This is a genomic window from Streptomyces sp. NPDC102278, from assembly GCF_044766345.1.
Taxonomy (GTDB): Bacteria; Actinomycetota; Actinomycetes; order Streptomycetales; family Streptomycetaceae; genus Streptomyces.
The window spans coordinates 110,107-165,233 of sequence record NZ_JBIWLV010000002.1; the positions used below are offsets into that span (position 1 = coordinate 110,107).

Sequence of the window (55,127 nt, forward strand, 5' to 3'; positions counted from 1 at the left end):
ACGCCGCGGCTGCTGCGGGGTTTGACCGTGGACACGAGCAGGCCGGAGCAGCCGGTGCTGCTCGACGGCGCCGGGAACCCGATCGAGACGTGGCGGGAGAACTACCCGTACGACCACAAGATCGGTCGGGCGGAGTACGAGCGGCGCAAGCGGGTGCTGCAGATCGAGATGCTGAAGTTGCAGCGTTGGGTTCGCGAGAGCGGCCAACGGCTGGTGGTGGTCTGCGAGGGCCGGGACGCGGCGGGCAAGGGCGGCACGATCAAGCGGTTCACCGAGCGCCTCAACCCCCGGGGTGCGCGCGTGGTCGCTCTGGGCACGCCCACCGAGACCGAGGCGAGCCAGTGGTACTTCCAACGCTACGTCGCACATCTCCCCGCGGCCGGGGAGATCGTGTTCTTCGACCGGTCCTGGTACAACCGGGCCGGCGTCGAGCGGGTCATGGGATTCTGCGAGAAGGAGCAGTACCAGCTGTTCCTCCGCCAGTGTCCCGACTTCGAGCGGATGCTGGTGGAGGACGGGCTGCTGTTGGTCAAGTTCTGGTTCTCGGTCTCCCGCGCCGAGCAGCACACCCGGTTCGCGATCCGCCAGGTCGACCCCGTGCGCCAGTGGAAGCTCTCCCCCGTCGATCTCCAGTCGCTGGACCGGTGGCACGACTACACGGCCGCGAAGGTCGACATGTTCCGGGCCACCGACACCACTCACGCGCCGTGGACCGTGGTGAAGAGCAACGACAAGCGGCGCGGCAGGATCGAGGCCATGCGGAGCCTGCTCTCGCGGTTCGACTACGACAGCCGGGACCAGGACGCGATCGGCGAGGCCGATCCGCTCATCGTGGGTGCGGCGGGAACCCTGCTGGAACCGGGCGAGGAGGACACCGACCTCTCGCCGACCCCGCTTTCCCATCCGGGTGGCCGAAGGGGCGAGCACCCGGACGATTGAAGCCGGACCGCCCGTTCGGGCGGAAGACCCTGCCGACCGCGGGACTCGGCGTCCTCGCATGTCGTGAACGGCGTGGAGCGTCGTGCGTGCCTACTGTCGGCAGGAAGAGAGAGGCGGAGCCGCACGTCTGCGCGCGCACCGCCGCCGACGCGAAGGACCGCCTGGGATGAACCGACACGATGACGACCGAACCGGCGCCGACTCGGGCAACGAGCGCCCGAGCGGAGTGAGCGACGAGACGGTGGAGGCGCTGGGAGCCCTGTCCAAGGCGCTGGAGACCACGGAGCGAGCCCGCGGCCACCTCTACGGATTCCACCAGCTCACCGGAACGGCCGACTTCGAACTCGACGACGCGGTCCGGCTTCTGCATCGCGCGGGCCATCACCGGGAAGCCGAAGCGGTCCGACGCGAGATCCTCGGGCGCAACGTCATCCCCGGCCACTGGACCTTCCAGATCATCGAGGCCTACAACGCGACGTACCACCGCCCCTTCGCCGAACTCGAACAGCAGATCGTGCGCGATCTCGCCGGGGGTCGGGACCACCTCTTCGAAGCCCAGCTGAAGGCGCGGCGCCGCACCACGGGCCATCCGGCCCACACCCCGGGGCCCAAGAGCGCGGATACCGACTGAGCGGATGCCGGGTCGTCGGGGATGCCGGGACGTGTGGGATGGCCGAGGCTGGGAAGTCGACGGGATGTACCCCCCGTAAACGGACATGGAGGGCAGTCGTGGCTGCGCACGGAACCAACCCCCCGCACCAAGTCGCTTCCGGCATCCCGGCGACCGGTACCCATCCGGCCGATGCGCGGCCGGTCGATGCGCATCACTCGCGCATCGCGCTGCGCGTCAACGGTTCGGATCACGTCCTCGACGTGGACCACCGCGTCACCCTCCTCGACGCCCTGCGCGAGCGGCTCGATCTGACCGGGTCGAAGAAGGGCTGCGACCACGGCCAGTGCGGCGCGTGCACCGTCCTCGTGGACGGCCGGCGCGCCAACAGTTGTCTGCTGTTCGCCGTGGCCCAGGACGGGGCCGAGGTCACCACCGTCGAGGGTCTCGCCGACGACGACGGCTCGCTTCACCCGCTCCAGGAGGCATTCCTGGAGCACGACGCCTTCCAGTGCGGCTACTGCACCCCCGGCCAGCTGTGCTCCGCGCTCGGGATGCTCCGGGAAGCCGCGGCCGGTCATCCCTCGCACGTCACCGAGCCCGCTGCGGCGGCGACCGGCCCTGTCGTCCTCACTCCCGAAGAGGTTCGGGAACGGCTCAGCGGCAACCTCTGCCGCTGCGGGGCCTACAACGGGATCGTCGACGCCGTCTCGGAGGTCGGCGCCCGCTCCGCCCCGGCGAAGGGCCCCGCATCCGGCCCCGGCCCGAACAAGGACGCCGACCCGGCCGGGAGCCCCGCCCCGAGCACCACCTCGCGTCCGGACGTGATCGTGTGAAGCCCTTCGCCTACGTACGGGCCACCAGCCTCCAGGAAGCCGCGGACGCCCACGCCCGCCACCCCGGCTCCCGCTACCTCGGTGGCGGCACCAACCTCGTCGACCTCATGAAGCACGATGTCGAGACCCCGGGCACCCTGATCGACCTCACGCGGTTGCCCCTCCACGAGGTCGAGGAGCAACCCGCGGGGGCGCTCCGCGTGGGAGCCCTCGTACCCAACAGCGAGCTGGCCGCGCATCCCCTCGTACGGTCGCGCTACCCCGCGCTGTCCCAGGCCCTGCTCGCCGGCGCGTCGGGGCAGTTGCGCAATGTCGCCACCACCGGCGGGAACCTGCTCCAGCGCACCCGGTGCCCGTACTTCCAGGACGTGTCCAAGCCCTGCAACAAGCGCGAGCCCGGCACCGGCTGCGGCGCCCGCGACGGCGTCCACCGCGACCACGCCGTACTGGGCCATTCGGAGCAGTGCATCGCCACGCACCCCTCCGACATGGCGGTGGCCCTCGCCGCCCTCGACGCCGAGATCGAGCTGTACGGGGGCGAGCAGGGCACTCGGAGGGTGCCCGCGACGGAGTTCCACCGGCTGCCCGGCGAGGAGCCCGAGCGGGACACCGTCATCCGGCCGGGGGAGATCATCACCGCCGTGGTGCTGCCGCCCGCGTCCCCCGGCGCCGTCTCGCTCTACCGCAAGGCCCGGGACCGGGCCTCGTACGCCTTCGCGCTGGCCTCGGTGGCCGCCGTGCTCGAGCTCGACGACGGCCGTGTCCGGCACGTCGCGCTCGCCTTCGGGGGGCTCGCCCACCGGCCTTGGCGCGCCACGACCGCCGAGGAGCGGCTGATCGGCGCCGAGCCCACCGACGACGCGGTGCGGGAGGCCGTCGAAGCCGAGCTGGCCCGGGCCCGGCCCCTGCGCGACAACGCGTTCAAGGTGCCTCTCGCCCACCGCCTCGCCTGCGACGTGCTCGGCGGCCTGATCCGTTCAGCCGGGGCACAGCCTCCCGTCCCCCGAACATCGTGACCCGCCCGCACCGATCAGGAGAGGGAGCCGCCATGCGCCCCACCACCGCCCTCGGCAGCCCCGCCCCCCGGCGGGAGGGGCGTGAGAAGCTCACGGGAGCCGCCCGCTACGCCGCCGAGCACACACCGCCCCGCTGTGCGTACGCGTGGCCCGTGCCCGCCACCGTCGCCCGCGGCCGCGTCACCGCCGTCGACGACACGGCCGCCACGGCCCTGCCCGGCGTGATCGGCGTGCTGTCCCCGTACAACGCGCCGCGCCTGGGTCCCTCGGACGACCCGACCCTCCAGCTGCTCCAAGACTTCCGGGTCCCCCACCGCGGCTGGTACGTGGCCGTCGCGATCGCCGAGACGCTGGAGGCCGCGCGGGCCGCCGCGTCAGCGGTCCGGGTCACCTACGAGACGGAGCCGCACGACGTCACCCTCACCGTCGACCATCCCGACGCCTACACCCCCGAGGAGGCCAACGGCGGCCACCCCGCCCACCGTGAGCAGGGCGACCCGGACGCGGCGCTGTCGGCGGCACCCGTACAGGTCGACTGCGCCTACGCGGTGTCGCCGTTGCACAACCACCCGATGGAACCGCACGCCGCGACCGCCGACTGGGACGCGGAGAGCGGGCACCTGACCGTGTACGACTCCAGTCAGGGGGGCGGCGCGGTACGGGAGGCGCTGGCCGGCCTGTTCAAGCTGCCCGAGGGGGACGTCACCGTCGTCTCCGAGCACGTGGGTGGGGGGTTCGGCTCCAAGGGCACCCCGCGACCGCACGTGGTGCTGGCGGCGATGGCCGCGCGCCACTGCGAGCGGCCCGTCAAACTCTCCCTTCCGCGTGGACAACTGCCCGCGACGGTCGGTCACCGCGCGCCGACCCTGCACCGGATCCGGCTGGGCGCCCGCGCGGACGGGACCCTCACCGCGCTGACGCACGAGGTCACCACGCACACCTCCCGCGTCCGCGAGTTCGTCGAGCAGGCGGCCGTGCCGGCCCGTGTCATGTACGCCGTACCCGACATCCGCACCACTCACCGCGCCGTCGCCCTGGACGTGCCCACCCCGTCCTGGATGCGGGCCCCCGGGGAGGCTCCGGGCATGTACGCGCTGGAATCGGCGATGGACGAACTGGCCGACGCGCTCGGCATCGACCCGGTGGAGCTGCGCCTGCGCAACGAGCCCTCCACCGAGCCCGACAGCGGTCGCCCCTTCAGCAGCCGCCACCTGGTGGAGTGCCTGCGCGAGGGCGCGGAGCGGTTCGGCTGGGCGGGGCGCGGCGCTCCGCACCGGGACGGGGCGTTCCTCGTAGGGTCCGGGGTGGCCGCGGCCACCTATCCCGTGCTCGTCGCGCCCTCGAGCGCCCGTGTGCACGCCCTCCCCGAAGGCGGTTACCTCGTCGAGGTCAACGCCACCGACATCGGAACGGGCGCGCGCACCGTGCTGGCCCAGGTGGCCGCCGACGCCCTGCGGGTACCGCTCGACGCCGTGTCGATCGCCATCGGGCACACCGGCCTGCCCGCCGGTCCGCTCGCCGGCGGATCCTCGGGCACCGCCTCCTGGGGGTGGGCCGTGCACGACGCCTGCGCCGCCCTGACCGCGCGCCTGGAACGCCACCGGGGCCCGCTGCCGGACGAGGGGTTGTCCGCGTCGGCGGACACCACCCAGTCGGCCAAGCAGAAGTCCCCGTACGCCCGGCACGCCTTCGGCGCGCACTTCGCCGAGGTACGGGTCGACGCGGTCACCGGGGAGGTCCGGGTGAGCCGCCTGCTGGGTGTCTTCGCCGCGGGGCACATCCTCAACCCGCGCACCGCGCGTTCCCAGTTCAAGGGCGGCATGGTCATGGGGATCGGCATGGCGCTGACGGAACACAGCACCATGGACGCGACCTTCGGCGACTTCACCGAGAACGACCTGGCCGGCTACCACGTGCCGGCGCACGCCGACGTGCCGATCCTGGAGGCGCACTGGATCGACGAACACGACAAGCACCTCAATCCGATGGGCAGCAAGGGCATCGGCGAGATCGGGATCGTCGGGACCGCGGCGGCTATCGGCAACGCCGTCAGTCACGCCACGGGTCGGCGCCTGCGCGAACTTCCCTTGACGCCGGACCGCGTACTGGCGGCACTCGACCGAAGCGAGTGAGACCGGAGGGACGCGGGGCGGTCGCGGCGGACACGCCACCCGCCCCGCCGCCCGTTGAAACACGGGTGGGGGGTGTCCACCCTCCGGGGTGGACACCCCCCACACCGTGCGGGACGGACCGGTTCAGGCGGGGCGACCGCCGAACGGGGCACCGGTGCCGTAGTACGTGCCCAGCTCCGCGTTGTAGCCCGCGTCGCCGAGGTGCCTGTCCCGGTCGAACTCGGGTGCGTTCTTGATCTGCTCCTTGGTCCTGTCGACGTGGATCTTCCGCTCCTCCACGTCGATCCGGCTGATGGTCCCGGCCGGCAGCAGGACCTCCTTGCCGAAGATCCACGGACCGGTGTCGACCACGAGGTACGAGGAACCGACCTCGTCGGAGTGCTTGTCCACCTTGCCGATGGAACCGTCCGCGGCCTCGACCTTGTAGCCCGTCAGATCGGCACCGGTCTGTCGGCCGGACGTCTCGCGGTAACCCCACACGTTGTCGGACATGAGAACAACTCCTTCACACTCGTCGGTGGCGACGGACACGTCCGCCGAGAAGCCGCCTGCCCTCGAAGATCCGGTCCACACGGGTGGGGGCACCGCTCGTTCGGCTGACCTCCGTCCGGCCTGCCTTGACGCGGGCCGGCCGTCCGGCGCAGCCGTCACACAAGCGCGGCCAGAGACTCAGTCGGCGCTCAGTCGGTCTCCCGGAACTCCGCGGAACGTATTGCGGTAGGCGCGCGGTGACACGCCCAGGGCCTCCCTGAAGTGCCGGCGCAGCGCCGTACCGGTCCCGAAGCCGGAGCCGGAGGCGATCCGGTCCACCGGCTCGTCGGTCCGCGCCGGCAGGCGCCGTGCGTGCGGCACCGCTGCTCGGTCAGCCGGCGCAGCGGGGTCACGCCCGTCTCCACCTGGAAGCGCCGGCTCAGTGTCCGCACACTCATCGACGCCTCCCGGGCCAGGTCCCGCGGAGCCAGGGGTTCCCCCAGGTGACCGAGGGCGTAGGCCCGGGCGGCGGCCGTCGTCACGACCGCGTCGACCCTGCTCGCCCTCATCGGCGTCTTCAACGTGGTGGGCGCCATCGGTTCCGGCCGGCTCACCGACCGCGTGGACTCGTGCCGCCTGCCGGCCGCCTACTTCGCCCTGCGCGGCGTCCTGCTCCTGCTGCTTCCCCTCATCAGGGCCGCCACGGTCAACGCGACCATGATGGTCTTCGTCGTCGCCCTCGGCATTCTCGACCTCGCCACCGTGCCTCCCGTCGTCGCCCTGTGCCGGTCCTTCCACGGCGAGGACAGCGCCATCGTCTTCGGCTGGATCAACACGGCCCACCAGATCGGGGCCGCCCTCGCCGCCCTTCTCGGCGGTGTCGTCCGGGACGCCTTCGGCAGCTAGGACCCGGTGTGGTTCGCCCTGGGCGCCGCCTGCGCCGGGGCCGCGCTGGTCTCCATGCTCCTCCGCACCACGGGACCCCGGCCCCCGTGCGGGAACGGCCCGCGTCGCGGAACGGGGCGGGCTCAGCCCTCGGGCGGCACGGGCGCGGGTTCGGCAGGCTCGTGACCGCCTCCGGAGCCGGGTACCCGCCACATCAGCCAGAGGGTCGGCCCTCCTCCCGGCAGCTGGATCTCGCCGGTGACGCGAAAGCCGAACCGCTCGTAGAAGGGAACGTTCGAGGCCTTGCTGGACTCCAGGTAGGCCGGTTCGCCGAGGCGGTCGCAGTGGGCCAACTGCTCGCGCACGAGGGCGGAACCGACTCCCGTTCCCTGGAACGCCGGGTCGGTTCCCAAGGTGGGCAGGTACCAGTGGGGCCCTTCGGGGTGGCTTTCGTGCAGGGTGTTCTCCACCTCGGCCGCCCGCCGCAACCCGCGTACGCCGAACGCGCGCGCGTAGCCGGGAAGGGCCACCAGTTCCCGCGCCGCGGAGGGCTGCCAGCGGCCCGGACCCGACCACAGTGCGGCCGCCAACAGGTCTCCCCCGCGCGTCGCGGCCACCCGGACGGCGCCGGCGCGCGGGCGCTGCTGCCGCGAGATCAGCTTGAAGAACCGGGAGGTCCCGCGCGCCCGGTGGGAGGGTTCGGGGAACATCCAGGCCATCACCGGGTCGTCGGCGAAGGACCTGGCCAGGAGCGCGGCTACCGCGCCCGATTCGGCGGGGCGCGCGCACCGGATCCCGTACCCGGCGGACGGCAGCACTGTACGTACGTTCATGGGGCCACGGTAGGCAGTGCGGCTGGGGCACCCCGCCGCGCTTCGACGGACACGCCGGACACGCCTGCCGGACGGCCCCACGACCGGGGGTCCCGGGTCCGCCGACGGGTCAGCCGACGGCCGACGATCAGGGCCTCGCCCGAGCACGTAAGGAATTCGTCATCACGAGGGACCCGCCGCGCGGGTCGTTCATCGCATTGAATGCGGTGGGACGGATCAACGTGATCACGACGAGGGAGCGGCAGTGGGAGACAGGAAGCGGCGCGGACGGTTGATCGCCGGGGCACTGATCGTGGCCGGGGCCGTGTTGGGGATCGGGCTGTACTGGCTCCAGCCGTGGAAGCTCTGGCAGAACGAGACCGTCAGCGAGGCGCTCCCGACGGCGGGCCCCACGAACTCCGCCGCCCCGACCTCCGGTGCCGGTGGCGCCGCAGGTTCCGGTGCCGGTACCGGTGTCGGTGTCGGTGTCGGTGTCGGTCCACAGATCCTCGCCCAGGGCTCGCTGATCAGCCACGAGCACACCACCACGGGCACGGCGCGGCTCATCCGCCTCCCCGACGGCTCCCGTACGCTGCGCCTGGAGAACCTCGACACCAGCAACGGCCCCGACCTGCGGGTCTGGCTGACCGACGCCCCGGTCAAGGAGGGGACGGCCGGCTGGCGCGTGTTCGACGACGGCAAGTTCGTCAGCCTGGGCAAGCTCAAGGGCAACAAGGGCGACCAGAACTACGCGGTCCCCGCCGAGCTGAACCTCTCCGACTACAGCAGCGTCACCATCTGGTGCGACCGCTTCGACGTCTCGTTCGGTGCGGCCGAACTGGCCGGCGCCTGACCGCCCTCGCCACCCGCCCACACGCACACGCACACGCCCACACACGCGCCGCGCTGCACGCCAAGCGCGCCTTCCGCGGTGAAACCCGCTCCTCCGGGTAACGGAAGGAAGACCAGCCGCAACGCACGGAGGAGAAGAGACTGATGGCGTCTTCATTGCTCGAAGCTGTCGACATCAAGGCACCTGTCTCGGTGAGTTGGGCGCTCTGGAAGGACGTCGAGCGGTGGCCTTCGTTCCTCAGCCACGTCAAGCACGTCGAACGCGTCGACTCGCGGACGTTCGTCTGGCAGGTGTCCCTGCCGGGCGCCGACAAGAGCTTCGTGGCGGAACTCACCGAGGTGATTCCGCAGGAGCGCATCGCCTGGCGTACGACCGAGGGGGTCCACCACGCGGGTGTGGTCACCTTCCACCGGCTCAGTGAGACGGAGAGCCGGGTGACGCTTCAGATCGAGTACGACCCCAAGGGATTCGTGGAGCACTTGGGCGCCCTCACCAACCTCGACTCGACCTTGGCCAACTACGACCTGGGCGAGTTCCAGCGGATGGCCGAGCAACGGGCCCGAACCTGACGGGTCGCACGCGTCCGCGGGCAGATCCGGCAGGTGCCGGGCCGTGCCTCGAATGGGCCCGTCCGGAGTAGAGCAGTACCGATACTTCAGGTCGGGCGCCGGGCCATTGGGGTGATCTGCCATTGCCTGTAGGGCACTTCGAGCGTTCTCGGGTCGGACGCGGCACCCCTCGTGACGCGTCGTTCCGAGATCCATGGGAGTCATCATGCGCATGCGTTCCGCTCTGACCGCGACCGTTCTCGCCGCCGGAATCCTGCTGGGTGGCGCCGGGGCCGCCCTGGCGGACGGCGCGGGCGTCGAAGGAGAGTACTTCTCCGGAGGCGCGTCGCGTTTCCAGTCCGACTGCTCCTCGGCCGCGGCGATTCCGGCGCAGTTCGGCCCGGTCTTCACCCACTCGTGTGCGGTCGAGGCCGAGCGCGAGCACGCCGAGTTCGGGCACTTCACCGGCTTCGGTTCCGGTCACTGACGCTCATGGCTTCCCGGGGGCCCCGCCCATGGCGGGGCCCCCGACGCGTCACCGCGCACCGTGGGTGACTCCACGGTCACTGTCGGCAGGACCCGCTCCCCGCGCCGGCCCGCACGCCGTCACGCCGTCACGCCGTCACGCCGTCACCTCAGCCTGCCGACCGGGTCGGGCTCCCGGCGTGCCGGCGTGGGCGCTCCCCCGCACTCTGGACACATGGCTACAGACGGACTGCGCGTGATCGTGGACCCGCCCGACGAGCACGGCGGACGCCGGGTCCTGGTCGACGGGAAGATCCTCGGCACCGCCCTCGGCCCCGCCGATGTCCTCGAATTCCTGCGCCGGGCCGGACTCGACCCGGACGAGGTCGCGCCCTACGGCGCGGGCCTCGTCGATTGGCAAGGGGGCGGCCCCGCGGAATGGGGCGCACGCTAGGTCGTCTCTTTCGGATCGTGTCGGTCGCGGTCGCGGTGTCCGGTGCCGTGCCTGGCAAGGCGGAGGGGACCCGTGTACTGGACGTACTCGGGTACCCCGACAACGCCGCCAGGGGCGGTACCGGGCGCCGCGGCCCCGGCAAGATCCGAAAGAGACGGCCTAGGCCTGTGGGGCCCGGTCTGGCCCTCGCCACGTTCGCGGAAGCCCGGCAGCGGCAATTACCCGTGAGGTAATCGCGCCGCCCGACCACCCCGGCTACGTTCTGGTCGTCGCTCACGCCCCCGGAACGAAGGAGCCCCGCGGTGCCCGCTTACGGCTTCGCTCATCTCCGCAGCCGCCGGAACCACTCCGACATCATCGAGTACCTGGAGCGCATCCAGGCGACCCTCGACCCCTTCGCCGGCCGCTTCGTCATCCACGGTCCGCCGGTCGACGTCGTGGAGGGGACGTGGCCCGGCAGCATGGTGCTGATCGAGTTCCCCGGCCTGGCCGAAGCCCGCGCCTGGTACGACTCCCCCGCCTACCGGGCCATCCTGCGCTTGCGGACCGATCACATCGAAGGCGACGTGCTGCTGATCGAGGGCGTCGGCCCGAACTACGACCCGGCCGAGCGCGCTCGTGCAGTGCGAACAGAAGCAGTGCGCACAGACGCCGTGCACACAGACGCCGTGCGCACAGAAGCAGGCCGAGCGGGGCGCCCGTAGCACGTGGCCTCTTCGGGGCCGCAAGCGATTTCCGACGACGCGACCCCCGCACCCGCCGATTCCGGCCAACCTCTCCCGTGTCCGCGCCCGGGAGCCCGACGGCACCCGAACACGATCAGCTGCCACGCCAAGGGGGCCGTCGCCACGAGGTCGGCCAGATCCCGCTGCTCCCGCCGCCGGCCTGCGCTCTACTCACTCCCTCCAGTTCCCCCGCGATCCCGCGACCCCGCGACCGCCGCTGCGCACACCGCGCCTGCGGTCCGGTGTCCCCTGCGCGGACGCGGGCGAACCGGCCTCCGAGTCAACCTGGTTGAAGGGGAATCGAGATGCCCGAGCAGCAGGCCGAGACAGTGAAGACCGCCGCGCCACCGGCCCCTCCGGAGTTCAAGTACACCTGGGGCCGGCACAACGAGACCATGGAGTCGCTGACGCTCGGGCAGATGGCCCGCCGTGTTCCCGCCGCCCTGCGACAGACCGCACGGCTCGCCCTCGCCGTCAACCGCACCGCCTTCCACGTGTTGGTCGCCGCCCAGGTCCTGGGCGGGATCTGCACGGCGGCAGCCCTGGCGGCGGTCTCCCGGGCGATGGTGCCGCTCCTGGCCGGCGACGGCGTCCAGGATCGGATCGCGGCGGCCCTCTGGCCGCTGGTCATCGCCGCGGCGATGACCGCGCTCGGCGCGCTGGCCTCCCTCGCCTCCGGCAGCGCGGCCCGTCGCCTCAACCCCGGTATGGCCACCCTCGCCGACCTCGCCATGGTCGACGCCCACATGGACGTCGAGCTCGCCGCCTACGACGCCCCCGACTTCACCGAGAGGTCCGAGGCCGCCGAGACCGGATCCGCCCGCTCCGCCATGCTCCTCCAGGATGCCCTCGGGTTCACCGGTGGCCTCATCGACATGATCGCCGTGGCGTCGGTGCTCGCCGTGGTCCATCCCGTCCTGCTGCCGCTGCTCCTGCTGTCGGTGGTGCCCCGCGGGCTCGGATCGGTGTATGCCGCCCGCCTCGACTACCGGCTCCACAACCAGACGATCGCCTCCCGCAACATCAAGCACATGATGCGCTGGCACCTGACCACCCCGAAGCTCGCCGACGAGCTGCGCGGCAACAGCATGCGGCCGTACGCGCACCACTGGTACGCGGCCGTCTGTGAGCGCATCGATTCCAAGATGGTCGGCTCGGCGCCCCGTTACCTCGTCGTCCATTTGATCGCCGCCACCGCCTCGGGTGTCTTCGTGGTGGCGACGTACGGGGCACTGGCCGGGCTCGTCGTCGGCGGGTACATGGCCATCGCGGCCGCCGGTACGGCGATCGTCGCCATGCGGACCTCGACCGCGGCCCTTTCGCAGCTCGTCGTCTACGGGGCGGCCATGTTCCAGCACGCGCTGTACCTCGGCGACTACACCGCCTTCGTCGAGGAGGCCGCCGAGAAGTCGGGGCCGCGCGGCCCGCAGGTGATGGAGGCCGCGCCGGAGAAGATCCGGCTGGAGGAGGCCGGTTACACCTACCCCGGCAAGGACGCTCCGGCGCTCGGGCCGATCTCCCTCACCCTCTCGCGGGGCGAGGTCGTCGCCGTCATCGGGGAGAACGGCGCGGGGAAGTCCACCCTGATCCGCCTGTTGACCTCGCTGACGGCGCCGACCTCCGGCACCGTCGCCTGGGACGGCGTCCCGACCTCCGACGCCGATCAGCGCAGCGCCTGGCGACACGTCGGCCTCGTCACCCAGTCGTACGGGCACTGGCCGTTCTCCGCACGCGAGAACATCACGCTCGGCCGGCCTGATCCGCGCGGTGAGCAGGCCGTCTGGGACGCCTTGGACGCCGTGGGCATGCGGTCGGCCGTAGAGGCATTCCCGAACGGTCTGGACACTCTCCTGGCCCGCTCGTTCTGGGGCGGGCACGAGCCCTCCGGCGGCCAGTGGCAACGTCTGGCGTGCGGGCGGGCGTTCCACCGGAAGCCGGGTCTGTTGGTCATGGACGAGCCGACGAGCGCGATGGATCCGCGTGGGGAGCACATGGTGTTCTCCGGTCTGCGGGAGATGAAGCAGGACCGGATCACCGTGATCGTCACGCACCGGCTGGAGAACTGCCGACTGGCCGACCGCATCGTCGTCCTGGACGGCGGTCGGATCGTCGAACAGGGTTCGTTCGACGAGCTCGCGAACCTGGAGGGGGGCCGGTTCCACGAGTTGTACGCGCTCTCCCAGGACCGCTGACCTCGTGGGCTGTCGCTTCGGGTTCACCTCGCCGGGGGCCTGACACCACTCGTGTTCCGAGCCGTCCACGGCGACGTGGTGGACGGAGCACGGGCGGTGCCCTCGTCGGCGCGGGCTGCGACCACACCGCCCCGGCCGGTCAGTGGCGGCCGGGGTCCGCGACCGCTCCCGCTCGGCTGGGCTCGGGTACCGACTCCCTCAGTTCGGCGAGGAGTTCGCTCTGGCCGACCAGCAGCTCGGTCAGGATGCGGCGAGCCGCGCGGAGGAGTTCGGCGACGTCACCGCCGGCCAGGGCGTAGCTGACGGTCGAACCGTCGCGCATGGAGACGACGATGCCCGAGCGGCGCAGTACGCCCAGTTGTTGGGAGAGGTTGGAAGCCTCTATGTCGATCTCGGCCAGGAGTTCGCGTACGGGCATCGGTCCGCTCTGCAGGAGTTCGAGGACACGGATGCGGACGGGGTGCCCGAGCATCCGGAAGAACTCGGCCTTCGCCTGGTAGAGGGGGACCTGCATTCCCACGAGTGCTCCTGCCGTCGAGGGGACATGGGGGCGTCGGCGGGGCGCCCGCCGCTCTCCAGCCTTCCGCCCGGCGGGCCCACGCGTGCCGCGTATGAACAGTTTCGGATGTGCCGAGTTGAAGACTTCTTCAACTCGTGGGCATGCGTGGGCCCCTGGGCATCGGTGTCTAGAGCTCCAGCGCTTCCTCGATGCGCTTGAGCTGGTGGCGGGCCATGGCCAGGTTGGAGTTGCGCTTGTCCAGGACCACGTACAGGAACAGACCGGTGGTCCCGCGGCCCTTGAGCAGCCTGATCAGGTGGTACTGGCTGCCGAGGGTGATGAGCAGGTCCTCGATGTCGTCCTGTAAACCCAGCATCTCCATGGTCCGGTTCTTCGCCCGGATCACGTCCGTGTTCCCGGCGGCGGCGACCAACAGGTCGAGGTCCTTGCCCCCGCCGAGGGTTCCCAGTGCCATGCCGCTGGTGTAGTCGACCAGCGCGACACCCAGCGCGCCCTCGATCGAGGTCATCGTCTCCTTCAAGGAGACTTCCACATTCGCCATCGTCGCCCTCTTCCTCACTGCTCTTCGTCGATGCGTCGACGCCCGGCACCCGCGTGGCTGCCCACCGCGGGACCGGGCTGTTTGCGCTCACCACGCTAGTGATCGTGCGCGGCGACGGGAGCGGAACAGAGCGTTTGGCGCGTTTTCCCCCTCAGCCCGGCGTGTGGTTCACCGCACGCCGAGGGTGAACGAGGCCCGGTAGCCGGCCCCGTCGGCGACCGGGCTGAGCGTCAGGAGCTTCCCCTTCGCCGCGAAGCGGTCGTCACGGGTGTTGGGGTGGGCCGGGGCCTTGCGGCGGGAGTACGGCTCGCGCCGGTACACCTGGCGCAACAGGTCCTCCGGCAGGAACAGTTGGGTGGCGGCCTCGGTGCGTGCGTCGGGGTGCACCTTGACGTGGACGTGCGGGGCGATGTGGGCGTACCAGCCGGGCACGATCGTCCGGAAGGACACCTTGCCGGAGGCGTCGGTGAGCTGGGTGCCGCGCAGGAACGTGGCGCCGTCGGCCGAGTACTTACCGAGGGCGTCCGCCTGCCAGACGTCCACGGCGACGCCGGCCAGGGGCCGGCATCCCCGCGCGGCGCGCACCACGGTCAGGTCAAGGCGCAGCGGCACGCCACCTCGGTCCTCCACGATGTCCGGGCGGACCTGCGCGTCGGGGACGTAGTAGGGGCCTTCGCCGGACTCCGGCGACAGGACGCAGGCGGGTGCGGCCGTCGGCGCGGTCGCGGTGCCCGCCGACACGGTGACCGGTACGGCGTCGACCCGGTCGGGGGGACCGGCCTTGGTCGTGCTGCCCGCACAGCCCGAGGCGAGGGCCGCGACGCCGGCCGATCCGGCGGCCAGCAGGACCGCGCGACGGCTCGTCGAGGACGGATCGGTTTCGGCCATGGGGCACCCCCGGGGAGTTACGGCGTCGTGGACGGTTCCACCCTCCCCCACCGCGGGCCTCCGCTGCCCCAGCCTCACTCGAAGTGCCACCCGTACGCTGCACCGGCCCTCGTGGGGACTCCGCCTTGCGGGTGACGCACCCCTACGGACGATCCCGGTACCGGGGACCGGCGGACGAGGCACCGGGGTGTGCCTGCTCGGCCTGCCGCGGTGAGTGGTGCTCGGGGAAGAGGTGGCGGATGCCGGTGAGGTGCAGCATGCGTTCCAGGAAGGGGGGTGCGTTGTCCAGGTGGAGCCGTACGGCGCCGGTGGTGGTCTTCCGGTGGATCATCAGGAGGGTGGCGATCCCCGTCGAATCGCAGAACTGCAACCCCGCGCAGTCGAGGTGCAGGTCGGTCGGGTGCGGGTGGGCGTCGAGGGACTGTTCGGCACCTCGTGCCAGTTCGTCGCTGGTGTCGTAGTCCAGGTCACCGGCGAGGTGGAGACGTGCGGTACCCGACCCGGCTTCGACGGTGAGGCTCAAGGAGGAGGGGGGCGGGGGGTTCATGCGGCTGCTCCGGGGAGTGTGCCTGCCGGTCCCGGTGCGCCGTGCGGGCCGGGTGGAGGGAGCGGGCGGGTGGGCGGTGGGCTGTGCGGGCGCCGATGTCCGGCTGTGGTGTCTTCCGTGTGGCGATCACGCTGTGTACCTACCCCGGGTGTGACCGTTCACCGCGCTCAGGTGGGTGGTCAGGGGTGCGGTGATCGCGACGACGGCCATGTCGTCGTGGGCACCGTTGCGCAGCCATTGGGACGCGAGCATCTGGACGCGTTCGACGACGGCCTCGGCAGGCATGTCCGTGCAGTGCGACAGGGCTCGCTTCAGGCGTTCCTCGCCGAACAGTTCGTCGCCCAGCGGCCCTCCGCGGGCCTCGGTGAACCCGTCGGTGTAGAGCAGGCAGGTCTCGCCAGGGTCCAGCATGACCTCGACGGTGTGGGCCTCGATGGTGTCGAGGGCTCCGATCAGGGTGCCGTGGGTGGGAACCTCCTCGACGCCGCCGTCCGTATGGAGCACCAGCGGGCTGGGGTGGCCGGCGGAGGTGAGCCGCAGTCGCACCTGGTTCTCGGTCCGCTGGACCGAGGCCAACACCATGGTCGCGAAGCGGGCGTGGTGGGACGTGAGGAGTGCGCCGTTGAGGAGCTGGAGCATCCGCTCGTGGTCTTCGGCCATGGGTGTCAGCGCCTGCAGCGTGTTGCGGATCTTTCCCGTCAGGATGGCGGCGTCCAGGCCCTTGCCGCACACGTCGCCGAGGACCACCAGTGAGGCTTCGGTGTCAGTGCTGCCGGGGTGGATGTCGTAGAAGTCGCCTCCCACCCGTTCACTGGCGTCGGCGGGCCGGTAGCCGCCCGCGAACTCCACCCCGTGGAGCCGGCGCAGCCGGGGAGGCAGCAGGTCGCGCATCAGGGTCCGGGTTATGGCGCTCTGCTCGCTGTAGAGCCGGGAGGCGGACAGGGCGGCGCCGGCCCGGGCGGCGAACAGTCGGGCGAACACCTCCTCGTTCTCGCTGAACTCGGAGCGGTCCGTGCCGCGGAGCAGCACCATCGCTCCGGCGGGCACGCCGTGGCCGGGCAGCGGGGTGACGACGACCGACCGGATCGGCCCGGTGAAGCCGGACGGGAGGATCCAGTCGGGCAGGGTCGCGGGATCGATCCAGCGCGAGGGCGCCGGCGGGAACCCTTGCAGCGCCTCGCTGAGCCCGGGGACCTGTGCCGGATCCGCCGCGATCAGGGTGCGGGTGACGTCCTGGCCCGCGACGGCATGGGCGAGGGGCAGTTTGCGGCCGGACGTCGGGGTGACCACGATCGCCACGTCCGCGAGGTACTGGGCGGCCAACCGCGCGGTGGCCAGCATGCACCGGTCGGAGTTGAGCGAGGCGAGCAGGATGTTGGAGGCCTCCGCGAGGAACCTGGTGCGCTCCCGTTCCGTGGCGAGCGCCTCCTCGGCCCGTCGTCGGTCCGTGTCGTCGACGAGCCACCACACCACGAGTTCGTCCCGGCCCCGGGTCGCGTGGGCCGCGTAGCTCTGCGCCGAGATCCGCCCCGAAACGGAGGGGAGGCTCCCCGGATCAGGGGAGCCCCGGGCCGGCAGTCGGGTGTGCGCGACCGCTTCCTCGTGGCCCCTCGCCAGCCAGGCGGGGACCACGTCCGGCATGCGCGCCCCGGGCAGCGCGCCCGCCAGCAGGAGGGTGGCCGCGGGGTTCGCCTCCACGACGGTACCGGCCTCGTCGGCCACGATCACGGGACAGGGCGCCAGCTCCCAGAGGTCGGGCCGGGGGCGACGTTGAGTCCTCGTGACGGAGATTCCCTCGGTAGAGGCCATGAAGGGGGGCCCGCCTGCGGCGAACCTCACCACCTTCCCACTCGACGAAAAATGCTTGCCTTGAGGCAAGCATCCCGCAGCCGCGAGCACCACGGCAACCCGCGCCCGAACGCCGCCCGTTCGGGGGATCGCCCCCGTTCACCTCCTCGCGCAATGCCATCGAATCCTGCACGGAACAGTCGTCAAGTGTCCGGGAGGGGCCCTCGTCGGACCGGCCGGCCCGTGCGCCCGCGCACACTCCCGCGGCATGCGCGGAACGGGCCCGTGAGCGCGGTTCGCCGTCAGCCCCACATGCCACACTGCGGCCATGTCGCTCGCTGATCTCACTCTCCGCGCATGGCGGTCCTACGACCTGCCCACCGCTCGCCGCCTGGCCCGGGAGGCCGCCGCCCTCGTGGGCGGCCGGGTGACGCTCGTGGAGAGCACGGTGCACCTCGGCGCCCCGCTCCACCGCGTCCGGATCGAGTGGAACGGGCAGGAATTCGCCCTCATACCGGGCGGGTCGGTGTCCCTCGGCTTCGATCTCGACACCTGGCGGCCGACGCCGGCGCAGGCCGCCGACTACGCCGAGAGCCTGGAACAGGGCTACGGCCACGGAGCAGATCTGCGGAGCCACCTCGCGCGGGTGCTCAGTCCCCGCCGGACGGTTCGGGTGGCCACCCTGCTCATGGCCGTGGAGGATGAGGACCTGACGGAACCCCCTGCCCACATGCCGGCCGTTCTCGCGGCCCGCGGCCTGCGCATGCCGAGCCCCGACGAGTGGGAACACGCCTGTGGCGCCGGGGCCGACACCCTCTTCCGGTGGGGGAACGAAGCTCCCCTCGACCGCATCCCCTACGGGGACGACACCGGCCCACACAACCAACCGAGCGCCTTCGGGCTGCGCATCGCCTACGACACCTACCGCGCGGAGCTGACGAGCGACGTCGCCGACGTCCACGGGGGCGACGGCGGCGAGTCGGTGTGCGGCGGCTACGGTCGCATGCCGGCCTGGCTTCCCCTGGCCACCGCCAACCGGAACCCTTTCATGGCCGATTTCGTGTACGGGCCGGAAGGGGAAGACCTCTGCGAGGACTTCTCCACCCGGCCGGTCCTCGCGCTCTGAGCGGGGACCGGCGCAGGTCGACGTCGTCAGGGCGGACGGCTACGGGGCGGTGGCTGCCGCGGGGGCCTCGTCCAGCTCCCAGGCGTGGCGCTTGAACTCGCGCGCGAAGTCGGCGTGGTCCTCCCACTGGCGGGCGATGCCACGCAGCACGTCCCAGTGGTGCTCGACCGCCTGGTCGATGACGCGGCGTACCGTCGGGTCCGCCGCTTCCCGCTGTCCGATGAGGTTCTTGGCCACGGATGCCTCCAGTGCCGCGTTGCGCAGCGCGCGCAGGGCGCGGGAGGTGTCGTCCATGGCGAAGCCGTTGTCGCTGCCCGTCTCCGCGGCGAAGAGCGGGGTGAGCCGCGCCTCGATGAATGCGGTGATCCGCTCGAAGTGACGTACGTCCATCGGAGGCTCCATCTCGGTCGTCCTGGGTGTCGTGCCGCAGGTACGGCGTGAGCGGGAGCGCTCGCGCCGGTGATCACTATCCCGCAGCCCGGACCTCCCTCCTGACCTGGGGGGGGCCGCCCGGTGCGCGCCCGGCGGCGGGGCGGTCACGGGCAGGGGCGTGTCTTGCCGGGCCTCCCCCAGGTGGCGGGATTGTTCAGTCCCGGCGGTTGGTCGGGCAGCAGGCCGCAGGCCATCCATGTGGTCACGCTCTTGTCGAGGTGTGACTCGAGCACGTAGACGGCCTTGTTGGGGGGGTGCTTGTGGCGGCTGTCCAGGGAGAGGAGGCCGGAGGCACCCGAGAAGTTCTGCACTCCCGGATTGGAGAGCCGGGCGTACACGTCCGTCGGTTGGAACGGCGCGCTGCTGTTCTCGACCGTCTTGTACTGGGCGTAGACCGAGTTGATGACCTCCGAGGCGACGCGGAGGGCGTCGTAGGCACCGGCGGCGTTTCCTTCCGGGACCGATCCGTCCTTGAAGACGTTCCGGAAGCGGGAGGTGAACTCCGAGTAGGGGCTGTCGGCACTCTCCTTGCCGTTGGAGTTGTTGAACATCACGTAGTAGGGCCTCAGTACGGAATGCTTCCTGAGCATGTCCTCCGGGTCCTGGAGGTATTTGGCGGCCGTGCTCTCGGAGAGGACGGCGACCTGTTTGCCGTCGGCCTTGCGGCAGTCGGCGGTGCCCTGGAGCGCGTCGAAGAGTCCCGGCATCTCGCCCGAGCGGCCCGCGTAGACGATGAATCCGCCCGTGGCGCGGACCTCCGCGCAGATGTCGCGGGCCACTTCCGAGACGATCTGCCCGTTGCGGTGCTCGTAGTAGGGGACGGTCACCACGCTGCCGCCCGTGTAGAAGCGGGTGAACTTGGTCTGGAGGTCGGAACTGAAGAACTCGTCCTCGGGGTCGTAGACCACCACGGCCGTCCGTTTGCCGTCCTTGGCCGTCGCCAGCTCGCCGATCTGCTCGGAGTACGAGGCGAACTCGGCCATGACCTCGGCGATGCGGTCGTCCGAGGGCGACACCTGGAAGTAGTAGGCGGGGGCCCGTTCGTCCACCATCTTGCTGCCGGTGACCGAGTTGCCGATGACGGGGATGCCGGCGGCGGAGAGTTCCGCGACCGCCGCGAACGAGGCGGGCCGGCTCTGCGTGATGCCCACGACGGCCGCGATCTTGTCCCGGTCCTTCCTCTTGACGATCTCCTGCGCGATGTCCGGGCCCTGGGTGTTCTGCGATCCGTAGGCGAAGTACTTTCCGGAGTTGGCGATCAGCAGTCGGATCTGGACGACGTCGCCCTCGCGGCTGTTCACCTGGTTCTGGGCGGTGAGGGCGCCCCGCAGGCTCTGGATGCTCACCGGCGTCGAGTCGCCGGGCTCCGCCGTGAGCGGAGCGAAGAACACCACGGTGCGGTACGGGCGTCCGCTTCGCGCCGCGTCCTCGTTCTGCCGCGCGGCGACGGTCTCCAGGGACAGGAGCTCGTCGTCGCGTCCCGCGATGCCCAGGTGGCACTCGCTTCCGTCGGTGACACCGACGATCTCCCCCGAGCCCACCTGGTGGCAGGAGGGCGGCGACGGGGTCGTGTTCGTGAGCACGAAGAGTCCCGCGGCCACGAGGGCGAGCACCAGGACGGGGGCGGCCACGGCGCGTGCGTAGTCACCCCGACCGTTCGCCCGTACCTCCACCTTCGGGTTCGTCTCCAGCCAGCGGTCGGCCGGCCCGTCGTCGTCGCTCGCGGACAGCGGGACGAGGTGGACCGCCGACGCGGAGCGCCGGGTGTAGAGGGCGTGGACGCGGTCGGCGAGACCGGTGACGCTGCGGGGGTCGGCGGGTACCGTCTGCGCGTACGACGGCGCTCCGCCGGCCAGGGCTCCCAGCACCATGAGCGGCGCGGGCGGTTCGGTCCGGACGATGTCCGCGTAGGTGTCGAGCAGTTCGCGTACGGGCGTGCCCTCCTCGCCGACCTCCGGGAGGAGCAGGACGAAGGGCCAGCGCCGGCGGCTGCGGTAGATCCAGAGGCGGGAGGGCTTGGCGGCGCGGGACAGGTCGTTGAGCAGGGCCATGAGCAGCATGCGCTGGATCAGTGCGTGGTTGTGGCGCGAGGTGCCGGACCGGGTGATGGTCAGCGCCATCCGCAGGAAGTTCGCGCCCTTGGGTCTGCGGGAGCCGACCCAGCGCAGGGAACGGCGTCTGCTGAGCCACAGCCCGTAGAGGCGGCGGGGCAGTCCGACGACGAGGAGTTGGAAGAGGGAGAGCCAGATGTTCACCAGGAAGCTGCCGCCGGTGGCGCCGGCGACCCTGGCCAGGGTGCCCAGGAGCGGTCGTCTGGAGAGGAGTTGGGTGTAGAGCTCGTCGCGCAGCCGGCGTCGTTTGCCGGCCGCCGACCCGGCGCCGACGGAAACGTCCAGGACGGCGCGGCAGGTGTGGAAACGCGGAAGCCGGAGTTCCCCCGCGTCGTGGGGCATCGAGTTCTCCAACTGGTCGACGAAGGCGTCGAGCAGGGCGACGTGTTGCTCCGTCTCGGCGCCGGGCAGCTCGCCGAACGGTGTCTCGGGCGCGGTGGCGTCGCCGTCTTCGAGGAGTGCGTGCGGGACGAGGTCGACGGTGCGGTCCAGGTCCCGTTCGTACAGGCGGTCCCGGTAGCCCAGGATCACCGTGCGCGCCGTGGATTCCTGCACGGAGCCGGGGGCGCCGGGATCCCGTTTCAGCAGGACCACGGGTAACCGGCGGCTTTCGCCCCGGTCGGCGGCGAACGTGTCGAACTGCTCGATCAGGTACTCGATCCCCTGCGGAAGCGGCCGTTGCACACTGCTCCTCTGCGCGCGTCGAGGCGACAGGCGGCGTCGCCCGCCATCCTGCGGACACACCGCCGCGAGACAGAACGCGGCCAGGAGAGAACCTGCCCTGGCGATCGTGGCCGACCGCCCGCCCCCCGACGGCAGTGAGTTCCGCCACGTTAGCGGCGCGAGGCACTGTCCCGCCGGGAAACGCGTGGGTTGCCCGGGGGCCGGCGGGACGGGCCGGGGGCCTGCGGCCCCTGAGCGGACCCCGGCCCCGACCCGACGGTCTTGAACATGTTCAACGAACCCCGTAGGGTCACGGTTGTGAGTTGAACGCGTTCAAGCGCGAGGTGGCTCTGCGCGTGCGGCGCAATCGGAGGGGGTCCGCGATGACGGTGCTGGTGAATCTGATCGTCACCCTGGGCATGCTGGGAATCGTTCCCGCGGGGCTGCGCCTGATCGATCCGGTCGCACTGCGCGGCCTCGCCCGGCCGTGGCCGCTCCTCGCCGCCCCCGGGGCTCTCTGCCTGTGGCTCCCGCGCGGCGCCCTCGCCATGGTGCTCGCCGGACTCTACGCGTCCGCCACCCTGGCCCTCGCGGCGCGGGCCCCGGCCCGGTTGCTGCGGACCCGTTCCCTCGCCCCACCCGAGATCGCCGTGCTGACCGCGCTCGTCGCGCCCTCGGTGGCCGGGACGGCCCTGGTCGCCGAACGTGGCGGACACCGCCTCTTCGGCTTCGACCTCGACATCCTGGCGCTGACCGTTCCGCACTTCCACTTCGCCGGATTCGTCGCCGCCCTGGTCGCCGGGCTGGTGTGCCGGGCCGCTCCTCGCTCCGCCGGCGGCCTCTCGCGCGCGGCGGCGTACAGCGTCCCCGCGGGCACGCTCCTCGTGCTCCTCGGCTACTTCGTCGACGACTGGGCCGAGCTGGTGGGCGCCGTGGTCCTGACCGGCGGGATGTGGACGGTGGCCCTGCTGACCTGGCGGGAGATCCGTCCACGGGCCGGCGGACGCGTCACCGGCGCACTGCTGTCGACCTCGGCCGCCGTCCTGGTGGCCACCATGCTGCTCGCCCTGTGGTGGGCCCTCGGCGAGGCCACCGGCATCGCTCATCCCACCCTCACGTGGATGGCCGCCACCCACGGCCTCGGAAACGCCCTCGGATTCGCCCTCTGCTCGATGCTCGCCTGGCACCGGCTGGGCCCCGACCTGACGGAGAAGACCCCATGACCCGCCTCTTCAGCGCCGCCCGCGACACCGTCAACTACCCCGAGGCGGGCGCCACGGCCCGTCACCCGCTGCCCGCCGGGTACAACCACCTGGAGTACCGCGTCCGGATCGGGCACGGCCGGCCCGACCTGGCGACGGCCGGGGCTGCGGTCACCACCCTCCGGGCGCACCGCGCCTCGGGGATGCGCGTCGCCACGACGCAGGAGGGCCCCCTGCGTGCCGGCCGCCGGGTGGAGGTCGGCATCGGTATCGGACCGCTGCGCGTCACCGCTCCGTGTCAGGTGATCTGGACGGCGTACGAGCCCGACCGCATCGGTTTCGCGTACGGGACGCTGGAGGGGCACCCGGAGTGCGGCGAGGAGTCCTTCGTCGTGGACATGGACGCCGACGGCGCCGTGTGGTTCACCGTGACCGCCTTCAGCCGGCCCGGCTGCTGGTACACCCGCCTCGCGGGCCCGGCGGTACCGGTCCTGCAACGCGCCTACGCCCGACTGCTGGGGCACACGCTGCGCAAGCTGGTCCGGGCCGGCTGACGCCGGGGCGGTGAACTCCTCATTTGGTCGCCGCGGCTCCCGAGTCCGGGGACCGCTGAAGCCCCGACGCGTCGACCGCCTCGAAGTCCGATCCCTTGACGGCCTTGAGCGCGTCGAGGTCGGAGTTGCTCCAACCGGCGTTCTCCTCACCGGTGATGAACCAGGGCGAGCCGTTGTCCGCGACGATGGCGCCGTACGTCTTGAGCGCCTCGGCCACGGCCTTGGCCTGCGGGCCCATCTTCGAGGTGTCCACCGAGCTCTTCAGCCGCAGCCGCAACCCCATGGGCGGCAGTGACGTGTCCGCCGCGGCGCCCGCGTGGTGCCGCGCGGGCCAGACGTGGCTCTGGTCCGATCGCGGCACGGTGACACGGATCGCGTGGTCGATGTGCCCGGTGGCCGCCTCCTCCTGGCGCGCGAGGCCGGGGAGGATGGCGAGGCCCGCGGCGTCGGCGGACGTCCACCCGTCGGGTCGGAGCCTGTTGCTCGTCAGGTCGAAGACCGCTCCCCCGCCGGCGTGCCAGGCATTGGCGCCCTGCTGCTTCGCGTTCCAGAGTTCGTAGGACTTGCACAGGTCGCGGTCCCATACGACGACGTGACGGTCCCCGTCGCTCGCCGGGCCGTTCTCGATCTTGGCGTTCTCCGGGATCCGGTACCCGGACTTGTCGCTCTCGTCGGCGTAGTCCAGGGTCACCTTCGTCTCCGGCAGCTTCGTGTCCGTGACGGTGATGGGGATGCCGATGGGTTGGCCGTCGACGAGCCCCGACCCGAAGTCGGGGTGCAGGGGTTCGTCGGCGCCGATCGAGGACACGTACCGCGCGGAGTTCGGGTGCACGGGAAGCTTGTCCACGGGCGCACGCCAGAAGCTGTCCGGCAGGGAGGTCGCGCAGGTTCCGTCGGCGGCGGCCACGGCGCTCCCGGACATCACCGCGCTCCCTGCCAGCAGGCACGCGACGACGGTGGCGGCGGTGGCGATCGCGGGGATTCCGTCACGTGCGCGCCGGTCAGCCGTTCGTTTCGTCGTCATCGATCGTCCTAGGTGTTCGTGCGTGGGCGCACGCGGCCAACAGGCGCGGCCAGGAAGACGACATCCGGGGCAACCGGGGCTTTTCGGCTGCACTCGTCCATGGTACGGCCGGAGCGGAGCCCACGCGCCTTTCCGCTGCCCCCCGCCCCCAGGCACGGGGAACGCGGAAATCAGGTGAGACGCCGGGCCCCTTGCTGTTGGATGGCCGGAATGAGCAACTCCCATCACAATCCCTGGCACGAGCGGTGGTACCGGGAGGGCGGCGTACCCCTCCGCTACGTCCTGACAGAGGAGCGGGACCACGGGGAGGAGGAACGGGACCTCCCCTACGCCCACGGGTACACGATGTCGGCGAAGTGCGCCGAGGTGGAAGGGTTGTTCAGCGAACTGCCGCCTCCCGCCGTGCCCCGGGAGAAGCTGATGCTCTTCTCGTGCACGCCTTTGAACCGGCCCCGCGCCGCCGTCGACGGCGAGGGCGACGGCGACGGCCGGCTCGGTGACCTGCGGATCGAGGTGACCTACCAGGGCGAGAGGATGGACGGCTGGGCCTACGGCCTGTCCGACGCTCTCGTCGTGGGTCACCGGACCTGCCGGGAGGACCCCTCACGCGTCGACATCGCCGTGGAGGCGGCGGTCCACACGCCCGACTGGTCCTTCGGTACCCCGCCGGACGCATTGCGCGCGCAGTTCGGATTCGAGCTCTCCGGCGCCCTGGGCGATGACCCCCTCGGCTCCGGTCCTTTCGAGTCCGCTTCCTACGGCTCGTGTGTGGCGGCGCCGCAGCTCTTCGACTCCCGGAAGGCGCCGGAGCAGGCCCTGCTCCGGCTCCTCGGTGTCGATCCCGATGCGCCGCTCCTGGCCGGGGACGACCGCCCCACGCCGACGGACATCCTCGCGATCGACCGGACGGGCCGGGTGATGGCGAGCCGCCACGCCCGCCTGCGGGTCATCGGAGTGAAGCCTTCCGTCCTCGGCTCCGGCCTCCTGGACATCGAGGTCGCCGGACGGGTCGACGACAAGCCCCCGCCGGCCCTGGAGGCCGTGTGGACGCTCTGGCGTGAGGGGCGGCCCACCGAACCCCACCGGTGGACGCGCTTCCCGGAGGAGTCGTTGCGCGAATGGCTCTGGCTCACGCACAAGAGCGCGGGCCCCGACCGGCAGGGCGGCCGCCACCACTTCGACGGCAGGCTCGTGACCGGCCCGTCCGCTCTGTACTGCGCACTCGGGGAGGCCGTCAACGGCCCCGGAGGCTACTACGGCAGGTGCTGGAACTCGCTGTTCGACTGCCTGTCCGGCGGGTACGGCGCCATCCCGCCCTTCACCCTGGTGTGGCACCACTTCTCGGCGTCGCGCGACGCCTTGGCGGGGCACGGGTCGGTGGCCGGCGTGTCGTACGCCGAGGAGGTCGTCGATCGCCTGCGGGCCTTCGGCGTGAGCGTCGAACTCCGCCAGGCCCTGTCGGTTTCGCCCACGACGACGGCACGGGCCCCCTCGCCGTGAGGGAGCCCGTGCCTGTGGTGCCACCGGCGGTTCCCGCTTCCGCCGTCAGGTGCGCGTGATGATCAATCCGTCACGTCCGGCCAGATGTTGAAATCCGTGTCGTCGACGACGTCCTCACCCAGACCGAGCCCCGCGCCGAGCGCCAGGTAGCGCTCGTAGCGGGCCTCACTGATCGGTACGAAGTATCCCTTCACGGCACGGAGCAACAACCGGAACCCGAGGTCCGCGTCGACGTCCGCGACCCGGTACAGGGCCGGTACGACACCGGGGAGCGGACTGTAGCAATGGTGGGCGGTGGCCTGCTCCAGGGCGGGTCCGACCGACCTGATCTCGGCGCGTACCGCCTCCTTCAGCGCTTCGTCCGCCGCCGTCGCGGCGGCGTCGGGCGTGAAGGAGGGGTCGGCGCGCCGGATCCTGTCGGTGCAGATGTCCGCGATCCGGCGCAGCCACACCCGGCCGTCGATTTCGAGCCGCTCCAGGTCGAAGGCCCGGAACGTCCCCGCCAGCCACAGGACCTCGATGTCCCGACTGGACAGTGGTGAGTCCAGGAGCACGAGACAGTCCCGCAGCAGCTGATGGGCGAACGCTCCGTCGAACCGGTCGGCCACGCTCGTGACGACGTCCAGGCCGGCGGTCTCGCTGTTGACCGCGGGATAGCGGATCCACTTGATCAGTCCGCTGAGCCCGATGTCGACACCGAGGTGTCGGTGTGGCTGCGCCATGGTTCGTTCTCCTACTTCGGATAGGCGGTGTAGACCACGAAGTTGTTCGGAACTCCCTGGGTCGGGTCGCCGGGGTGGGAGTTGCCCTTCCCGCGCACCGCCTTGATGTTGATGACCACCTTGTTGCCGGCGTCAACCGGTGTCTGGGAACCCTGGCGCCAGACCTTGCCGAGTGATCCCTCGCCCCGCAGTTCCCACTCGATGGGGAAAAGGTCGTAGCGGGGATCGAAGATCTCGTTCGCCGGCTTCTTCCGTTGATCGGTGATCCACTTCGAGAGCTTCTGCCCGTTCTTCGGGCTGCGTGCCAGCCACTGGGTGAAGGCCTCGTTGACGCAGCGGGCCGCCGTGTCCGCATCGTTCCACGCCGTCGCGATGCCGTCCCGCTCGGCCTTGGCCAACGCCTGCTCGCGGTTGAGGATGTGTTCGCGCACGGTGTGGGCACCGTTCGTACCTTCGTCGGCAAGGATGTTCAGGCAGTTGTGGACGAGAACGTCCTGGGCCCGATCGCCCGAGGTGCGCACGAAGAAGGTGTGCAGGCCCTCGACGGTGAGGTCGTAGACCATGCTCGGCTCCAGGCCGGAACGGTCACGCAGGGCCGTCACCGCCTGGACGCTGCCCTCGGGGGTGCGCAGGCGGTCACCGACGCGGAGTTCCGAGACCTTCTTCCAGCCGCTGCCGATCACGTGGAACTTGTGACCCGCCGTGCTGGCCAGCTGCCCGCCGTCGGCGACGGTGATGTCGAACAGACGCTCGGTTTCGTGCCGGAAGGTGGCGGTCACCTTCTGCGTCCGCGACTGCCCCGAGTCGGGGTCGGTGGCCTTCACCAGGTCCCCGACCTTCACCAGGCTGATGGGCCTGTGTGAGCCGTCCGCCATCAGCACCTGGGTGTGCCCCGGGAAGCTGTTGCGGGCGCAGGCGGTGAAGGCGTCCTCGTAGAGGTTCACCTGCTGCGAGATCTTCGCGAGGGTCGCGGGGTCGATGTCCAGGACCTTCAGCGCCTTGAACGCATCGGCGACGCCGATGCCGGTCTTCATCGCGGCGTCCAGGGCGCGGATCGCGTCGAAGACCTTCGTGAACGCCTTGCCCGGGATGAAGTTGCTCAGTGCCCAGGCGCAGCCGCTCGCGCTGCCGTGGTAGCAGTCGACGAAGTCCTGGACCAGGACGGCCCGGATGAGCTTGTAGGTGAGGGTCTGCTCGATCAGCTCCAGCTTGGAGAAGTAGCGGGTGACGTCCTTCTTCAGACCCGGGATGCGCTTGCTCTCGATGAGCACGGTGTCGTCCTGCGGGCAACCGTTGGCGTCGGCGGGGACGTCCGGGTTGGTGCAGAGGAAGAAGTCGACCGTCGCGCTGAAGGTGACCGAGAAGGTGACGGTGCACCCCTGGAAGCCCGGGGTGATCTCGCAGGGTTCGTGCTGCTTGGCCTCGGTGATCTCGATGCTGTCTTCGTCGACGACGTACCACGTGCCGCCGATACCGGTTCCCGCGCCGGTGGAGACCTGCTTGTTCGCGGCGTTGCGCGCCGCTTCCTCGGCCGCCTTCTGGGCGTCCTGTGCGTACTTCAGCGCGTCCTTGGCGGCTTGTTCGGCCTCGGTGGCGGCGGTGGCGGCGCGGTCGGCGGCCGCGCGGGCGTCCTTGGCCGACTGCTCGGCCGCGGCTGCGGCGTCGCGTGCGGCCTGGGCGTCCTGGGCTGCCTGGTCGGCGGAGGCGCGGGCGTCCTTGGCGTAGCCCTCGGCGCGGTCCGCGGCCTTGTCGGCGGCGTCGGCGTCCTCGGTGGCCTTCTGGTCGTACTCGATGGTGCGGGCCAACGACGCCGACGCCTTGGCGGCCGCCGACGCGGCGTCGGCCGCGTAGCCGAGTGCCTCCTTGGAGTAGGTGCGGGCGTTCGCCGCGTGGGCCGCGGCGTTGGCCGCGTACTGGTAGGCGATCTTCGCGTCGCCGCTCGCCTGGTCGGCGATGTTCTTGGCCGCGGCCGCCTCGGTCTGCGCGTTCTTTGCGTGGGCGTCCGCGACGGCCTTCTGCTGCTCGGCGATCGTCTTGGACGCCTGCCCGGTCAGCACGACCAGGCCGGCGGCCGAGTCCGTGGTGACGTAGGGCGAACCGAGCTGGATCGCGTCGTTCGCCGGTTTGGCGACCTGCTCCGCCGCGTTGCCGGCGTCGACCGCGGCCAGCGCGGTGACATGGGCGAACCCCGCGGCCTTGGCCGCGGCGGCCAGTGCCTTGCCGGCCTCCTTGTACGCCTCGTCCGCCTGCGTCTTGGCGGTCTTGGCCAGCTTCTCCGCCTCGTCCGCCAGCGCGACGGCGGTCTTGGCCTCCGCGAAAGCGTGCTCGGAGGCCTTGATGGCTTCGGCGACGGCGCTGGTCGCGGTCGCGACGGCGGCGTCGGCCTTCAGCTTGGCCGCTTGGGCGGCGTCCGCGTTCGCACGGGAGCGCTTGGCGGCCGCCTCGGCGCGGGTGGCCGCGGCGTCGGCCTCGGCCGCCGCGTCGGTGGCGGCGTTCGCCGCGGTACGGGCGCGGCCGGCCGCCGCTTCGGCGTCGTTGGCGTGCGCGTTGGCCGCGTCCGCCGCCGCCCTGGACTCCTGGGCGAAGTCGTCGGACTCGTGGGCCTGCGCGAACGCCTCCTTCGCGTCCGCCTTGGCGCGGGCGGCGTCGGCCCTCTGCGCGGCGTCCCACGCGTCGTCCCGCAGATCACGGGCCTTGTCGCGGGCCGTGACCGCGCCGTTCTTCTTCTCGACCGCGGTGGCTTCGGCGGCCTCGGCCTTCTCCTTGGCGTCCTTGGCGTTCGCCGCCTCGGCCTGGGCGGTCTGCTTGTACTGGTTCGCCTCGGCCTGCTTGGCGGCGGCGGCGTCCTTCTCCGCCTTGGCCGTCTTCTCCTCGGCCTCGGCCGCCAGCCGCTTGGCGTGCGCGTCGGCGGCGGCCGCCTTGGCGTCGCCCTCGGCCTTCAGCGCGACGACGAGCTTGGCCTCGGCGGTCTCCTTGTCCTTCTTCGCGTTGTCCCGGTGGACCTTGGCCGCGTCGGCCGCGGCCTTCGCCTGCAACTCGGCGGTGTGTGCCGCCTCCTTGCGGAACTCCGCCTTCGACTGCGCGGCCTGGGCCAGCGCGCGCTGCGTGATGGTCTCGCTGTCGCCCGCGGCGGACCTCGTCGCGGCCTCGGCGGTCTCACCGGCCTTCACCATCGCGTCCAGTGCGGCGGCGGCCCCCTTGGTGACCTGCGCCTTCTGCAGACCCACCAGCAGACCGCGACCGCGAGGGGCGCCGTTCTTGTCCGCGATGGCGTAGGCGGCCTGTACGGCGGCGTCGGAGTTGGCGGCGGCGGTCTTCGCCGCCGCGGCCTGCGCCTTGAGGACGGCGAGCTGGGCCTTGGCGCCCGTCTGGGCGTCCGTGATGCCCTTCTTCGCCTGGTCGAAGTGGGCCTTGGGCTGCACCTCGCCGGTGTGGCCGGACGGCTTGATGGTGACCTGCTGCGGGCCGGTCGCGTTGCAGGTGGCGAGCAGTGCGTCCTTGCCGAGGTCGTACGTCGGGAAGTTCAGGCACTTGCCCGAGGCGACGTGCTTCAGCGCCGTGGTGGCACGGGGGCTGTACGCCCAGGTCTGCGCCGGGGAGCTGTTGCACGTGGCGATCTGGATCTTCGAGCCGTTCGCGGCCACTTCCAGGCACTTGAAGGACTTGACGTTGCGAAGGTGCAGACCGTGGTCGTCACCCTCCATCCGCCAGCCCTGCTGGGCCCCGCCGTTGCAGGTGTAGACCTGGACGGCCGTGCCGTCGGTCGTCGCGCCGCCCTGGACGTCCAGGCACTTGCCCTTCGCCCCGTTCAGCTCGACCGTGGACGCGGCGTCCCCGGTCCAGCCGATTCCGCCCGCGGACCAGTGGTCCTGCCAGCGGGTGAGGTGGTCGGCGACCCACGAGTGGCCCAGCATCCGGCCCAGCGCATCGGCGCCGGCGGTGAGCGCCTTGGTGGCGTCCTTGCCGGCGTTCACGACCTGGTCGCGCTGCGTGGCCTGGGAGGCGATCTCCTGCTGCCACTCGGCGCCGGCCGTCGACGAGACCCCGGCGAGGACCTTGTTCGGGTCCATGGCGTCACGCCAGGCGCAGGTCGAGTAGCGGGACTTCATGTCCTCGACCGCGATGCGGAACTCCGCGGTGCCGGGAACGGGGGCGGTGCGGGGGAACCCGCCGGAGGAGAGGAAGAGCCGGGCGTTGTCCGCGCCCGTGGGCTCCAGCGACCAGTCGGTCAGGTGCTCGTACGCGCCGTTCTCCGCGCGCTGACGCTCCCACTCGGGCAGTTGCGGATCGGGGTCCATGCCGTACAGCGGGGCGCCCAGGTCGGTGACCGCCTTGCGCGACTTCTCGTCGGCCTTCGGGGTGGGGTCCTCGTAGAAGTCGCTCTCGTTCGCCCAGAACCGGTCCGCGATCCACTGGGTCAGGCCGGTCTGGGTCTGGAAGTCCTCGCCCTCGCGGGTGCCGGGCGGCCAGTGGAAGGTCGCGTCGTTGATGCCGGCCGGCGTCGTCAGTCCGGCGAGCGGCTTCTTCCAACCGTCGCGCAGGGCGTTGATGTCCGCCAGTTGCTTGTCGGCGGTGGCGCGGTCCTTCGCGTACGCCTGGGAGAGCGGCGTGTCCTGCCAGTGCTTGCGGTCCGCCAGGGCGTGGAGCGCGTCCGCCGGCCGGCCGAGCCCGTCCTGGGCCGTGGCGGCCATGGCCGGCCCACCCAGCCGCAGGACGTCCGCCATCAGGCACTGGTCCTGACGCAGTTGCTCCGCGGCGGTGTCCTCGTACCAGTCGTAGTCATCGCCCGCCGGCGCCATGCGCTGCCCGAGGCCCGGCAGGCCGGGCTGGACGGCCACGCCGCCGAGGACGGCGAGGGCGGCGACAGAGGTGACGGCAGAGGTGAACACCGCGGATTTTTGTGATCTTCGGCTGAACAGCCGTGGTCGCAGGCGCAAGGGAGGTTCCTTCGTGGCGAACGAGGGCAGGCGGGGATGGCCGCCCCGAGAGGTGAGGAGAGCGTTGCGCGCCGGGTCAGCCGGCCGAGCCGCCGCGGGGAAGGGGGCGGTCAACGGCGAAGACGGAATCGGCCTTCGCGGTGAACCGGTATGGCGACATGACGATGCACCCCTCCCCGTGGCGGCACAGTCCCCCCGACCGCCGGACAACGTGTGCGCGTCACGCCGGGCTGGTCAAAGCCCCCATCGTGCGCGCGGCGCTCACCATAGCCACAGATCAATACGGCACGGCAAGGGCCGTCTTCGGGTTCTCGGACCTCGACCGGAAACCCACTTGCGCGGCTTCTCGCGTCCCCGCATATGCATATGCCGTGCTCATGCCAGGCATTACATGTGTGAGCCACGTAAAGAGCGAGTGCGCTCGTGGGTGATTTCCGGCCGGAATCTGGCTCGATCCAGACCCTGGAATGCTCCTCCAGCGCAGCGCTCCCATCGAGGCCACATCGGGGTACGGCCGAACGGATCGCCCGGCGACGTCGGAAGGCGTGCGGACAGCGGAGGCGGGCAGGTGATCCGTATCCGCCTACGGGGGACGGACCCCGGGAGTGGCGGCGAGCGACGGAGGAGACACGGTGCCGAACCATGCGACGAGGGAACACCTGGAGGCACTGCGTGCGGAGCTCCGGACCACGGGAGCCGCCCTCCCCGGCCGGGAGCGCGAGCACTTGGAGGCGCTGCTGGACCGGCTGGAGGCGGACGAGGATCCGGGCATGACGGAGTCCTTGCACCTGGCCGCCGAACGGTTCGAGGTGAAGCACCCCTCGCTGGCCGCGACCTTGCGCACCATCGGCGTCAATCTGGCCAACATCGGCATCTGAGCCATCTGAGCGTCCACCCCCACCGACACCGCCCCGGGCCCCGGCCCGGGGCGGTCGTCGCCTCGGAGCGGGGCTGATCGAGCGGGCGCTCGGTCGTCCTCGGTTGTGCTCGGCTGTGCTCGATCTGCTCAGTACGTCAGCGCGTCCTTCATCGAGTCGAGCCAGTAGGTGACGGCTGCGGCGTCGTCCTTGTACGTGTCCGCCGGGAGGGTCACCTTGACCGGGGCGCCGACCGAACCGGAACCGCTATGGGCGGCGAAGTGGAGGCTGAGTCGCTCGGGCTTGTAGCCGTGGGCCGCCTCACCGGTCCCGCTGCTGAGGGTCACGCCGGCGTACGCGGATCCCCCCGGGGCGAGGGTCACGACGGCCTGCGGCTTGCTGTCGTCGACGATCTGCGTCGCGGCCTGTTCGTCGTCGAAGCGCAGCAGCGGCGCCAGGTGGACATCACAGGCGCGCTTACCGATGTTGGTGACGGTGAGCAGCATGTGGTTGACGGGACGTTCCACCCTGGTGGCCACGATCTTCGTGGAACTGGCCGCGCAGGCCGGGAAACCGGCCTCGGCGCCGCCCTTGCCCCCGCTCGCCTTGCTGTTGCCGTCCCCGACGCCGCCCTTGGCGGCCGCGGGGGCGCCCCCGGCGGGGGTGTGGCCGGCGGGCTGCGCGTTGCCGCTGTCGGTGGTGCCGCCCGAAGGCTGCGCGGCGGAGGCCGCGCCGGCGGGAGACGGCTCCTTGGTCAGTGCGTCGTTGCCCTGACAGGCGGTCAGGGTCGTGACTGCGAGCAGCGCGGCGGTGCAGGCTGTCAGGGCGGTGCGACGGGTACGGATGGTGCGCATGCGGTCGTCCTTCTGGTGTGGGATGTGACGCGGGCTCAGTGACGGCCCAGGAGCGCGGTCAGGATCGAAATGCAGGCGATGAGTACGGCGACGGCGACCACGTCGGTCGCGCCGAAACGTCTTGGCATGGCGGCTCCGGTGTCGGTGGCGCTGTCCCAAGGTTGCGGGGCTGTGCCGATCATGTGCCAGACACACGGGACAATGGGGGACGTTGGGACGTCGGATGGCCTGTGAGCTGGGCTGATGACCCGTCCCTGGAACGCCTGGTTGGAACGACGGATTGAGCGGGGGACCCGAGTGACCACGGGATCGGACGGCCTGGCCGCCCTGTTGAGCGGGCTCAAGAAGCGTTCGGGGCTCAGCTACGGGGCGCTCGCCGGGCGGCTGCACGTGAGTACGTCGACGGTGCACCGCTACTGCAACGGAGACGCCGTTCCCCCCGAGTTCGGGACGATCGAACGGTTCGCCAAGCAGTGCGGAGCGACCCGCGACGAGCTGGTGGAGGCACACCGCCGCTGGATCATCGCCGACGACGCGCGGCGGCGTCCCCGGCCGGCGGCCCCCGAACCGGCCGGACGGCCCACGCCCACGACCGGTTCGGCGGGCCTCACGAAGGCGGAGGCCACGACGTCGGAGGGTACGAGAGCGGGAGCCACGAGAGCGGAGACCACGAAGGCGGAAGGCACCGGCGCGGAGGCCGCCCCGAACACGGCACCCGACGACGCGGCCGGCGCCGACGGGCCGCACTCCCCCGCGCCCGCGGCCGAGCAGCCCCCGAAGGGCGAAGAGTTGCCGCCGCCGACGCAGGAAGCGGAATCCGGACAAGACCCGGATCCGGAACCCGACACGACACCGACCGCCGGCGGCGCGGTCACCCCCGGCACGCGCCGGCCCCGCCGCGGTGGCGACGCCTGGCGGTCCGCAGCCGGTTCCGCGGCGCGGCGCCGTGGCGTGCGAGTCGCCCTCGCGGCCGGTACCGCCGCCCTGCTCGCCGTGCCGACCGCGTACGCCGTGACCCGCTACGCCGCGGACGAGCCGACTCCCTCGGCGCCCTCCGCGCCCGTGGCGCCCTCGTCGAACCGGACCACGCCGGCGCCCCCCGGGCCCGGACCGAGTGCTTCCGCCTCGGCCACCCCGGCAGCGAGCGGTTCCGCCACCGCGGCCGGCAGCGCCTCCCCCGGCGCCGGGGCGAGCTCGCCCGCGCCCGGCCGGGAGGGGGCGGGCGCGCCCGCGGTGAAACCGCCCTCCGGTGACGGCGCGGCCGTGCACCCACCGAGCGTCGGGGTCAGCTCGTACAACTGGGAATCGCCCTGCGGGGAGAACTACCTGCTCGATCAGCCGGAGGGTCAGGTTCCGCCGCCCAGCGCCCCGCAGGACACCCGGGGTTGGGCCCGGGCACTCGGGGCCGTGGACGCCGGGTCGATGCGGCTCCAGCTCACCGCGAAGGGCCGCACGGACGAGGCGGTGGTCATCACCGGGATCGACGTGCGCGTGGTGGAGCGCGGCGCGCCACTGGCGTGGCGGGCCTTCTCCATGGGCGACGGCTGCGGCAGCGGCATCACCCCGCAGACCTTCGACATCGACCTGGACGACGCCCGGCCCGTGACCAGGGCGAAGGACGGCCAGGACGGTGGATCGACCGTGCCCGCCAAGGGTTTCCCGTTCAAGGTCTCGGCGCACGACCCGCAGGTGTTCAACCTCGATGTCCACACCGAGGGACATCTGGTGAGCTGGTACCTGGAGGTCGGGTGGAGCAGCGGCGACCGGCGCGGCACGGTGCGCGTGGACGACGCCGGTCGGCCCTTCCGCACGAGCGCGCTGGAGGGCCGACCGAGGTACGGCTGGTGGCCGGACCGGGGCGAGTGGGTCGTCTACTGAACGAGCGGGTCGCGTGGTGGTCCCCCTCGCGCCGCGTCGAACTCCTCGCGCGGGCGCCGGCGGACGTGGCGGGCCCGGGTTCAGGGGCGCCGCGGGTCGGTGCCGGTCCGGCGGCGGCGCAGGACTTCCAGGAGCGCTCCCAGGGCGAAGGACTGGATGAGGACGGAGAGGACGATGCCCCCGAAGAAGAACCAGTCGGGCATCGCGGTCCCGCCCCAGACGGCTTCTCCGAGCGTGCCCACGACGAAGAACGTGGGCAGGGCGAGGAAGGCGGGCCATACCCAGATGAATCCGGGGTCGTCGGCGAACAGGGTCACGGCCGTGGCCATGGCGACGAGGCAGGCGATCAGACCGAGGTAGATCGCCGACGCACGATTGGCGACGGTCAGGCGCATGAAGGTTCGGGCGTTCACGATGGACCCCCTGGCAGGTGGTTTCTCTTTCCCCGCCCATGTTTCGGGAGGGACCGGGGGCCTGTCGTGAGTACGCGTACCCATCTCGGGGTCGGCACGTGATCACGGTCCGGTCGGGCCATCGGGCAGGCCCGCCCGCACCGGGTCGTCGGGGCCCGCCCGCCTGACCGGGTCATCAGGGGCCGCCCGCCCTGACGGGCTCATCAGGGGCGAGTGTTGACCATGTACCACCCGTAGGCGTGGGTGGCGGAGACGGTCGCTCCGGCAGTGGTGCCCCATGAGGTAGCGCCCGTCAGCTTGTTGCACAGTGCGAACGAACCGCCGGGGCCGGCGACCGTGTACCAGTGACCTGACCACCCACCACCTCACCACGGGGCGGCCCTCCGAGGCGCCGGCCCACTGCCGCCGGGGCTTGGAACTCGCCCAGGACGAGCAGTCGGACGGGCGCCCTGCGCTGCTCCTCGACACCTGCGGCAAGGCGCTGCGCGCCCTGGGCCGGGCCGAGGAGGCTCCCCGTTGCCGGGGCCCGCCCGGGGTCCGCCGCCCGCCGTCCGCCACGCCGACACGGTGTTGTGCCCATGACTCTCTCCCCCGTCTGCGTACGGTTCGTTGCGATCGATGGCGCGGGTCCGGTCCGACGCCCGAACGAGAAGGCTGCCGCAGGGGCTAACGGCCGACCTGACGCGGACCTGACGCCCGGTGGGCTCGGCCGTACCCACCGGGGACCCGCGGGCCTGCCCGGGCCCGGCGGGGCCCGTTGGCGGGTGACCGTTCGCGCGCATGTGCTCGTGGGAGCGGGCGTGCGCCCCGGCCTAGAGTTACGCGCTGTCTGCCGGCCTCGACGGGTCGGCCGCGTTTCGTGGTTCGGTTCGGCTTCGAGGGAGACCGCTCATGGCCAGCGCGTTTCAGGAGCGCAAGCTCAAGGGGATGTTCGCCGCGTTCGACGCGGACGGCGACGGCTACCTGCGCGAGGAGGACTTCGCCTCGCTCGTCGCCCGCTGGAGCCGACTGCCGGGAGTGGGGCCCGGCACGGAGGTCCGCGCGCGGGTGGAGAGCCTGCTGATGGGTTGGTGGGCCGCGTTGTTGGAGGCCGGTGACGCCAACGGGGACGGCGCGGTCGACATGGGTGAGCTGCTTTCCCTCGTCGACAGGCTGCCCGCCATGGTCGCGGACGTCACGGCGACCGCCGACACCGTCTTCGACGCCGTGGACGCCAACGGCGACGGCCGCATCTCCCCCGAGGAGCACCGCAGGCTCGTCGAGACGTGGAACGGACAGCCCGTGGACGTGACGGGGGTCTTCGAACTGCTCGACCTGAACGGGGACGGACACCTCAGTCGTGAGGAGTTCGCGCTGCTGTGGCGGCAGTTCTGGATCAGCGACGATCCGGCGGAACCGGGCAACTGGCTCTGCGGCCGGTTCTCCGACTGACGGGCCCGGGGCCACCGCCGGTCCCGTCAGTCGGAGGGCCGGGCGGGGCCGGGCGCGGGCGGTCGGCCCGTCGTACTCAGAGTGCTCATAGCACTCGGCGTGCTCGGCGTGCTCGGCGTGCTCAACGTGCGCTTCCGAGGTTCCGGTCCTCCTCGCTGCCGGACAGCATGAGGGTGGTCTCCTCTATGCGGCGGAACCGACCGTCGGCTGCGAACTCGCCGAAGAGGTAGACCTCGGTGCGGACGGTGGAACCGTCCTTCTTGACGACCGCGACGGTGTGACGGTCGGAGTACAGCCTGCCGTCGGTCAGTTCCTCGTGCACCTCGACACCGCCCTCCGCGACCACCGTGCGCAGGTGGGCGATGTGGGCCGTGAACCCGTCGCGCTCGTCCCACGTGCCGTTCGTGCGCTGCCGGTAGTCGGGGGCGAAGTGTCGGTCGACGGCTGCCTGGAGGTCGGCCTCCGGGGTGAACAGGAGGTCATTGAGGGCGGCGACGATGTTGGTGTTGCTCATGATTGTCCTCCGTGACGGGCGAGTTCAGTCAGATTGCGTGCGCTGCGCACGCTTCAGAGCATATACACACCGCGTGCGTGACGCACGCTATTCTTGGGAGGGTGAACAACGAGACGGGACACGAGATCGCCGACGCCCTGGGCGATCTGCTCAAGCGCACCCTCCGGGCCGACCTGCACCGAGCCCTCACCGAGGACCTGGGCGAAGCCGTCGACGAGGTCACCTACCCGGTACTCAGCGGGCTCGCCAGGACCGGTCCGCGCAGCGCCGCCGACCTGGCCGCCGACGTGGGTCTGGATCGTTCCGGCGTGAGTCGACGGGCCTCACGACTGGAAGCGGCGGGCCTCGTGCAACGCGAACAGGACCCGACGGACCGGCGGGCCGTCCTGCTGACGCTCACCACCCGGGGTACGCGCACGGTGGAGATCATGCGGCAGCGTCTCGCCTCCCGCATCGAGGCGTCCCTGAGTTCCTGGTCGCCGGAGGAGGCCCGCTCGTTCGCCGTCAACCTGCGCCGGTTCATCGACGAAGGCCCCTTCGCCGATCTCGGCGACCCCGGCGGTCCCGGCGACCCCGGCGGCCCCGGCGGTCGACGGTGACGTCAATGAATCCTTGACAAAGGGGCGCGCGTCAAGGTTTCCTTGACACATGCCGAACCCGCAGATGAACACCGCACCCGACGGCGCCACTTCCTCGCTGACCGTCCTCCTGCCGCTCGTCACGATCATGCCCGCGCTGACGGCGATGTTCGCCGATCGCCTCAGCACCCCCACGAACGTGATCCTGATCGTGTTGGATCTCGCCCTCGTCGCCGTCGCGGCCGGTTGCTTCGCCCGGTCGGCTGCGGCCCGAGCGGCCGCCGACCGCGCCCGCCGCGACGAGAACGTGCTGGACGCGCTCGACCACCGCCCCGGGAACCTGCGTTGAGCGGCGAGTACCTGCTCGGCCCGCAGGAGGCGGCCCGGATTCGCGAGGGCATTGCCGCGGCGGTGCTGGGCGTCTCCGACGACCTGGCCGAGTCCCTCGAACACGACGCCTCGGGCTACCTGCGGCTGGTCGACGCCTCACGCGTCGGCGCCGAGGAGGCGGGCCGGCTGCTGCGCGAGGCCGTCCAGGGCGCCAGGGCGGCGGGCCACAGCTGGGACACCGTCGGCCGCGTCCTGGGAGTGAGCCGCCAAGCGGCTCAACAGCGGTTCGCGAACAAGGAGAAGGACTCCGTCCCATCGGGAGCGTCCGACGGCGGTCCGGACGCTCCGGAGCGACGGATCCTCACCCCCTTGACCGCGTTCAACGAGATGGCGGCGCTCGCCGACGCCGGGCGCGACGGGTGGCACCTGGTCGGTTACGGCGCCTTCTTCCACGAGGTCGAGGCCTCCGACCAGCCCTGGGAGCACTGTCGGGTGTCGTTGGTGTCCGGCGGACGCCACCGCCGACTGGAGGCCGAGGGATGGACCGCCGTCGGCGAGGGCTGGTTCCCCTGGCGCTACTACAAGCGCCCGCTGCCCGCGCCCGACGGCAGCGGCAGCGGCAGCGGCAGCGGCAGCGGCAGCGGCAGCGGCAAGCGCTGAACGGTACGGGGCGAAGGCCGAACACGGGTGGCGCCAGGCGGCCTGCATCCAGCGTCAGGCGTCCCGTGTCAGGCGTCAGGCGTCAGGCGTCAGGCGTCAGGCGTCAGGCGTCAGGCGTCAGGCGTCAGGCGTCCAGTGTCTCGAAGAAGGCGCGGACGTCGGTCACGAAGGCCTCCGGCTGCTCCAGTGCGAGGAAGTTGCCTCCCTGCTCCAACTCGGTCCAGTGGGTGACGTTGTGGTCCCGTTCAGCGAAGCGCCGAATGGCGATGTCGGTGTCCAGGACGACGGCCACGCCGGTCGGGACGGTGCCGCGGGGCTTGGGTGCCCAGGCGCCCGGGTCGTGGGCCGCCTCGTAGTACAGGTTCGCGGAGGAGCCCGCCGTACCGGTGAACCAGTAGACGCTGATGTTGGTCAGCAGGCGGTCGCGGCCCACCGCGTCCTCGGGGAGCTCGGCGGCGGGGTCCGTCCACTCCTTGAACTTCTCGGCGATCCAGGCGAGTTGGCCCACCGGCGAGTCGTGCAGTCCGTAGGCGAGGGTCTGCGGACGGGTGGACTGGATGGCGTTGAAGCCCATCATGTCCTGTTGGAATCGCTCCAGTCGAGCCAACCGCTCCTGCTCGGGCCTCGTCAGCCCGTCACATTCGGCCGGGTCCCCGGAGGGGAAAGTGATCAGGCCGTTGACGTGGACGCCGATGACCCGGTCGGGCGCCTGACGCCCCATCTCCAGCGCGATCCAGGCTCCGCCTCCCGTGCCCTGGGCGCCGTAGGTGTCGTAGCCGAGCCGCGCCATCAGCTCGACGAACGCGCCCGCCACGCGACCGGTGTTCCAGCCGGCCTCGGCGAGCGGGCCGGAGAAGCCGGTGCCGGGCGTGGAGGTGACGATGACGTGGAAGTTGCGCGTCAGCGGCCGGATGACCTCGACGGACTGCACGAACGAGCAGGGCCAGTCGTGGACCAGGAGCAGCGGGACCGCCGCCGGGTTCTGCGAACGGACGTGCAGGAAGTGGATGTTCTGGCCGTCGATCCCGGTGGTGAACTGCGGGAACTCGTTGAGCTCCGCCTCCGCCTTCCGCCAGTCGAAACCGTCGGCCCAGTACGCGGCCAGACCCTTGAGGTAGCCGGTGGGCACGCCCCGGCTCCAGCCGACGCCGGGGATCTCGCTGCCCCAGCGCGTACGCGCCAACCGGGCGCGCAGGTCGTCGATCTCCTCCTGAGCGACATCGATGCGGAAGGGGCGGATCCGGGCGTCGGTGTTACTGCTGTTCTCCATGGACAGGACACTATGCTCGATATAGGCACGCTGCCTTCCTAATCACACTCCAGGCTTGGGTTCCATGCTCGATACCTCCGCACGTCTGTTGCGTCTGCTCTCCCTCCTGCAAACCCCGCGCGCCTGGCCGGGATCCGAACTGGCCGAGCGTCTGGGGGTGAGCGGGCGCACCGTCCGCAACGACATCGACCGCCTTCGGGAACTCGGCTACCCCGTGGACGCCACGCGCGGGTCCGCCGGCGGCTACCGGTTGGGCGCCGGAGCGGCGATGCCCCCGCTGCTCCTCGACGACGAGGAGGCCGTCGCGGTCACGATCGCCCTGCGCACCGCCGCGCGCGGCGCCGTCCCCGGCACCGAGGAGACCTCGCTCCGGGCACTGGCCAAGCTCGAGCAGGTGCTGCCGTCGCGGCTGCGTCGACGGGTGCGGACCCTCCAGGCGTACACCGTGGCGGTGCCGGCCGACCAGCCGGCCCCGACCGTCTCAGCGGACGTGCTGACCACCCTCGTGGCCGCCTGCCGGGACCGGGAACGGCTGCGCTTCGACTACCTGAACCATGCCGGGGCCCCGACCCGTCGCATCGTGGAGCCGCACCGGGCGGTGAACTGGGGGCGGCGCTGGTACCTCGTGGCGTGGGACGTCGAGCGGGAGGACTGGCGGACGTTCAGGATCGACCGGATCCGGCCCCGCACCCCGGCCGGGCCGCGTTTCGCACCGCGCGAGGTGCCCGGTGGCGACTTCGCGGCGTACGTCTCCGGCCGGGTGTCGAGCGCTGCCTGGCGCCACTACGCGCGCGTGACGGTCCACGCGCCGGCGACGGCGGTGATTGAGCGGATCAACCCCGCGGTGGGCACGGTGGAGGCCATCGACGCCGGCAGCTGCACCCTGGTCACCGGCGCCGACACGGTGCGGTCCCTCGCCGTCCACCTGGGCATGCTCGACTTCGACTTCGACGTCACCGAACCCCCGGAACTGGTCACCCACCTGCGGCGGCTCGCGGACCGCTACAACCGCTCGACCCCTCCGCCCCACTGAGCGGTCGGCGGCGGTCTGCCCGGCGACCAGGCTCTGGGGCGAGGCTCTGGGGGCGAGGCTCAGGGGGCGAGGGTCTGGGGCGAGGCCGTCGGTCAGCAGGACCGGTAGCGGTAGTCGCTCGATCCGGGTGCGGAGACGTCCAGGTCGCGCTGGACGACGGAGAGCTTCGCGCCCCAGGCGGAACAGGCGCGCTCGTAGCCGGCGGACTCGTACTCGATGACGAACACGCGGTTCGCGTACGCCTTCGCGAAGTCCCCGCATTCGTCGTACTGGCCGCACTCCTCGGCCACGGCGAAGTCGAAGCCGACCTTCGCGCGGTCGGGGAGCAGCTCGGCGGTGTTCTTCTGGCCGATGGCGAGGCCGTCGGCGTGTGCGCGGTCGGCCAGGAGCTTGGCGAAGGCGACGTTGTGCGCCTTCGTCAGGCGGCCCTTGGAGCGGCTGAAGGAGTCGAGGTTGTCCGGTTCGACGGCCTGGAAACCGCCGCGGGCGCAGCCGCCGATCCAGTCTCCGACGATCTTCGCGAGGCGGGTACGCTTGTCGGCCGTCGAGGTGTCCAGGAGGGCTTCGCCCCAGTTCTCGTCGATGACGGGCTTCTTGTCGCCGTCGCGCAGCACCAGGTCCGGGTGGTTCTTCTGCCACCAGTCGAAGGCGTCGGGCTGGGTCTGGAAGGCGTTGAGGTAGCAGAGGTTGTACAGGCCCGGAGCGGGCTTCGCGGAGCGGTCGCGGGAGACCGCCTTCACGCCCTCGGGGGGCGTGTACGCCTGTCCGATCTGGTAGTCGAAGGCCATGTTCGCCGCGGGGAGGCGGGGTGCGGGGCGGGGAGCGGCGGGCTGTCCCGCGGATGCCTGGAAGAGCATCAGGCCCGCGCCGAGGGCGGCCGTGGCGCCGACCGCGCCGGCGGCGAGAGTGCGCTTGCGGCGCAGGAAGAGGGTTGCGGAGTGTTTCGGCACGCGTTCTCCAGTACGAGGTGCGGTTTCGTGTTCGCATCCTGCGCGAGGGGTCATGAGGATGTCATGAGAGGGGGCTCTTCCGGGGCACCGTGCGCCGTCCTCGGGCGCGCCGCGCCTCGCGCGGTCCGAGGGCGAGGCGGAACACCGCTCCACGCGCCCGGCCGGGTGTCCGCGGTGCGCCGTCCTCGGGCGCGCCGCGCCTCGCGCGGTCCGAGGGCGAGGCGGAACACCGCTCCACCGCCCGGCCGGGTGTCCGCGGTGAGGCCGCCGCCGTGGGCGGTGGCCACCTCCGCGACCAACGACAGCCCGATGCCCGAGCCACCGCCCGGGGAGCGGAACCGTGACCTCAGGGCCGGCAGGTCCGCCGCCGCGACGCCGGGGCCCCGATCGGAGACGGCCACGACGAGACAGCGCACCGTGACGTGTACCTGAGCACGCCCCGCGGGGTCGCCCGGCGTGCGGCCGTGTCGCAAGGCGCTGTCGAGCAGGTTGCGTACGGCGATCCGCACCAGGGCCGGGTCGGCGGTGGCCACCCAGGGTTCCAGCGAGGCGGTCACGGTGTGCGGGCCGGCGGTCAGCTCCTCGCAGACCTGCTCGACCAAATGGTGCAGACGCAGCGGGACCGGGCGCAGGGTGTCGGCGGTGCCTTGGAGGCGGCCCCGGGTGAGGACGTCGGCGACCACGTCGGTGAACCGTTCGGTGGCGCGGCGGATGCGCGGCAGGTGCGGGTCCGGGCCGCGCGGGTCCAGCCCCGCCACGTCCACGACTGGAACTGCGCATGACGGCCACCGGCGTGCGGAGTTCGTACGCCGTGTCGGCGAGCGTCCGCTCCTGTGCCTCCACCTCCAGTGCGTTCCGACACAGACTCCGCGTGTTCGGGTACGGGGCCCACCAGCGGCACCTCGTACCCGTCTTCGACGAACCGACGCGCAGGCGCTCCCGGATCTCCACCCACCTCCGGCACGCGCGCCGGAGATAGGGGGCGGGGGGCCGGATCGGCAGTGCCCGGCCGGCCTTCCGGCTGTTGCCGGATTCAACCATTCCAGGCACCATCAGGGCATACGGTTCGTCGCCCGACCGCCGCGTGGCCCCGATCGAAAGTCACACGAGTGAACACCCATCACGGAGATGACACGAGCCATCACCTGGCGTGGGCCGAGCACGCCATCGACGCCCTTGACGCCGGTGACGAAGCGAACCGATCACTCGGCGAAGCACTCGACACCACCGGCGACCTCCGCGCGGAGAACGCCCAACGCCGCGCGGATGCGGTTCGCGCCGCGGCCATGGGGCTGCCGCCCACCGGCTGCGCCCTGGCGGCCGGGATTTCCGAGCGCATGCTCGCCGTCTGGCAGGGCGCCGACCCGCACTTCAACGCCGCCATGGCCACCGCGCAGGCCCTCGCCCACGCTCACGGACTGACCGGCTCGGCCGCTCCGACCAGCCCGTTCGCCCTTCGGCTCCTGCTGAGGGCCGTACGGAGCGGTGCAGGCATCCTCGCCGCGGCCGAACAGCTCGGGATCCCCCGCCATCGTCTCCGGAAGCTGCGGGAACGCCCCCAGGTGGCCGCCCTCGTCCTCGCCGCGCAGAGCATCGGCCGCAAGCCCACCCCACGCCGCTCGAAGCCCTATGCCTACCGCCTCGTGCGCACCTCCCGGCCGCAATCGCCGAACAGCGGCGGCTGAACCGCACCCGGCGCGCCCTGACCACCCACGCCAAGCCGGGCGCGCTGCCGTCGCCATCCGGTTCGTCCCTGCGGAGCCCCGGCCTGCCGCACCACGCACGAGGACCCGCGCCGGCGGAACCCGACACCCCGCCCAGGAGCCCGCCCAGAAGTCCGCCCAGGGGAATGTCGCCCCAGGACACGAACCGGGCTGTCGCGCTCACGCGGCCCGACAGCCGATCCGGTGGGAGCGCCTGCTGGAAACTCGCCTGAGCCACGAACCGGACGACTGCGACTTCACCCAGGGAAAGGGCCGCGAGGCCGATCGCGGCCACACGGACACTCCACCCCGGTCGGGCCATGGGCGTGAGAACGGTCAGTGGGCACGTGAGGAGCGGTGCCGGCCGGATGACCGACCGTGTCCGAGCCGCGTCGAGACCCCGGTCGCCGACAATGCGCCCACCAAGGCGCCGCACCCCACGCGCCAGTTGGCAGCCCGACCAGGAGCGAGCCTGACGTGGTCATCGCGCCGGCAAGCCCGACCTGTAAATCCACATCAGTCGAACTCAGCCGGTCGAACTCAGCCGGTCGGGCTCGGCCGGGTGAGGAAGTGGGCGCGGGCCTCCGGAAGGAACATCGGTACCACCGCTGCCGCGGCGAGCAGGTCGGGCAGGGCGTTGAGGGCGGCCCACCACGCGGGCCCCTCCACCGTTCCGAGCCCCCCGACGCGGAACGTCAGGAAACCCGCACCGACGACGGCGAGGGCCGTCCGGGCCCAGCCCCGGCCGGCGCGCATGCGTGCCGCCACGAACAGCCAGGCGCCCAGGAGTACGGCGAGTACGGCCGCCTCCACGGCGATCCGGAGGATCGCGGTGTCCCGGCCGGCGTACTCGGTCAGTTCGTCCAGGCTGGTGGGCGGCGCCACGAAGGAACCGAGAAACCAGACGAGCAGTTCCGCGGCGACGGCCGCCGAGGTGAGTCTCCACGCGGCCTCGATCTGCCTCGGGCGCCCGGAGCGGGTGTCTGTCGTACCGGTCGTCACCGCAGCCTCCTTGGGGTACGCCCTGTCAGAGGGTGAGCGGAGCCTCACGGTTCCCGACGGGGCGTGTCGACCTGATCCGCCCTCAACTCCCTTCGCCGTGAGCGGACTCGGGTCAGGGAGCGGCGCCGCCGACGGGCCCGGGGTGGTCTCGTCCGGGGAGCGGCGACGGCCGACCGCCACCGGCCGCAGGCCGCCCCCGGCCGCCGCGACGAGGACGCGCGACCGGGGCGGGGCCGGGAACGGGAGCGGGGCCGGGAGCGGGGGCCGCGACAGGGGCCGGGGGCGAGGGCGTCCGTCGCGCCCTCTCGACGGCGTCAGCCGGTGAAGGCCTCGATGAGGGTCCAGAGGGCGAGGGCGCCCATGCACGCGGCGCCGATGCGCTGGACGTTCTTGAGGGGAACGCGCTGGGCGATGAAACGGCCGACGAGCAGGGCGAGGGCGGAGACCGACATCAGCGCGAGGGCGGAGCCGATGGCGGTGGACAGCCAGCCGTTGGTGGCGGCCAGGTTCGCCGTGGTGATCTGGGTGAGGTCGCCCCATTCGCTGATGAAGACGGCCATGAACGCGGTGGTGTAGACGGGCCAGAATCCCGTGACGGTCTTGGCCGCACCGTCCTCGTCGTCATCGTCGCCGCTGCGCAGCAGGACGAAGGCACCGAACGCGAACAGGGCGGCGGAGACGAGTTTGACGGCGATGTCCGGAAGCAGGCCGAGCAGGCTTCCGGCGCCGACGGCGATGGCCACGTGCACGATGAAGGCGGTGGAGGTGCCGAACCACACGTACAGCGGCCGCATCCGAGTACCCATGGCCAGCGAGGCGAACATGGTCTTGTCGGGGAGTTCCGCGAGGAAGATCAGCCCGAAGGCGGTGATGATCGCCAGGGGGTCGAAGGTCATTCCCTTGCTTTCTGCTGGGGCCGGGCCGTCAGCTCGTACGACACCCAGAGGGCGACGGGAAGAACCACTCGGCCCGGCACGACGGAGCGACCCACACATGGAGTGCGGACCGCGTCATGCCTTGGCCGAAGGTCTCGTCCACCCCGCACGATGTGCGGCGGTCCGATGGCCGGGGCGTCCGTAGACGTCCAGTATGTCGACCAGCGGTTTTCAGGACTACTCCCCTTCGCTGACACAGAGTGTAACAGCCGCCCCGGCGGCGCCCCGGACCGCCGGTCACCCGCTGGACGGGACCGCTCGCACCGCGACGGCCCCCTGGGCGGTGACGCCCTCGCGGACTGGTCGCGCGGATGCACACGAGCGTCGCGGCGGTACCGGACCATGGAACCGGTTGAACAGGGCCCGCGGGCGCGCCAGTTCGGCCGGCTTCGCCACCGTGTCCGGGTCGAGACGGCTCAGCAGGCCGAAGCCGCGATTGCGCTCGGAGACCCACCGCACCGACGGACGGGACTGCGCCCGCACACGGTCGACACCTGCCTGCGGCGGCTGCGCGGCAAAACCGCGGCGATACTCGTCCCGTGACGTGGTTCGAGCGGGCGGAGGCGGCGGAACGGCTCGGTGATTGGGACACGGCCCTCGTGTTGGTGAGCGCACGCGCCGGGTGCTACGCCGATTCCGACGCGCACGGCAACCACCTGTGGCACATGGACCTGTTGGCTGCCGCCGGGCGGTTCACGGAGCTCACGGAGCTCGCCCACACGGATGTCCACGCACGTCGGCGGCTCAATCGGGCGCTCCAGGAGCGGGGCATGGACTCGGCCTTGCGCGGCCGCGCCGCAGCCGGTGATCGGGGCGCCCTCTACGCCCTCCTTCGGCTGCTGTGCACAACGGATCGGGCTCCCGAGGCCGGCGCGAGCGGTCCGGGAACTCGCCCCGGACAACGCGTACGCGCTCCGGCTCCTGACCGGTCTCCGATCGCCGTCGGACGGCCCGGCGTGACATTGCGGCGGGCGGACGGTGAGGGGCGGCGGGGCCGATCCTTCGACGGCCGCGCATGAAATCGGCTGTCTGAAGCATGCGCGGAGGATGGAATGCGTGGTGTACGAGGAACGGTCGGGCCGGTCGGAGACGGTCGAGTGCGATCTTGAGGACGAGGCGTGCCGGACCGCCCTGAAGCGGCTGCGCGATCTGGACGACGGCGAGTTCGGGTGGATCCGACTCGTGGATCCGGACGAGTCCGAGCTGGTGCAGTTGGCCGAGGAGCTGGGACTGCACCCGCTGGCCGTCGAGGACGCGGTGCAGGCGCACCAGCGCCCGAAGCGCGAGCGGTTCGACGGCGTGCTGGCGGTGGCGATCAAGACGCTGTGGTACGTCGAGGACGAGACCGCGGTGGAGACCGGCGAGATGATGGTGTTCGTCGGTCCCCACTACGTACTCACCGTCCGCCACGGCGCGGTCGATCCGACGGCCGAGGCGGCCCGCCGACTGGACGCCGACGCGGCGATGCTGCGCTTCGGTCCGCTGTCGGTCCTGCACGCCGTGTTGGACGTGGTCGTCGACGCCTACAGCGACGCCGCCGACAAGGTGCGCGGCGCGCTCAACCGGTTGGAGGACCAGGTGTTCTCGTCCGCGCGCGTCGATCACACCGAGGGCATCTACTCGCTCAAGCGGGAGGTGCGCGAGTTCCGTGACGCGGTACAGCCGCTCGTGCCCGTCCTGCAGGATCTCCTGAACGGGCCGGGCGAGGAGCGGCACGCGCCGAAGGCCGAACCCTACTTCCGCGACGTGGCCGACCACCTGCACCGCACCGACACCGAGGTACGCACCCTCGACGAGCTGCTGAACTCGGTTCTCGACGCCCAACAGGCCCGGGTGGGCACCTGGCAGAACGACGACATGCGGCGCATCTCCGCGTGGGCGGCGATCTTCGCCATTCCCACCATGGTCGCGGGCGTGTACGGGATGAACTTCGAGCACATGCCGGAACTCGGCTGGACGTACGGCTACCCCCTCGCCGTGGGCCTGATGGCCCTGGCCTCGGGAGCGCTGTACCGGGCCTTCCGGCGCAACGGCTGGCTGTAGCCCCCACGCCGGATCCGACCCCCGAACCGACACCCGAACCGACGCCGGATTCCACTCCGGAAGCACTTTCCCGCCCGGCGTCGGGTGGGCAGGTGGTTACGGCGGGTCCTGTGACGCGACGGCGCAGGCCCCGGCGCGGTCAGGCCTTGTTCCACACCGTGACGTCGAAGGTCCCCTTCGGGTGGCCCACGTCACCGTTCATCTGCTTGATCCGCAGCCGCGCGACGCGGCCGTCGTTGGTGAGGGCGCACACGACCATGCCGGCCTTCGCCGCGATGTCCTCGGAGGTCGCCTGGGTGGCGACGGCGGACGCGCAGTCGGCGTACGAGGGCACGCTGCCCTCGGTCTCCCACACCAGGGCCTTGGCGCCGCGTTCGGGGCGCAACCTCGGACCGGCGAAGTCGAAGACGCCGAAGTCGTTGTCGGCGTTGGTCTGGGAGTTCGCGGGCGGCGTCGGGTCGAGGTCCTTGTCGTCCGCGAACGCGATCGCGAGCGGGCCTTCCCAGCGGACGGTACCGGCCGCCTTCCCGGCGGGGGCCGAGGGGGCGGCGGCGGGTGCCTGCGCGCCGCTGGACGCGGACGGGCCGCCCGCGTCCGTCCCGCCGGGCGCCGGGGTGGCCGTCTCGGCGGCTCCGGGCACGGCGTCGGCGGCCGGGGGCGCGGGGGCGGGGGCCGCCTTCGAGGAGTTGTCGGGGGCCAGCAAGTAGGCCCCGACCAGGGTCACCACCGCCGCCAGCATGGTCGCCCCGGCGCCGATCCACGCCCCGCGGTGGGGGGATCCTCCGCCGGCCGGCGGCGCGGGGTACCCCGGAACGTGCCCACCATGCGGCGCACCGGCCGGTGGTGTCTGCCAGTCGTGTCCCGGCTGCTGGTTGCTCACTGCTGTCCGTCCCCGTGTTCGATCTTTCCAGAAGGAGGTAGGTTAACCGGCCGCCCGCGGAGACCGGCAACCGATCGGAACGCACCTACCGTCCGACGGTGGCCACTTCGGCGGACCACCTCCTCGAACCCCGCCGGCGGACAACCGACAGATGACCCAACTGCTTCTCCTGGTACCCGAGTTCGTGGGCCAACCGGCGCGCAGCGGCGTTCAGGTGCTGCGCACCGCGACCTTGAGGCTCGCCGACAGTGCCCGCCTGCCGGGCTGGACAGGGCCTGCGTGCCGCGCTGTTGGTCCCGGCGCGCGTGCGCGCCCACGTCATCGGCATGCCGGGAACCGGCGTCCTGGTGCGTCCGCTCGCACATACGCGTCCCACCGTCCGCCGACCGCGGCCGACGACCTCGCGCGTCCGGGCGCCCCGAGACCCGTGCCAGGCGCGCCGCCGACCACGCCCACCCCGACAAGCGGACGCCCTGCGCGGAGGTGCTCGACCGCACCGCGGCCGACACCGGGGCGATGCAGGAGCCGACGTCGGAGCCGATGGCCGAGCCGGCGGCGCGTGGGCGCGGCGCCGCACATCCGTGGCCAATGGTTTGCGCGCAGTGCTCGTGGGCAGTCGCCTACAGCCGGAAGGACGAGGCCCCGGCCTGGAGGCCGTCATGTCGACAACCACGCTCGTTGCCATCATCGCCGCGCTGGTGCTGATCGCCCTGATCGCGGGGGTGTGGGCCTTCTCGCGCCGCCGTCACCTGCGGCAACAGTTCGGACCCGAGTACGACCGGACGGTCGAGGCCGAGGGCGGCCGGATGGCGGCCGACCGCGAGCTGCGGGCCCGAGAGCAGCGCCACGACACGCTCGACATCAAGGAACTGCCCGCCGAGCGGCGCGCGCAGTACACCGACGAGTGGCGCGACGTACAGGAACGCTTCGTGGACCGCCCCGAGGCATCGGTCGCCCAGGCGGACGAGCTGGTGACGCGCCTGATGCGCGAACGCGGCTATCCGGCCGACGGCTACCAGGGGCAGGTCCGGGACCTGTCGGTGGAGCACGGCCGCACCCTGGAGCACTACCGCGCGGCGCACGAGATCAACCTGCGCGGCAGCGGAGCCGAGGCGACCACGGAGGAACTCCGCGGGGCGATGGTCCACTACCGCGCCCTGTTCGAGGAACTGCTGAGCAGCGAAGGAGGCCGATGACATGCGGGAACACGGTGACACGGCGGGCCGCGGCGACGAGGACCGGCTGACCACGGAGAACCTCGCCAATCCGGGTGCGACCGGCGGCCAGGCCGTGTACCCCGGCGAGTCGACGGCCCTGGAGGGCGAGACCACCGACGCGCAGGACGGTACGCGGGGCGGCGGGGCACCCGACTCCCTCGCGGACGACCCGGAGCGCGCCGCGGAGGGCCCCGAGCGCGCCGATGCGCGCGGTGGGCAGGACGAGCGGGACGAGCCGCTGTTGGCCGGCGCGGAGACGGCGGGCTTCCGCGAGCGGTGGGCCGAGATCCAGGGACGCTTCGTCGACGACCCGAAGGAGGCCGTGACGTCCGCGGACACGCTGGTGGCCGAGGTGATGCAGGAACTCGCCCGGACCTTCTCCACCCACAAGCAGGAGCTGGAGGGCCAGTGGGGCCGCGGCGAGGAGGTCGCGACGGAGGACCTGCGGCTCGCGCTGCAACGCTACCGCTCCTTCTTCAACCGCCTCCTCAAGACCTGACCGCACACCCCGACGTCCCGGGCGCACCCGTGCACCCGTGGGCCCCGGGGCACCACGACCCGGGACGCGGGGCCGGGGCGGACACCGTGTGGGTGTCCGCCCCGGCTCCGTCGAGGCGCCGGCCCTCGAAAGGCGGCGTCAGGCACCCGTCAGGCACCCGCAGGGCGCCCGTCAGAAGGTGTGCGGCTCGTCGTAGTAGCGGCCGATCTGACGGTGGTAGTCCGCGTCCTGGAGGTGCTTGTCCTGGATGAACTCGGGAGCGTGCTTGATCTGTTCCTTCGTCCGGTTGACGTAGATCCGCTGCTCTTCCAACTCGACCCGGCTCACCGTGCCGGCCGGCAGGAGCACTTCCTTGCCGAAGATCCACGGGCCGGTGTCGACCACCAGGTAGGAGGAGTCGACCTCGTCGGAGTGCTTGTCGACCTTGCCGATGGAGCCGTCCGTGGCCTCGACCTTGAAGCCCGTCAGATCGGCGCCGGCCAGTCGACCGGACGTCTCGCTGTAACCCCACACATTCTCAGTCATACGAACAACCCCTTCAGCCGATCGGTGTGCGGCCCTTGTTTCGCCCCGGCGTTCTCGATGGCCCGGAGAGCCGCGGAAGAACCGCGGAAGAACCGCCACAGGGTCGCCTGCCCTGAAAGCCCCGCCCCACACGGGGCCACTCAGCGCGGGACCACTCCCGTGCGCGCCGCCGCCGTCCGGGTGGGTTCGGCGTCGGGGCCGAACCACTCGCACAACAGCACGGTCGCGTCGTCCTGGAGCCGCCCGTCGTGGTGACCCATGACGGCGCGGACGAGGCGACGCAACGTCTCCGGCAGGGGCAGACCATCGGCGTGGTGACGGATCAGGAAGTCGGTGAAGTTCGCGAGGCCGAACTCCGTGGAACCGGGCCGTCGCGCCTCCGTGATGCCGTCGGTGTACAGGACGAGGCAGTCCCCCGGCTCCAGTTGCTCCCTGCACGTACGGACGGGCAGCCCCAGGTCGGTGCCCATGGGATGGGCGGCCGGGCAGGCCAATTGGCCTGCCCAGCGACCGCCCCTGATGACCAGCGGCGGGAGATGGCCCCGGTTGACCCACGTGAGGACGCCGGTACGCGTGTCCAGGTCGGCGAGGACGCCCGTCACGTAGATGCTCCGCCGGAACTGTTCGAGCAGCACCTCCTCCACCCGCTCGCTCACGCCCACCAGGTCGGCCCCTTGCCGCCGGGCGTTGCGGCACGCTCCGACGGCGAGGTTCGCGGCCAGTCCGGCCGCCGTGTCGTGGCCCATGGCGTCGAACACCGAGAGGTGGACGACCGGGCCCGCCATCGCGTAGTCGAAGGCGTCCCCGCTGATCTCGTAGGCGGGCTCCATCGTGGCGGCGACGACGACCCGACCGTCCGCGTACGTCCGCGGTGGGATCAGGTGCCACTGCATCTCGGCCGCCACGTTCATGGGGGCCGTGCGCACGAGCCGCGCGTAGGCGTCGCTCTGGTCGCTCTTGGTGACGATCAGCAGGGCGGTCAGGGAGGCCAGGGCCTCGGCGTCCCGGCGGGCGGGCGCGTCGCCGTCGTCCGGGGTGAGTCGCAGCAGGCCGAGCCGTTCGCTGCCGTTCAGCATCGGCACCCACCACTGCGCGTGGTCCGGGTCCGCCGCCGTGTGCACGATCTCCCCGTGCTGGTAGGCCCGCCCGGCGAGGGTGCCGTCGATCCTGATCTCTCGTTCGTCCGCGCGGGCCGCCGTCGCCCCCGGCCCGGTCGCTGGTGGGAGGGGCAGCAGCCGGAGCACGCGCTCCTGCATGTCTGCCACGTAGATCCGTACGTGGCGCAAGCCGGCCCGGGCCGCGTGTTCGGCGACCGTGGCCGGCAGGAGGTCCATCGGCATGAGGTGACCGGCCGCCAAGAGGCCGGCCAGCATGTTCGCCTCGCCGTCCCGCCGATCGATCGCCACAGACTCATCTCCCGCGCCGGTGGATCCAGTGCATCACACACGGGCGGGTTTCGCCGTGGACGCACGTCGCGCGCCGGCGGCCCCCTCCGCGTGGGGGGGGTGGCTCGCGGCTCCCCCGCCCGGGAGGTCGGGGGCCTCAGGTGCCCGCCGGGTGTTGCGCTCCCTTGCGCTCGGCCGTGCGGCGGGCCGCCGCGGCGTCGGTGACGTCGAGGAACACCTGGTCCAACTCGGGCCATCGTGCCTTCAGCTCGTCCCGGATGCGGACCATCGCGTCCTCGACGGTCTCGCTGTCGTAGCCGGCCGTGAGGTCGATGCCGGCGGCCAGCAGAACCGTGTCCGGCCCGAGCTGCATCGTGAGCAGCGCCGTGACCGAGTCGATCTCGGGCTGCCGGCACAGCAGGGCCCGTACCTCGCTCTGCATGGCCGGATCGGCGGCCTCGCCGATCAGTTGCGCCCGGGCTCCCTTGCCCAGGGTGTACGCCACGTAGACGAGCAGGACCCCGATCAGGATGGAGGCCCACGCCTCGTACGCCACGTCACCGGTCACCATGTGGAGTGCCATGCCGATCATGGCGAGGACGACACCGGCGCAGGCCGTGCTGTCCTCGGCCAGGACGGTGCGCAGGGCCGGGTCGCGTACCTGGCGGATCTCCTCGGTGGTGCTGCGTCCGGTGTTCCTGGCCTGGCCGCGCACCTGGCGCACGGCGCGGACCAGCGAGGCCCCTTCGGCGAGCAGCGCCGCGAAGAGCACGATCAGTCCGATGACGTAGCCCTCGTGCGATTCCGAGCCGCCGGAACGGAACGCCTCGATGCCCTGGAAGACCGAGAAGCAGCCGCCGGTGACGAAGATGCCCACGGCCGCGAGCAGAGACCAGAAGAAGCGCTCCTTGCCGTAACCGAAGGGGTGGTGCTTGTCCGCCGGGCGCCTGCTGCGTTTGACCGACGCCAGCAGGAAGACCTCGTTGAGGCTGTCGGCCACGGAGTGCGCCGCCTCGGACAGCAGGGCCGGGGAGCCGGCGATGACGCCGCCGATGCCCTTGGCCACGCAGATGACCAGGTTCGCGCCGAGGGCCACCCACACCGTGACGCGGGTTTCGCCGTCGCGTTCGGTCGCCGTCCCGGCGGAACCCGTCATCGCCTGTCCGCGGGCGCCGCGGTGCCCCGGATCGCGGCGGTACCAGGTCCTGCGGCGCCCGGTACCTCGGTGATGCGGGTCGCGTTCAGGGTGAGCCGTGCGATGCGGTTCTCGTGGTCCGCCGCCCTCGTCTCGGTGCCCTGGAGCTGGGCGGGCGCCGCGCCGGTCAGCTCCCAGGTGGTGAGCACTCGGCGGCCGGCCGCGTCCGTCTCGTCGATGGCGAGGGAGACGGGGCGCGGTGCGTCGGCTTCCTCCGCGAGCGCCCAGGCCAGGGCGTGGGGGGCGTCGGCGAGGACGCAGCCGGTCAGGGTCACCGCGAGGTCCCGCCCGGGGTCGCCGTCGTTCTCCCGGGGGCCCAGGCCCTGGGCTTCCTCACAGGTGAAGCGCTCTCCCTCGACGGTGACGCGGAACCGCGGGGGATGCGTGGTGGAGTAGTCCATGCCCCTGCGCCTGCCCGGGGCCCGGACCCGTATGCGGTCCGCGGGTGCGCGGCGCCCGTACGGCCGAAGGGGCCCGGGGCGGCCCGCGCACGGACGCGTCGCGGGGCGGATCAGGCGGCGAACTCCTTGACGAAGGTGGCGCAGAAGGCGTCCAGGTCGTCGGGCTTGCGACTGGTCACCAGCGTGCCGGGAGCGGCGCGGCAGACGTGGACCTCCTCGTCCACCCAGGTGCCGCCCGCGTTGCGGATGTCGGTGGCCAGACTCGGCCACGAGGTCAGGGTGCGGCCGCGCACGACCTCGGCTTCCACCAGCGTCCAGGGGGCGTGACAGATCGCGGCGACGGGCTTGCCCGCGTCGAAGAAGCTCTTGACGAACCCGACGGCCCGCTCGTCCATCCGCAGCGCGTCCGGGTTGGCGACGCCTCCGGGCAGTACGAGCGCGTCGAAGGCGTCCGAGGTGTCACCGGCGAGTACGTGGTCCACGGTGAACCTGCCCGCCTTGTCGAGGTGGTCGAAGGCCTGGACCTGTCCCGCTTCCGTCGATACGAGTTGCGGGTTCCAGCCGGCTGCCAGGGCGGCCTCCCACGGTTCGGTCAGTTCGACTTCCTCGACGCCCTCGGGCGCGGTCAGGAATGCGATGCGCACCGCGTTCACTTCCTTCGGTTCGGGGCTCCGGCATCCCCGCCGTTCGTGCGGGGGCGTGGGGCCGGGGCCGGTGGGTTCAATCGCACCCCGCGCCTGCCCGGCTCCTCGTGTCGCAATCATCCGATTACTCCCCCGGCCGATCCCCGGCCGATCCCCGGTTGCTTCGCCGGGCGCCGAGCCCGGCCCGCATGTTTCATGGGTGGGAGATCGGAGGCTGAGCGCATGGTGCGGTGCGAAGACACGAGGCGGGCCGCGCGGGTAGGCCCGAGGGAGCCGGTGGAGCACGTCGTGGCCTCGTGCGGGACGCGTCCGGCGGCGGGTCCGGCGACGGAGCGGGCCGGCCGGGCCGGTGAAGTTCCGTGACGCCGTTCGTCCCGCAGGACCCGGAGACGCTCAAGCGGCTCATCGCCCGCGAGGTGAGCAGCCGGCGGGCCGCG

At 71.8% G+C, this 55,127-nt stretch carries 55 protein-coding genes (1 of these 55 running past the window's edge); 28 read left to right on the top strand and 27 right to left on the bottom strand.

Going from position 1 to position 55,127, the window contains the following annotated elements:
* Positions 1-27: 27 nt before the first annotated feature.
* The 5 genes from ppk2 to ACIRO3_RS05305 all read left to right on the top strand — a co-directional run bounded on the left by ppk2 (position 28) and on the right by ACIRO3_RS05305 (position 5,533).
* Positions 28-939, top strand: coding sequence for a polyphosphate kinase 2 (ppk2, locus tag ACIRO3_RS05285; protein ID WP_404132649.1), 912 nt, complete (start codon positions 28-30; stop codon positions 937-939).
* A gap of 166 nt (positions 940-1,105) precedes the next feature.
* Positions 1,106-1,570, top strand: coding sequence for a hypothetical protein (locus ACIRO3_RS05290; protein ID WP_404132652.1), 465 nt, complete (start codon positions 1,106-1,108; stop codon positions 1,568-1,570).
* Between the two features lie 38 nt (positions 1,571-1,608).
* Positions 1,609-2,385, top strand: a complete 777-nt coding sequence (locus ACIRO3_RS05295) for a 2Fe-2S iron-sulfur cluster-binding protein (protein WP_404132655.1) — start codon at positions 1,609-1,611, stop codon at positions 2,383-2,385.
* Positions 2,382-3,401: an FAD binding domain-containing protein gene (locus ACIRO3_RS05300; protein WP_404132659.1), complete on the top strand. Its 1,020-nt coding sequence runs from the start codon at positions 2,382-2,384 to the stop codon at positions 3,399-3,401. Before ACIRO3_RS05295 ends, ACIRO3_RS05300 begins: the two co-directional genes overlap by 4 nt.
* A 32-nt stretch (positions 3,402-3,433) precedes the next feature.
* Entirely contained in the window at positions 3,434-5,533 is a 2,100-nt protein-coding gene (locus ACIRO3_RS05305) for a xanthine dehydrogenase family protein molybdopterin-binding subunit (RefSeq protein ID WP_404132662.1), read from the top strand.
* 123 nt (positions 5,534-5,656) lie between these two features.
* Here ACIRO3_RS05305 and ACIRO3_RS05310 read toward each other — a convergent pair whose 3' ends face one another.
* Both ACIRO3_RS05310 and ACIRO3_RS05315 read right to left on the bottom strand, forming a co-directional pair.
* Complete coding sequence (locus ACIRO3_RS05310; protein ID WP_404132664.1) at positions 5,657-6,025, bottom strand: PRC-barrel domain-containing protein; 369 nt, start codon at positions 6,023-6,025, stop codon at positions 5,657-5,659.
* A 177-nt stretch (positions 6,026-6,202) separates the two neighbouring features.
* Positions 6,203-6,385: a helix-turn-helix domain-containing protein gene (locus tag ACIRO3_RS05315; RefSeq protein ID WP_404132667.1), complete on the bottom strand. Its 183-nt coding sequence runs from the start codon at positions 6,383-6,385 to the stop codon at positions 6,203-6,205.
* 201 nt (positions 6,386-6,586) lie between these two features.
* Between ACIRO3_RS05315 and ACIRO3_RS05320 the strand changes: the two genes are divergently transcribed.
* Positions 6,587-6,910, top strand: a complete 324-nt coding sequence (locus ACIRO3_RS05320; RefSeq protein ID WP_404132669.1) for a hypothetical protein — start codon at positions 6,587-6,589, stop codon at positions 6,908-6,910.
* Positions 6,911-7,032: 122 nt separating this feature from the next.
* Here ACIRO3_RS05320 and ACIRO3_RS05325 read toward each other — a convergent pair whose 3' ends face one another.
* Positions 7,033-7,722, bottom strand: a complete 690-nt coding sequence (locus tag ACIRO3_RS05325) for a GNAT family N-acetyltransferase (RefSeq protein WP_404132671.1) — start codon at positions 7,720-7,722, stop codon at positions 7,033-7,035.
* 244 nt (positions 7,723-7,966) lie between these two features.
* Here ACIRO3_RS05325 and ACIRO3_RS05330 point away from each other — a divergent pair, with 244 nt between their 5' ends.
* The 6 genes from ACIRO3_RS05330 to ACIRO3_RS05355 all read left to right on the top strand — a co-directional run bounded on the left by ACIRO3_RS05330 (position 7,967) and on the right by ACIRO3_RS05355 (position 12,938).
* Positions 7,967-8,554 carry a DM13 domain-containing protein gene (locus ACIRO3_RS05330; RefSeq protein WP_404132673.1) on the top strand — a complete coding sequence of 196 codons (588 nt, stop codon included), beginning with the start codon at positions 7,967-7,969 and terminating at the stop codon, positions 8,552-8,554.
* A gap of 143 nt (positions 8,555-8,697) precedes the next feature.
* Positions 8,698-9,123 (top strand): SRPBCC family protein, encoded by a 426-nt coding sequence (locus ACIRO3_RS05335; protein ID WP_404132676.1) that lies wholly within the window; start codon positions 8,698-8,700, stop codon positions 9,121-9,123.
* A 211-nt stretch (positions 9,124-9,334) separates the two neighbouring features.
* Positions 9,335-9,589: a hypothetical protein gene (locus ACIRO3_RS05340; protein ID WP_404132679.1), complete on the top strand. Its 255-nt coding sequence runs from the start codon at positions 9,335-9,337 to the stop codon at positions 9,587-9,589.
* Between the two features lie 213 nt (positions 9,590-9,802).
* Positions 9,803-10,021, top strand: coding sequence for a hypothetical protein (locus ACIRO3_RS05345; protein WP_404132681.1), 219 nt, complete (start codon positions 9,803-9,805; stop codon positions 10,019-10,021).
* Between the two features lie 302 nt (positions 10,022-10,323).
* Positions 10,324-10,725: a DUF1330 domain-containing protein gene (locus ACIRO3_RS05350; protein WP_404132684.1), complete on the top strand. Its 402-nt coding sequence runs from the start codon at positions 10,324-10,326 to the stop codon at positions 10,723-10,725.
* 326 nt (positions 10,726-11,051) lie between these two features.
* Positions 11,052-12,938 (top strand): ATP-binding cassette domain-containing protein, encoded by a 1,887-nt coding sequence (locus tag ACIRO3_RS05355; protein WP_404132687.1) that lies wholly within the window; start codon positions 11,052-11,054, stop codon positions 12,936-12,938.
* A gap of 139 nt (positions 12,939-13,077) precedes the next feature.
* On the opposite strand, the gene ACIRO3_RS05360 is transcribed toward ACIRO3_RS05355, so the two are convergent.
* From ACIRO3_RS05360 to ACIRO3_RS05380, 5 genes are all read right to left on the bottom strand, one after another.
* Entirely contained in the window at positions 13,078-13,452 is a 375-nt protein-coding gene (locus tag ACIRO3_RS05360; RefSeq protein WP_365997214.1) for a metalloregulator ArsR/SmtB family transcription factor, read from the bottom strand.
* 172 nt (positions 13,453-13,624) lie between these two features.
* Positions 13,625-13,999, bottom strand: a complete 375-nt coding sequence (locus ACIRO3_RS05365) for a hypothetical protein (protein WP_267829128.1) — start codon at positions 13,997-13,999, stop codon at positions 13,625-13,627.
* Positions 14,000-14,167: 168 nt separating this feature from the next.
* Positions 14,168-14,887 (bottom strand): intradiol ring-cleavage dioxygenase, encoded by a 720-nt coding sequence (locus tag ACIRO3_RS05370; protein ID WP_404132691.1) that lies wholly within the window; start codon positions 14,885-14,887, stop codon positions 14,168-14,170.
* Positions 14,888-15,029: 142 nt separating this feature from the next.
* Entirely contained in the window at positions 15,030-15,434 is a 405-nt protein-coding gene (locus tag ACIRO3_RS05375; protein ID WP_404132693.1) for an STAS domain-containing protein, read from the bottom strand.
* Positions 15,435-15,560: 126 nt separating this feature from the next.
* Positions 15,561-17,243 (bottom strand): SpoIIE family protein phosphatase, encoded by a 1,683-nt coding sequence (locus ACIRO3_RS05380; protein WP_404132695.1) that lies wholly within the window; start codon positions 17,241-17,243, stop codon positions 15,561-15,563.
* Positions 17,244-17,550: 307 nt separating this feature from the next.
* On the opposite strand from ACIRO3_RS05380, the gene ACIRO3_RS05385 reads away from it, so the two are divergent.
* Positions 17,551-18,348: a hypothetical protein gene (locus tag ACIRO3_RS05385; RefSeq protein ID WP_404132697.1), complete on the top strand. Its 798-nt coding sequence runs from the start codon at positions 17,551-17,553 to the stop codon at positions 18,346-18,348.
* Between the two features lie 39 nt (positions 18,349-18,387).
* Here ACIRO3_RS05385 and ACIRO3_RS05390 read toward each other — a convergent pair whose 3' ends face one another.
* Together ACIRO3_RS05390 and ACIRO3_RS05395 are read right to left on the bottom strand one after the other, a co-directional pair.
* A complete protein-coding gene (locus tag ACIRO3_RS05390; RefSeq protein WP_361974826.1) occupies positions 18,388-18,738 on the bottom strand; it encodes a hypothetical protein in 351 nt (116 codons plus the stop codon).
* Positions 18,739-18,884: 146 nt separating this feature from the next.
* Positions 18,885-21,575, bottom strand: coding sequence for a hypothetical protein (locus ACIRO3_RS05395; protein ID WP_404132700.1), 2,691 nt, complete (start codon positions 21,573-21,575; stop codon positions 18,885-18,887).
* A gap of 362 nt (positions 21,576-21,937) precedes the next feature.
* Between ACIRO3_RS05395 and ACIRO3_RS05400 the strand changes: the two genes are divergently transcribed.
* Complete coding sequence (locus ACIRO3_RS05400; RefSeq protein ID WP_404132703.1) at positions 21,938-22,777, top strand: YndJ family protein; 840 nt, start codon at positions 21,938-21,940, stop codon at positions 22,775-22,777.
* Positions 22,774-23,310, top strand: a complete 537-nt coding sequence (locus ACIRO3_RS05405) for a DUF1990 family protein (protein WP_404132706.1) — start codon at positions 22,774-22,776, stop codon at positions 23,308-23,310. The genes ACIRO3_RS05400 and ACIRO3_RS05405 overlap by 4 nt, the downstream gene beginning before the upstream one ends.
* A 19-nt stretch (positions 23,311-23,329) precedes the next feature.
* Here ACIRO3_RS05405 and ACIRO3_RS05410 read toward each other — a convergent pair whose 3' ends face one another.
* Positions 23,330-24,334 (bottom strand): hypothetical protein, encoded by a 1,005-nt coding sequence (locus ACIRO3_RS05410; protein WP_404132709.1) that lies wholly within the window; start codon positions 24,332-24,334, stop codon positions 23,330-23,332.
* Positions 24,335-24,544: 210 nt separating this feature from the next.
* Here ACIRO3_RS05410 and ACIRO3_RS05415 point away from each other — a divergent pair, with 210 nt between their 5' ends.
* Complete coding sequence (locus tag ACIRO3_RS05415; protein ID WP_404132711.1) at positions 24,545-25,834, top strand: barstar family protein; 1,290 nt, start codon at positions 24,545-24,547, stop codon at positions 25,832-25,834.
* Positions 25,835-25,896: 62 nt separating this feature from the next.
* On the opposite strand, the gene ACIRO3_RS05420 is transcribed toward ACIRO3_RS05415, so the two are convergent.
* On the bottom strand, positions 25,897-26,556 hold the full coding sequence (locus tag ACIRO3_RS05420; protein WP_404132713.1) for a hypothetical protein: 660 nt from the start codon (positions 26,554-26,556) through the stop codon (positions 25,897-25,899).
* 11 nt (positions 26,557-26,567) lie between these two features.
* Entirely contained in the window at positions 26,568-31,355 is a 4,788-nt protein-coding gene (locus tag ACIRO3_RS05425; protein WP_404134073.1) for a ricin-type beta-trefoil lectin domain protein, read from the bottom strand.
* Between the two features lie 770 nt (positions 31,356-32,125).
* Between ACIRO3_RS05425 and ACIRO3_RS05430 the strand changes: the two genes are divergently transcribed.
* Positions 32,126-32,371, top strand: coding sequence for a DUF4404 family protein (locus ACIRO3_RS05430; RefSeq protein ID WP_404132716.1), 246 nt, complete (start codon positions 32,126-32,128; stop codon positions 32,369-32,371).
* Positions 32,372-32,499: 128 nt separating this feature from the next.
* Here ACIRO3_RS05430 and ACIRO3_RS05435 read toward each other — a convergent pair whose 3' ends face one another.
* On the bottom strand, positions 32,500-33,204 hold the full coding sequence (locus ACIRO3_RS05435; protein WP_404132719.1) for a DUF4232 domain-containing protein: 705 nt from the start codon (positions 33,202-33,204) through the stop codon (positions 32,500-32,502).
* Between the two features lie 243 nt (positions 33,205-33,447).
* Between ACIRO3_RS05435 and ACIRO3_RS05440 the strand changes: the two genes are divergently transcribed.
* Positions 33,448-35,082 carry a helix-turn-helix domain-containing protein gene (locus tag ACIRO3_RS05440; protein WP_404132722.1) on the top strand — a complete coding sequence of 545 codons (1,635 nt, stop codon included), beginning with the start codon at positions 33,448-33,450 and terminating at the stop codon, positions 35,080-35,082.
* A gap of 80 nt (positions 35,083-35,162) precedes the next feature.
* Here ACIRO3_RS05440 and ACIRO3_RS05445 read toward each other — a convergent pair whose 3' ends face one another.
* On the bottom strand, positions 35,163-35,495 hold the full coding sequence (locus ACIRO3_RS05445) for an SCO4225 family membrane protein (RefSeq protein WP_361782420.1): 333 nt from the start codon (positions 35,493-35,495) through the stop codon (positions 35,163-35,165).
* A gap of 891 nt (positions 35,496-36,386) precedes the next feature.
* On the opposite strand from ACIRO3_RS05445, the gene ACIRO3_RS05450 reads away from it, so the two are divergent.
* Positions 36,387-36,926 carry an EF-hand domain-containing protein gene (locus tag ACIRO3_RS05450; protein ID WP_365996985.1) on the top strand — a complete coding sequence of 180 codons (540 nt, stop codon included), beginning with the start codon at positions 36,387-36,389 and terminating at the stop codon, positions 36,924-36,926.
* A 121-nt stretch (positions 36,927-37,047) separates the two neighbouring features.
* Here the strand turns inward: ACIRO3_RS05450 and ACIRO3_RS05455 are convergent, their stop codons facing one another.
* Entirely contained in the window at positions 37,048-37,440 is a 393-nt protein-coding gene (locus ACIRO3_RS05455; RefSeq protein WP_404132725.1) for a nuclear transport factor 2 family protein, read from the bottom strand.
* A gap of 101 nt (positions 37,441-37,541) precedes the next feature.
* On the opposite strand from ACIRO3_RS05455, the gene ACIRO3_RS05460 reads away from it, so the two are divergent.
* From ACIRO3_RS05460 to ACIRO3_RS05470, 3 genes are read left to right on the top strand one after another with little or no spacing between them, the layout of a single operon-like run.
* Positions 37,542-38,039, top strand: coding sequence for a MarR family transcriptional regulator (locus ACIRO3_RS05460; protein ID WP_361782411.1), 498 nt, complete (start codon positions 37,542-37,544; stop codon positions 38,037-38,039).
* Positions 38,040-38,088: 49 nt separating this feature from the next.
* Positions 38,089-38,367 (top strand): hypothetical protein, encoded by a 279-nt coding sequence (locus tag ACIRO3_RS05465; protein ID WP_404132728.1) that lies wholly within the window; start codon positions 38,089-38,091, stop codon positions 38,365-38,367.
* Positions 38,364-39,008 carry a hypothetical protein gene (locus tag ACIRO3_RS05470; protein ID WP_404132730.1) on the top strand — a complete coding sequence of 215 codons (645 nt, stop codon included), beginning with the start codon at positions 38,364-38,366 and terminating at the stop codon, positions 39,006-39,008. The genes ACIRO3_RS05465 and ACIRO3_RS05470 overlap by 4 nt, the downstream gene beginning before the upstream one ends.
* Positions 39,009-39,132: 124 nt before the next feature.
* Here the strand turns inward: ACIRO3_RS05470 and ACIRO3_RS05475 are convergent, their stop codons facing one another.
* A complete protein-coding gene (locus ACIRO3_RS05475; RefSeq protein WP_404132733.1) occupies positions 39,133-40,278 on the bottom strand; it encodes an epoxide hydrolase family protein in 1,146 nt (381 codons plus the stop codon).
* A gap of 64 nt (positions 40,279-40,342) precedes the next feature.
* Here ACIRO3_RS05475 and ACIRO3_RS05480 point away from each other — a divergent pair, with 64 nt between their 5' ends.
* Positions 40,343-41,311: a helix-turn-helix transcriptional regulator gene (locus ACIRO3_RS05480; RefSeq protein WP_404132737.1), complete on the top strand. Its 969-nt coding sequence runs from the start codon at positions 40,343-40,345 to the stop codon at positions 41,309-41,311.
* Between the two features lie 92 nt (positions 41,312-41,403).
* Here the strand turns inward: ACIRO3_RS05480 and ACIRO3_RS05485 are convergent, their stop codons facing one another.
* Together ACIRO3_RS05485 and ACIRO3_RS05490 are read right to left on the bottom strand one after the other, a co-directional pair.
* A complete protein-coding gene (locus ACIRO3_RS05485) occupies positions 41,404-42,261 on the bottom strand; it encodes an endo alpha-1,4 polygalactosaminidase (protein WP_404132740.1) in 858 nt (285 codons plus the stop codon).
* Positions 42,262-42,311: 50 nt separating this feature from the next.
* Positions 42,312-43,025, bottom strand: a complete 714-nt coding sequence (locus ACIRO3_RS05490) for a sensor histidine kinase (protein WP_404132743.1) — start codon at positions 43,023-43,025, stop codon at positions 42,312-42,314.
* Between the two features lie 345 nt (positions 43,026-43,370).
* Here ACIRO3_RS05490 and ACIRO3_RS05495 point away from each other — a divergent pair, with 345 nt between their 5' ends.
* Positions 43,371-43,946, top strand: coding sequence for a hypothetical protein (locus ACIRO3_RS05495; protein WP_404132746.1), 576 nt, complete (start codon positions 43,371-43,373; stop codon positions 43,944-43,946).
* Positions 43,947-44,504: 558 nt separating this feature from the next.
* On the opposite strand, the gene ACIRO3_RS05500 is transcribed toward ACIRO3_RS05495, so the two are convergent.
* Together ACIRO3_RS05500 and ACIRO3_RS05505 are read right to left on the bottom strand one after the other, a co-directional pair.
* Entirely contained in the window at positions 44,505-44,966 is a 462-nt protein-coding gene (locus ACIRO3_RS05500; RefSeq protein WP_404132749.1) for a hypothetical protein, read from the bottom strand.
* A 314-nt stretch (positions 44,967-45,280) separates the two neighbouring features.
* The gene (locus tag ACIRO3_RS05505) at positions 45,281-45,862 is read right to left on the bottom strand and encodes a TMEM165/GDT1 family protein (protein ID WP_361781866.1); all 582 of its coding nucleotides are present in this window, start codon (positions 45,860-45,862) and stop codon (positions 45,281-45,283) included.
* Positions 45,863-46,948: 1,086 nt separating this feature from the next.
* Between ACIRO3_RS05505 and ACIRO3_RS05510 the strand changes: the two genes are divergently transcribed.
* A complete protein-coding gene (locus ACIRO3_RS05510; protein ID WP_404132752.1) occupies positions 46,949-47,944 on the top strand; it encodes a magnesium and cobalt transport protein CorA in 996 nt (331 codons plus the stop codon).
* A 139-nt stretch (positions 47,945-48,083) separates the two neighbouring features.
* Here the strand turns inward: ACIRO3_RS05510 and ACIRO3_RS05515 are convergent, their stop codons facing one another.
* Positions 48,084-48,671, bottom strand: coding sequence for a hypothetical protein (locus tag ACIRO3_RS05515; RefSeq protein WP_404132755.1), 588 nt, complete (start codon positions 48,669-48,671; stop codon positions 48,084-48,086).
* An 812-nt stretch (positions 48,672-49,483) separates the two neighbouring features.
* Here ACIRO3_RS05515 and ACIRO3_RS05520 point away from each other — a divergent pair.
* Positions 49,484-50,020, top strand: coding sequence for a hypothetical protein (locus tag ACIRO3_RS05520; protein ID WP_361781854.1), 537 nt, complete (start codon positions 49,484-49,486; stop codon positions 50,018-50,020).
* Position 50,021: 1 nt separating this feature from the next.
* Positions 50,022-50,540: a hypothetical protein gene (locus tag ACIRO3_RS05525; protein ID WP_404132758.1), complete on the top strand. Its 519-nt coding sequence runs from the start codon at positions 50,022-50,024 to the stop codon at positions 50,538-50,540.
* A gap of 171 nt (positions 50,541-50,711) precedes the next feature.
* On the opposite strand, the gene ACIRO3_RS05530 is transcribed toward ACIRO3_RS05525, so the two are convergent.
* The 5 genes from ACIRO3_RS05530 to ACIRO3_RS05550 form a co-directional block, all read right to left on the bottom strand.
* Positions 50,712-51,065, bottom strand: a complete 354-nt coding sequence (locus ACIRO3_RS05530; protein WP_404132761.1) for a PRC-barrel domain-containing protein — start codon at positions 51,063-51,065, stop codon at positions 50,712-50,714.
* A 140-nt stretch (positions 51,066-51,205) separates the two neighbouring features.
* Positions 51,206-52,438 (bottom strand): PP2C family protein-serine/threonine phosphatase, encoded by a 1,233-nt coding sequence (locus tag ACIRO3_RS05535; RefSeq protein WP_404134076.1) that lies wholly within the window; start codon positions 52,436-52,438, stop codon positions 51,206-51,208.
* 169 nt (positions 52,439-52,607) lie between these two features.
* The gene (locus tag ACIRO3_RS05540; RefSeq protein ID WP_404132763.1) at positions 52,608-53,606 is read right to left on the bottom strand and encodes a cation diffusion facilitator family transporter; all 999 of its coding nucleotides are present in this window, start codon (positions 53,604-53,606) and stop codon (positions 52,608-52,610) included.
* On the bottom strand, positions 53,603-54,046 hold the full coding sequence (locus ACIRO3_RS05545) for a hypothetical protein (protein ID WP_404132765.1): 444 nt from the start codon (positions 54,044-54,046) through the stop codon (positions 53,603-53,605). Before ACIRO3_RS05545 ends, ACIRO3_RS05540 begins: the two co-directional genes overlap by 4 nt.
* 110 nt (positions 54,047-54,156) lie before the next feature.
* Complete coding sequence (locus tag ACIRO3_RS05550; RefSeq protein WP_404132767.1) at positions 54,157-54,690, bottom strand: type 1 glutamine amidotransferase domain-containing protein; 534 nt, start codon at positions 54,688-54,690, stop codon at positions 54,157-54,159.
* Between the two features lie 359 nt (positions 54,691-55,049).
* Here ACIRO3_RS05550 and ACIRO3_RS05555 point away from each other — a divergent pair, with 359 nt between their 5' ends.
* Positions 55,050-55,127, top strand: partial view of a PP2C family protein-serine/threonine phosphatase gene (locus ACIRO3_RS05555; protein ID WP_404132770.1) — the 5' portion only. It continues 1,641 nt past the right edge of the window; only the first 78 of its 1,719 coding nucleotides appear in the window; the start codon lies at positions 55,050-55,052; its stop codon lies off the right edge, out of view.

What these genes read in the sequence shown, in the direction of transcription:
- ACIRO3_RS05345 (WP_404132681.1), top strand. Translation starts at nt 9,803, where the DNA reads ATGGCTACAGACGGACTGCGCGTGATCGTGGACCCGCCCGACGAGCAC.
- ACIRO3_RS05425 (WP_404134073.1), bottom strand. Translation starts at nt 31,355, where the DNA reads ATGGCGCCGGCGGGCGATGACTACGACTGGTACGAGGACACCGCCGCG.
- ACIRO3_RS05310 (WP_404132664.1), bottom strand. Translation starts at nt 6,025, where the DNA reads ATGTCCGACAACGTGTGGGGTTACCGCGAGACGTCCGGCCGACAGACC.
- ACIRO3_RS05335 (WP_404132676.1), top strand. Translation starts at nt 8,698, where the DNA reads ATGGCGTCTTCATTGCTCGAAGCTGTCGACATCAAGGCACCTGTCTCG.
- ACIRO3_RS05545 (WP_404132765.1), bottom strand. Translation starts at nt 54,046, where the DNA reads ATGGACTACTCCACCACGCATCCCCCGCGGTTCCGCGTCACCGTCGAG.
- ACIRO3_RS05410 (WP_404132709.1), bottom strand. Translation starts at nt 24,334, where the DNA reads ATGACGACGAAACGAACGGCTGACCGGCGCGCACGTGACGGAATCCCC.
- ACIRO3_RS05530 (WP_404132761.1), bottom strand. Translation starts at nt 51,065, where the DNA reads ATGACTGAGAATGTGTGGGGTTACAGCGAGACGTCCGGTCGACTGGCC.
- ACIRO3_RS05525 (WP_404132758.1), top strand. Translation starts at nt 50,022, where the DNA reads ATGCGGGAACACGGTGACACGGCGGGCCGCGGCGACGAGGACCGGCTG.
- ACIRO3_RS05290 (WP_404132652.1), top strand. Translation starts at nt 1,106, where the DNA reads ATGAACCGACACGATGACGACCGAACCGGCGCCGACTCGGGCAACGAG.
- ACIRO3_RS05540 (WP_404132763.1), bottom strand. Translation starts at nt 53,606, where the DNA reads ATGACGGGTTCCGCCGGGACGGCGACCGAACGCGACGGCGAAACCCGC.
- ACIRO3_RS05535 (WP_404134076.1), bottom strand. Translation starts at nt 52,438, where the DNA reads ATGCTGGCCGGCCTCTTGGCGGCCGGTCACCTCATGCCGATGGACCTC.
- ACIRO3_RS05305 (WP_404132662.1), top strand. Translation starts at nt 3,434, where the DNA reads ATGCGCCCCACCACCGCCCTCGGCAGCCCCGCCCCCCGGCGGGAGGGG.
- ACIRO3_RS05475 (WP_404132733.1), bottom strand. Translation starts at nt 40,278, where the DNA reads ATGGAGAACAGCAGTAACACCGACGCCCGGATCCGCCCCTTCCGCATC.
- ACIRO3_RS05435 (WP_404132719.1), bottom strand. Translation starts at nt 33,204, where the DNA reads ATGCGCACCATCCGTACCCGTCGCACCGCCCTGACAGCCTGCACCGCC.
- ACIRO3_RS05450 (WP_365996985.1), top strand. Translation starts at nt 36,387, where the DNA reads ATGGCCAGCGCGTTTCAGGAGCGCAAGCTCAAGGGGATGTTCGCCGCG.
- ACIRO3_RS05365 (WP_267829128.1), bottom strand. Translation starts at nt 13,999, where the DNA reads ATGGCGAATGTGGAAGTCTCCTTGAAGGAGACGATGACCTCGATCGAG.
- ACIRO3_RS05370 (WP_404132691.1), bottom strand. Translation starts at nt 14,887, where the DNA reads ATGGCCGAAACCGATCCGTCCTCGACGAGCCGTCGCGCGGTCCTGCTG.
- ACIRO3_RS05455 (WP_404132725.1), bottom strand. Translation starts at nt 37,440, where the DNA reads ATGAGCAACACCAACATCGTCGCCGCCCTCAATGACCTCCTGTTCACC.
- ACIRO3_RS05380 (WP_404132695.1), bottom strand. Translation starts at nt 17,243, where the DNA reads ATGGCCTCTACCGAGGGAATCTCCGTCACGAGGACTCAACGTCGCCCC.
- ACIRO3_RS05510 (WP_404132752.1), top strand. Translation starts at nt 46,949, where the DNA reads ATGGAATGCGTGGTGTACGAGGAACGGTCGGGCCGGTCGGAGACGGTC.
- ACIRO3_RS05385 (WP_404132697.1), top strand. Translation starts at nt 17,551, where the DNA reads ATGTCGCTCGCTGATCTCACTCTCCGCGCATGGCGGTCCTACGACCTG.
- ACIRO3_RS05440 (WP_404132722.1), top strand. Translation starts at nt 33,448, where the DNA reads ATGACCCGTCCCTGGAACGCCTGGTTGGAACGACGGATTGAGCGGGGG.
- ACIRO3_RS05405 (WP_404132706.1), top strand. Translation starts at nt 22,774, where the DNA reads ATGACCCGCCTCTTCAGCGCCGCCCGCGACACCGTCAACTACCCCGAG.
- ACIRO3_RS05295 (WP_404132655.1), top strand. Translation starts at nt 1,609, where the DNA reads ATGGCCGAGGCTGGGAAGTCGACGGGATGTACCCCCCGTAAACGGACA.
- ACIRO3_RS05465 (WP_404132728.1), top strand. Translation starts at nt 38,089, where the DNA reads ATGCCGAACCCGCAGATGAACACCGCACCCGACGGCGCCACTTCCTCG.
- ACIRO3_RS05520 (WP_361781854.1), top strand. Translation starts at nt 49,484, where the DNA reads ATGTCGACAACCACGCTCGTTGCCATCATCGCCGCGCTGGTGCTGATC.
- ACIRO3_RS05505 (WP_361781866.1), bottom strand. Translation starts at nt 45,862, where the DNA reads ATGACCTTCGACCCCCTGGCGATCATCACCGCCTTCGGGCTGATCTTC.
- ACIRO3_RS05325 (WP_404132671.1), bottom strand. Translation starts at nt 7,722, where the DNA reads ATGAACGTACGTACAGTGCTGCCGTCCGCCGGGTACGGGATCCGGTGC.
- ACIRO3_RS05480 (WP_404132737.1), top strand. Translation starts at nt 40,343, where the DNA reads ATGCTCGATACCTCCGCACGTCTGTTGCGTCTGCTCTCCCTCCTGCAA.
- ACIRO3_RS05340 (WP_404132679.1), top strand. Translation starts at nt 9,335, where the DNA reads ATGCGTTCCGCTCTGACCGCGACCGTTCTCGCCGCCGGAATCCTGCTG.
- ACIRO3_RS05415 (WP_404132711.1), top strand. Translation starts at nt 24,545, where the DNA reads ATGAGCAACTCCCATCACAATCCCTGGCACGAGCGGTGGTACCGGGAG.
- ACIRO3_RS05360 (WP_365997214.1), bottom strand. Translation starts at nt 13,452, where the DNA reads ATGCAGGTCCCCCTCTACCAGGCGAAGGCCGAGTTCTTCCGGATGCTC.
- ACIRO3_RS05355 (WP_404132687.1), top strand. Translation starts at nt 11,052, where the DNA reads ATGCCCGAGCAGCAGGCCGAGACAGTGAAGACCGCCGCGCCACCGGCC.
- ACIRO3_RS05400 (WP_404132703.1), top strand. Translation starts at nt 21,938, where the DNA reads ATGACGGTGCTGGTGAATCTGATCGTCACCCTGGGCATGCTGGGAATC.
- ACIRO3_RS05375 (WP_404132693.1), bottom strand. Translation starts at nt 15,434, where the DNA reads ATGAACCCCCCGCCCCCCTCCTCCTTGAGCCTCACCGTCGAAGCCGGG.
- ACIRO3_RS05390 (WP_361974826.1), bottom strand. Translation starts at nt 18,738, where the DNA reads ATGGACGTACGTCACTTCGAGCGGATCACCGCATTCATCGAGGCGCGG.
- ACIRO3_RS05420 (WP_404132713.1), bottom strand. Translation starts at nt 26,556, where the DNA reads ATGGCGCAGCCACACCGACACCTCGGTGTCGACATCGGGCTCAGCGGA.